We start from the raw sequence: 57671 nt of genomic DNA on the forward strand, positions 1-57671 counted from the left end.
GGCGCTCTTCGCCTGCTCATAGAGCGGCATGGCCTGATCCAGGCGGGCCTGGAGCTCCTCCATGCGCTGGCCGTGGCTGGGGTGGGTGGACATCCATACCGGCGGCTCGCCCTGACTGTTGGCCGACATGTTTTCCCATAGGGCCAGACTGGCCCGCGGGTCGAAGCCGGCCTCGGCCATCAGATCCAGGCCCACCAGGTCGGCCTCGCTCTCCTGCTTGCGCGAGAAGGGCAGGATCACGCCATACTGAGCGCCGGCACCGAGCAATCCCATGAGCTGTTCGCCCGCCGCGCCCTGCAGGCCGGCAGCGGATTGCAGGATCGAGAGTCCTGTCTGGGTGGCCGCCTGGGTCGAGACGCGCTCGTTGGCATGATTGGACAGAACGTGGGCGATTTCGTGACCGATGACCGCGGCCAGTTGATCCTGATTCTTGGCAACGTCGAGCAGTCCGCTGTTGACGCCGATGTAGCCGCCCGGCAGGGCGAAGGCGTTGGCGGAGTCCTCCTTGAAGACCTTGACCTCCCAGTTGTCGATGCCGTAGCTGGCCGGCACTTCGTTGGTGATGGCATGGGCCACGCACTGTACATAAGTGCTGGTGGGGCCGGTGACGACGGGAAGCTCTTGCTGATACTGGGCGAAGCTTTGCTGTCCCATCTGGCTGAGCTGCTCGTCGGAATAGAAGGCCAGCTGGTTGCGCCCCAGCGGCGAGCTCGAGCAGGCGACGAGTACCGCGCTAAGCGTGCCAACGCCGAGCAGCGATTTCCATTTTCCAAGGCGCGGTGTCCACTGCATTAGGTTCTCCTGGTGATCTGCTGGACCCAATATCCAAACCGCTCCAAGATACCCGGATACCCCACCGGGTCAACTACTGCCAAAAGGAGAATTCCATGGATGCCGAGCTGTCCCAGCGTCTTCGACGCCTGCTGGACCGTGTCGAGGGCTGGCTACCCCCCGAGCCGCCTGCCGTCGACTGGGAGCGGGATGTCGCGGCATTGTGGCAACGCCATGCGTTGGGAGGGCATCTGGTACCCGTGACGCCCCGAGACAGCGTGCGTCTGGAGGATCTGATCGGGGTCGAGCGCCAGAAGGCGGCGCTGCTGGGCAATACGCGCGCCTTCCTGAGCGGTCTGCCGGCCAATCACGCCCTGCTGTGGGGCGCGCGGGGCAGCGGCAAGTCTTCGATGGTCCGTGCGCTGCTCAACACGCTGGCCCCGGAGGGGCTGCGCCTGATCCAGGTCGATCGTCACGACCTGATCGGCCTGCCGGGGCTGGTGCAGCGCCTGCGTAATGATGCGCATCGCTTCGTGGTGTATTGCGACGACCTCTCCTTCGAGGGCAATGACGATGCCTACAAGGCGTTGAAAAGCGTGTTGGACGGTACGTTGACCGGTCCCCCCGAGAACGTGCTGCTGTATGCTACTTCCAACCGCCGTCATCTGTTGCCGGAGTCGATGGCCGACAATCAGGCGACCCAGCTCGTCGATGGCGAACTGCATCATGGCGATGCGGTGGAGGAGAAGGTGTCGCTGTCGGACCGCTTCGGCCTGTGGCTGGCGTTTCACCCTTTCGATCAGCAGGCTTTCCTGGCGGCTTGCCAGCACTGGGTCGCGTACCTGGATGGAGCGCAGAGCTGGGATGAACAAGCGCGAGCCGAGGCGCTACGCTACGCTGCCTTGCGCGGTGTGCGAAATGGCCGTGCCGCCTGGCAGTTCGCCTGCCAATGGACAGGCCTCAAGGGGCTCGACGCCCGGCGGACCGACCCACTGTAAGCCAACCATCACAAGACAGGTGACAACTGTCGTGACGTTAACAAAGCATGCATGTCAGCCATGCGAGAATGCAGGGACGTTCGATATGACGGGGCAGGTCGAAAGAGGGCGGGGACATGGATGATACGGAGTGGCAGCGGCGGCTGGCGAATATCCGGGCGAAGGCCTTCGAGAGTCTGCAGAGCGGCTTCCGGGGGGTCGCCCAGGTGACCGACATCCTCAGCCAGAGGACGACGCCTGCCGACAATGAATCCCTGGGCCGCCTGCGCCATGCTCTGTGCCGCATGACCGAGACGACCGAAGCGTTCGGATACTCGGAGCTGAGCGCGGATTGTCGGGAAATGGAAACCCAGGTGAAGCTGTGGCTCGACAGCGGCATCCCTCCGGCACCATACACGCTGGCGGCGCTTCACGAGCGGCTTAAAGGGCTTATCGCCCGGTTGGAAGTCAGCTCCGAGATGGCGGGCGGGACAAGAGACGCTAACGCCTCGAAGTATGAACCCTCCGCCCGCATCGCCGTGCTGGGCGCGAATGCCGATCAGGCGCAGATGCTGTGCGCTGCACTGAGTGGCTTCGGCTATGTCAGCCAGACCTTCCAGGACCCGGCGGCGCTGACGGCCTGGCGGCCCGATGTCATCATCGCCGACGACAATGGCACTGGCGTGACGCTTGCCGAGATTGGCCAGTTCTGCGACGCCCTCGAGCCGTTGCCGGCTCTGGTGATTCTGGGCCGTGCGGGCGATCACGACAGCCGGCTCGAGGCCGTGCGTGCCGGGGCCAAGGGGTTCTTTACCTATCCTGTCGACATCACGGCCCTGGAGAATCGTCTCAAGAATCTACTGGCCCAGCAGCAGCAAGCTCCCTATCGCGTTCTGATCATCGATGGCGATGCCGAGCATGCCGAACATCTGCGTCTGGTGCTGGCCGGCGCCAATGTCGAGTCCCGCATCGTCACGGATGTCCGGCAGACCCTCGGGGAATTGCGGGACTATCTGCCCGACCTCATCCTGATCGACATGCATCTCCCCGACTGTACGGGGCCCGAGCTGGCCCGGGTCATTCGCCTCGATGACGAGTGGCTGAAGGTGCCGCTGATCTATCTCTGCGAAGAGTCGGGGGCCCAACAGGCCTGGGCATTGTCGCAGGCGGGTGACGACGTGCTGGCCAAGCCGGTATCCGATACCACCTCGGTTGCAGTCGTCCTGGCCTGCGCGCAGCGCTCGCGCCAGCTCAGCGAAGCTCTGGTCCGCGATGGGCTGACAGGGCTGATGAAACGTTCGGTGATTCGCGAGCAGCTCGACATCGAGGTATCGCGCGCGCATCGCACCGGACGGCCGACCAGCGTGGTGATGCTCGATATCGACCGTTTCAAAGCCATCAACGACAACTATGGCCATGCGGCGGGCGACTACGTCATCCGCCTGCTCGCCAACTTGCTGCGTCAGCGGCTGCGTAAGGTCGATCACATCGGCCGCTACGGCGGGGAGGAGTTCGTGGCAATCCTGCCCGACTGTCTGCCCGAAGATGCCCGGCAGATATTCGACGAGATTCGAAGTAGATTCTGCGCTCTGGAATGCGTCGCCGGGGACCAGATCTTCCGTGCCAGCTTCAGTGCCGGTATCGCCTGTACCCGCGACTGGCCCGATGCGGATGCCGTGATCGAGGTGGCCGACATGGCGATGTACCAGGCCAAGATCGGAGGACGCAACCAGGTCCGCCTCTCCGAGGCCATTCACTGAAAGGCAGCACGCGACGATGCGGTGAGGCCCGGCGTTGCGCGGCATCAAAGCGCATCGCGCCTCTTGTTCTCGGGCGTGGATCTCGCTGCGACCGGCGCCGGCCGCAGCCGTTGGTGCATCGGAAACTGCCGGCGCAGGCGACCCTGCGCCGGCGCGACAGCGATTCAGGCAATATCTGGAGAGGCCGAGGCCTAGCGACGGTTCTTGCGCGCTTCGCGGGTACGGGAAAGCTGGCGGGCACGGGCCTTTTCCCGATCGCTGGCGTCGGCGTTGCTGTCGTAGGGGTTGTGTCCCGAGCGGAACTCGAAACGAATCGGAGTGCCCCGCACCTTGAGTACCTTGCGGAAGGTATTGATCAGGTAGCGCTTGTAAGCTTCCGGCAGGGCATCGGTCTGGTTGCCGTGAACGACGATGATCGGCGGATTGCTGCCCCCCTGGTGAGCCATGCGTAGCTTGATGCGCCGGCCATGCACCATCGGCGGCTGATGTTCGGTCACGGCATCCTGAAGCAGGGTCGTGAGACGGTTGGTCGACCAGTGACTGGTGGCGCTGGCGAAGGCCTTGTCGACCGAGGGGTACAGGTCGCCTACCGCCGTGCCGTGCAGTGCCGAGATGAAGTGCAGGTCGGCATAATCGGCAAATCCCAGGCGGCGCTTGATCTGGGCGCGCATCTTGTCGCGAGCCTCGCTCTCCAGCCCGTCCCACTTGTTGACGGCGAGCACCAGCGCGCGCCCCGTACTCAGTACATAGTCCAGCAGATGCAGGTCCTGCTCGACCAGACCGCTGCGCGCATCGAGCACCATGACGGCGACATGACACTCCTTGATCGCTTCCAGCGTCTTGATGATCGAGAACTTCTCGGCGACCTCGCGTACGTTCTTGCGCCGCCGCACGCCGGCGGTATCGATCAGCACGTAGGGCTTGCCGCGCCGCTCGAAGGGAATCTCGATGGCATCGCGGGTGGTACCGGCCTCGTCGAAGACCACCACGCGCTCCTCGCCGAGCAGCCGGTTGACCAGGGTCGACTTGCCGACGTTGGGACGTCCGATCACGCCGATACGGATGCCTCGGGCGCTGTCGGGGGGCGCATCGCCCTCCTCGCGCTCGGGAAAGGGGGCAAGCACTTCCTCGATCAGCGCCGTGACGTTGCGTCCGTGCTCGGCGGCGATCGGGCGCGGGTCGCCCAGCCCCAGTGTCCAGAAGTCCGCCACGGCGGCATTCTCTTCCAGACCGTCGGTCTTGTTGACTACCAGCCAGGTTTTCTTCTGGTTGACACGCAGGTGATTGGCGATGGCTTCGTCGGCCACGTTGAGCCCCGCACGGGCATCGACCAGAAACAGCACGATGTCGGCTTCATCGATGGCCAGCAGCGATTGTTCCGCCATGGCCGCGTCGATACCGGCTTCGTCACCACTGATGCCACCGGTGTCGATGACCGTGTAGAGCTTGTCGCCGAGTTTGCCGTTGCCGTACTTGCGATCGCGGGTCAGGCCGGGAAAGTCGGCCACCAGGGCATCGCGTGAGCGGGTCAGACGATTGAAAAGGGTCGATTTGCCGACGTTGGGTCGGCCGACCAGTGCAATGACGGGGTTCATGATATCTCGCAAGCCGGGATCGGAAGGGTTCAGCGTCTGGCTGACGTCGAGCGCCAAGCCGTACGATGCCGGTAAGGGTAACAACGATGTCTGGTGATTGATTCTAGCATTGGCCGCCGGTGCGGACCTAGCCGAATGGAGGGAAAGGGGCGGCGCCTGCCGGCGCCGCTGCGACTCAGTGGGCGGAAGAGAGCGTATAGGCCGCCAGCGAGCCGTCATTGGCAAGCGCATAGAGGCGTTGATCGTCGCTGAGTAGCGTCACGCTGATGCCGCTGCCGTCGAGGCGGTCACGACCCGTCAGCTCGCCGCTGCGGGCGTCGAGCAGATGGATGTAACCGGCATAGTCGCCCACGGCCAGGTTGCCGTCGATGAAGGCGGGCGCGGTCAGCTTGCGGCCTTCCAGCGCATCGGACTCCCACATGACACGACCGGAGTTGGCATCCAGCGCCAGTACGTGGCTGGCCTCGTTGACTGCAAACAGGTAGTCGCCGATGACCAGCGGCGTGAGATAGCTCGACTCCTCGCGATCCCACAGCACTTCGCCGGACGTGGCATCGATCGCCAGCAGACGTCCGTTGTAGCTGGTGACGAAGAGCCGGCCATCCTGGGCCAGGACAGGCTGGCCATCGAGATCGACGAGCTGATCGACTTCGGTACGTCCGCGCGGCACGGCAACACGCATGTCCCAGAGCGCCTGACCGCTGCGATTGTCCAGCGTGACCAGACGTCCATTGGCGAAGCCGGCAAAGGTGACCTGCTCGATGACACGGGGCGTCCCGGTACCGCGCAGCGTCAGGGCGGGCTGGGTGCTGGTGTAGACCCAGCGCTCCTCGCCGGAGAGACGATCGAGCGCGGTAACGGCGCCGTCGACGCTCTGGACGACCACCAACTGGCTGTTGATCTGCGGGGGCGCGAGCACCTCGCTGGAGACTCGGCGGCGCCAGACGATACTGCCGTCCTCACGGCTGATTGCCAGGACTTCGCCGTTACGCGTGCCCACGTAGAGGTTGTCGATGTCGCCGGAGAGGCCACTCGAAAACGGCGTATCGAAGCGGCTCTCCCACAGCGTGCTGCCCGTGCCGGCATCGATGGCGCGCAGCAGGCCGTCGGCATCCACGGCGTACAGAGTGTCATCGGCAATGAAGGGCACCAGAGGATAACGGGCCCGGCCCAGACCGCTGCCGATACCCTGCTCCCACTGGGTCTCGAGCTGTACGCTGGCCGAGAGATCCTGCAGCTCCTTGGGTGGGTACTGCGGTTCGACCTGACCGGCGCAGCCCGCCAGCAGGGTGGCAAGCGCGAAGGCTGCCGGCATGAGCAGATGAGTCAGTTTCATCAGGAGGCGTCCTCCGCACCCAGGTTGTCGAGCTTGAGCTGTACGCCGTAGATCGGCTGATCCTGCGCTTGTGCCTGCGCCAGGGCCTGCTGATAGGCCTGGCGGGCATCGTCCGGGCGATTCAGCGCACTGTAGGCGTCGCCACGCACGTCGGCCTGCTGGGCGGCGAGAGCCTCGGGGATGTCATTGTCGAGCGTGGCCAGTGCCGTCTCGGGGTTGCCGGCATCGATCTGCAGGCGAGCCAGGCTCAGGCGGGCGAGCCCTTGAAGATAGGGGCGGTCGCTCCGCTCGATCAGACTTTCGAGCGCTTCCCGGGCCGTATCGAAATCGCCACCGTCGATGGCGACGCGGGCTTCGATCAGCTCAGCCAGGTCGGCGTAGAGGGTCCCGCCATGTTCGTCATTGAGCGTCTTGGCCAGACGGCTCGCCTCGCGCAGGGCATCGTCGTCGCTATCCTGGGTGGAGAGCGTGAGCAGTTGCTGATAGCGCTGAGATGCCGCCTCGGCCTGGTTGGCTTGGTAGTTCTGCCACGCCTTCCAGGCAAAGACGCCGACGCATGCGATGACCACACCGGCAATCAGGGACTTGCCGTTGTCTTTCCACCAGCGCTTGATCGCGTCAAGCTGTTCTTCTTCGGTTCTAAGCTCCGCCACGGGCGGTCTCCTTTGACTTCATGATTTCAGCGGTGATGTACGACAGCGGACCGGCAACATTACCGGGCATGCAGCATGTCGCCAAGCCGCGCCGCGAGCGCATCGCGATCGAGCGTCTCCTGATCGCGCGACTCGCGCAGGAATTTCACGCCCACCTGGCGGTTGGCCACTTCCTCTTCGCCGAGAATCAATGCCAGCTGCGCACCACTCTTGTCGGCTTTCTTGATCTGGCTCTTGAAGCCGCCGCCGCCGCAATGCAGTTGCAGGCGCAGGGCGGGCATCTCGCCGCGTAGCTTCTCGGCGAGCAGCAGGGCCTCGCGTTCGGCGGTCTCGCCCAGCGCCAGCAGATAGATATCGGGGCCCTGGCGGGTTTCCTCCGGCACCAGTTCCAGCGTCTCGAGCAGCAGGATCAGACGTTCGATCCCCATGGCGAAGCCCACGGCAGGGGTGGTCTTGCCGCCGAGCTGCTCGACCAGGCCGTCGTAGCGACCACCGGCACACACCGTGCCCTGGCTGCCCAGTGCCGTGGTGGTCCATTCGAAGACGGTCCGCGAGTAGTAGTCCAGGCCGCGGACCAGGCGCGGATTGATGACGTAATCGATGCCTGCGGCATCGAGAATCGCCGTCAGCCGCTCGAAGTGCTCGCGCGACGCCGGGTCGATATGCTCCATCAGCTGTGGGGCGTCGTTGAGCATCGAAGCCATATCCGGATTCTTGGAGTCCAGAATACGCAGCGGGTTGCTGTGCAGGCGACGCTTCGAGTCTTCGTCGAGCACGTCGAGATGCTGCTCGAAATAGGCGACCAGCATGTCGCGGTAGGCGGCGCGCGCCTCGCTCGAGCCCAGCGAATTGAGCTCCAGGGTGACATGCTCGTAAAGTCCCAGTTCCTTCCACAGTCGCGCGGTGAGCAGGATCAGTTCGGCATCGATGTCGGGCCCTTCCATGCCGAAGGTTTCGACACCGACCTGATGGAACTGGCGGTAGCGCCCTTTCTGCGGCCGCTCGTGACGGAACATCGGGCCCTGATACCACAGCCGCTGGGTCTGGTTGTGCAGCAGGCCATTCTCGAGAGCGGCACGCACACAGCTGGCGGTGCCTTCAGGACGTAACGTCAGGCTGTCGCCGTTGCGGTCTTCGAAGGTGTACATCTCCTTCTCGACGATGTCGGTGACTTCGCCGATCGAGCGGGCGAACAGCGCGGTCTGCTCGACGATGGGCGTGCGGATCTCGCTGTAGCCGTAGCGCTGCATCAGCGCCTGAACCTGGCGTTCGAAGTATTGCCAGACGGGAGACTGGCCCGGCAGCAGGTCGTTCATGCCACGAATGGCCTGGATCTTCTTGCTCAACTGTCACTCCTGGCAGTCCGGGGCACGCAGCCCCGCCACAATGATGGAATCAACTCTCGCGGGTGATGACGTCCCGCTCGCGGGCCTGCTTTTCACGGACCTTCTCGCGGATCAGGGCCTCGAGATCATCGACGAGATGATCGTTGCGCAGCTTGCTGGCCGGTTTGCCGTCGATGTAGACGAGATTGTTGGGGCTGCCGCCGGTGAGGCCGATGTCGACCTCCTTGGCCTCGCCCGGGCCGTTGACGACGCAACCGATCACCGCGACATCCAGCGGCGTCATCACGTCCTCCAGACGCTCCTCGAGGGCGTTCATGGTGCTGATGACATCGAAATTCTGTCGTGAACAGCTGGGGCAGGCCACGAAATTGATGCCTTTGGCGCGCAGACGCAGGCTCTTGAGCATGTCGTAACCGACCTTGATCTCCTCGACCGGGTCGGCGGCCAGCGAGACGCGAATGGTATCGCCGATACCCTCCATCAGTAGCATGCCCAGACCGATCGAGGACTTGACGGTACCCGAGCGCAGCCCGCCGGCTTCGGTGATCCCCAGATGCAGCGGCTGCTCGATGCGGCTCGCCAGGTCGCGGTAGGCCGCGACGGCCATGAACACGTCGGAGGCCTTGACGCTGACCTTGAAGTCCTGGAAATCGAGACGCTCGAGATAGTCGATGTGGCGCATCGCGGACTCGACCAGTGCAGCAGGTGTCGGCTCGCCATACTTCTTCTGCAGATCCTTTTCCAGCGAGCCGGCGTTGACGCCGATGCGGATGGGAATGCCATGCTCGCGGGCTGCGCCCACCACCGCGCGTACACGGTCCTCGCGACCGATATTGCCGGGGTTGATGCGCAGACAGTCGACACCGAGCTCGGCGACGCGCAGCGCGATCTTGTAATCGAAGTGAATGTCGGCCACCAGCGGCACATCGACTTCGCGCTTGATGCGCCCGAATGCCTCGGCGGATTCCATGTCGGGTACCGAGACGCGCACGATATCGGCGCCGGCAGCTTCGAGGCGGCGGATCTGGGCCACAGTGGCCGCAACATCGGCCGTGGTGGTGTTGGTCATGCTCTGAACGGCGATCGGGGCGTCACCGCCCACGGCGACCTTGCCAACATGAATCTTCCGCGACTTGCGGCGGACGATCGGAGAGTGCATATGCATGGTGCGTGTCATTCTCCCAGTGTGAAGCGGGCGACGTTATTGCCGCCGGCACGGGACGTCAGATCGACGCGCTGGCCCTGATAGCGCAGCTCGACGCCGCTGGCGTTGCCGATGGTCAGGCGGAAGGGCGGTTCACCTTCTGCGCTGGCCTGGGTGCCGGCGCTCTGCAGACCGACAAAGATGCGCCGGTTGTTGGCATCGTAGATCTCGGTCCATGACTGTTCGTTGAAGGTCAGCGACAGCGTGCGCGTGTCCTCTGCCTCATCCTGCGCCGTGGCGGATGCCTCATCGGACGCCGCTGCCGAAGTGGCATCGCTCGGCGCCGAGGTGTTGTCCGACACTGGGGCACCACTCGGCGCGCTGACGCTACCAAGGTTGTCGGCGTTGGCCACGGTCGTGCCACTGTTCTCTGAAGTGCCCACCGCCGACGCAGTATCGCTGTCAGTGATCGATGCGGATGCGTTGCTGCCTTCGGCAATGGCGGAGTCGGCGGCGTGAACCGGCTCGCCGGCGCGTGCCTCGCTGGCGTCGGACTGGGCCTCGGAGGTCGGTTGCGAAGATCGCTCTGTCGGGATATCCGCGGCTTCTCCGCCTTCGGTAATGGTTTCGCCGTCGAGCGTATCGACCGAGACCGGCTCGGAGCGGCCGAGGCCGAACAGGTCGTTACCTTCACGGCTCTGCCACCACAAGAGAGTCAGGGCGATCAGGCCGAGGATCACCAGCAGCGTGACCAGCCTGAAGATCCAGGCGCCCACGCGTGACGGTCGACGGGAAGGTTGAACCGTGGATACCTTGCGTTCGCCGTCGCTGCGCCCATGCAGGGCATTATAGGCCTCGACCACCTCGCGTTCGTCGATGCCCAGCAGGCGCGCATAGGCGCGCAGATAACCACGACGATAGGCGACGATAGGGACCTGGTCGTAACGATCCTGCTCGAGGCCCGCCACCACGGCCGGGCGCAGATTGAGCTGCTCGGAGACGGTTTCGAGCGTCAGGCCCTGACGTTCGCGCTCACGCTTGAGCACGCTACCCGGCGGTTCCTGGGCAGAGGAGGCGGGAGGAACATTCTGTGGCAAGGATTCGTTGGTTTCGCTCATGAAGAGCATCCTTCTTTGTTCGGTGATCAGGGTCGCGCTTCAGGAGTCGCTTAGCTGCTTGAGGTAAAAGTGCGCCGTGGCATCATCGCCTTGCGCCTGAGCGATATCATGCGCCAGACGCAGGCTGTCTGGCGAGGTGCCGGCCAGGGTGAAATAGCGCTGAAGCTGCTCCCAGGCCTTGGCCTCGTTGCCCTGGGCATGTTCGAGCCGTGCCAGAATCAACAGGCTGCGGGTCTCGCGCGAGTCGAGAGCCTGGGCTCGCTCGAGGCTCCGGCGGGCGGCTTCGATGCGCCCCTGTTCGTATCGACACTGTCCCAGATTGGCGAACAGCCGGGCCCGGTTGGAGTACGACACGTCCTGCACTGCGTGCTCGAGCTGCTCACAGGCGGCATCCAGGCGCCCCTGATCGTAGAGAAACGCCGCATAGTTGTTGCGTGCCCGGGTATAGTCCGGCCTGTTTTCCAAGGCGCGCCGGAAGAAGGCATCGGCAAGCTCGCTCTCGTCCTGGCGCTGATAGAGCAGGGCCATTCCCTCGAGCGCTTCGGCGTCCCGGGGGCCGAGCGCCAGGGCATGCTCCAGTGCGTCCTGGGCCCGCGACAGATTGTTGCGCCTGAGATAGGCCAGACCCAGCTGCGTATAGGCGGCGACGGCATCGTCGTTGCTGGCCGTGCTGTAGGGGCCGCTGCCGTTGACCTGCGTGGCGCAGCCCGATAGCACCAGCACGGCGAACAGTACGGCGCTCAGCGAGCGTATCAGAGGTGAACGGCGACGCAACATGCGCTCCTCTCAACATTTCAGACCGTCAGCGGGTCTGGCCATGGGACCGGGCGGCACAAACGGATTGCATGAGCCAAACGGCATAAAATGCGCGTACCATCAAAGCGCCGCGTCCGGTCGAAGTCAAGGTGCTGCCTCGTCGACTCCGTCGATGCCTTAGTCGGCGTCGAGCTGGATCGACTGAATATAGCGCTCGTGACGACGCGTACGGTCCTTGACGCGCCCCACCAGCTGTCCGCAGGCGGCATCGATGTCGTCGCCGCGCGTGGTACGGATCGGCGCGGTATAGCCCAACTCGTAGAGCCACTGTTGAAAGCGCATGACCTGATTGCGAGAAGGTTTCTCGTATCCTGAATGCGGGAACGGGTTGAAGGGAATCAGGTTGATCTTGCAGGGCAGATCGCGCAGCAGTTCAGCCAACTGCTCGGCATGCTCCTGCTGATCGTTGACGTCCTTGATCAGGGTGTACTCGATGGTCACCATGCGCGTGTCGTCGCACTTGGACAGGTAGCGGCGGCAGGCGTCGAGCAGGGTCTGGATGTTGTACTTGCGATTGAGCGGCACCAGCTCGTTGCGCAACTCGTCATTGGCGGCATGCAGCGAGATGGCCAGGCTCACGTCGAGTTCGTCACCAAGGCGGTCGAGCATCGGCACCACGCCGGAGGTCGACAGCGTGACCCGGCGCTTCGACAGGCCATAGCCGTTGTCGTCGAGCATCAGCTTCATGGACGGCACGACATTGTCGTAGTTGAGCAGCGGTTCGCCCATGCCCATCATCACCACGTTGGTGACGGGGCGATTGGCGGTATCGCGGCGTGGTCCCACGCTGCGCTGCGCCACCCAGACCTGACCGATGATCTCGGCACTGGTCAGGTTGCGCTGAAAGCCCTGCTTGCCGGTGGAGCAGAAGCTGCAGTCCAGCGAACAGCCGACCTGGGAGGAGACGCACAAGGTGCGACGGTTGCCATTCTCCGACGGAATCAGCACCGTCTCCACATAACTGCCGTCCTCGACTTCCAGCACCCACTTGCGGGTGCCGTCGCTCGAGGTGCCTTCATAGACCACACCGGGCCCGCGGATTTCGGCGACTTCGGCCAGCCGGGTGCGCAGTGCCTTGGAGAGGTTGGTCATGGCGTCGAAATCATCACAGCCTTCGTGATGGATCCACTTCATCACCTGAGCGGCGCGAAATTTCTTCTCGCCGATGGCAACGAAGAAGGCTTCCATCTGCTCACGAGACATGCCGAGCAGATTGGTGCGAGGGGTGTGGGTGGTGGCGGTCATAGTGGTCTACTGATCGGTAGGGCAGGGAGGGAGACGCCCGAGCGGCAGGCCCCGATTCGTGGCATGAATCAGGGCCTGTCTCAAACGCGGTTCACGGAGGTGAACGGCGTCTTAGCGCGGGCAGATCTCGTCGCTGCTGAAGAAGTAGGCGATTTCGCGCTCGGCGGAAGCCGGGGAGTCGGAGCCATGCACGGCATTGGCATCGATGGACTCGGCGAAATCGGCGCGGATGGTACCGGGAGCGGCTTCCTTGGGATTGGTGGCGCCCATCAGGTCGCGGTTCTTGGCAATGGCGTCATCCCCTTCGAGAACCTGAACCATCACCGGGCCGGAGGTCATGAAACCGACCAGCTCGCCGAAGAAGCCGCGCTCCTTGTGCTCGGCGTAGAAACCTTCGGCCTGCTCCTTGGAGAGATGCAGCATCTTGGCGCCTACGATCGAGAGGCCAGCCTTCTCGAAGCGGGTATAGATCTCGCCGATGACGTTCTTGGCGACGGCATCGGGCTTGATGATGGACAGGGTACGCTCGTTGGCCATGATGAATCTCTCCGTGGCAATGAATCAGGATTGAGAGTGAGACAGCAACGCGCCGCTCGTGGCGACGCGTTGGGGGACGATGTGGCGTGAGCCGGAAGGCCGCCGCCGAAAAATCGCCGTAGTATAGCGTGTCAGGCCCTGATGCGCATCCGCTGCAGGTATTCCCTCGTGCGATGTCCTATGCGGTGACTCGGCATCAGACGCTGAAGCTTTCACCGCAGCCGCACTGGTCCTTGACGTTGGGGTTGTTGAAGCGGAAGAAGCGATTGAGCCCCTCGGAGACATAATCGACCTCGGAACCATCGAGAATGTTCAACGCTTCCTGATCGACGAAGACCTTGACGCCGTGATCCTCGAACATCTCCTCGTTGTCCTTGGGCTCGTCGGCGACATCCAGTACATAGCTGTAGCCGGAGCAGCCGCTGGGCTTGACGGCGACACGCAGCCCCAGACCATGTCCACGCTCGTCGAGCACGTGGCGAATCTGCTGGGCGGCGGCACTGGTAATCGAAATATGGGCCATGGGGCCTCCTCCCTGGGTCATGGATGCAGTGTGCATCGCTGACATGAGTGATTACTGGCGCAGAACGGTCAAGGCGTGCGTCAACTCAGCGAGCGCCGTGTCGATCTCGCTCTCGTCGGTGAACCGGCCGAAGCTGAAACGGATCGAAGCCAGGGCTCTCGCCCGGGGTACGCCGAGCGCCTGCAGTACATAGGATGGCTCGACACTGGCCGAGTTGCACGCCGAGCCGGTGGACACCGCCAGACCGCGCAGCGCCATGAGCAGCGACTCGCCATCCACGCCATCGAACGCCAGATTGAGAATATTGGGCACCGAGACGGCTATCTCCGTGTTGCGGTGAATACCGTCGAACCCGGCGAGTCCCGCCAGAAAGCGCTCACGCAATGCGGTGATACGGGCATTGTCGGCGTCACGCTCGGTCTCGGCCAGGGCAAAGGCTTCGCCCATACCGACAATCTGATGGGTGGGCAGTGTGCCCGAGCGCATGCCGCGCTCGTGTCCGCCGCCATGAATCAGGGCCTCGACGCGAATGTCGGGGCTGCGCCTGACGAACAGCGCGCCAATGCCCTTGGGACCGTAGGTCTTGTGGGCCGACAGTGACATCAGATCGATGCCCTGGCGGGCGACATCGAGGACGATCTTGCCGGTGGCCTGGGCGGCATCCACGTGGAAGACCGCTCCCTGGGCATGCGCGACCTCGGCCAGTCCAGCGAGATCATTGATCGCGCCGATCTCGTTGTTCACCGCCATCAGCGACACCAGCACGGTATCGCCTCGCATCGCCTCGCGAAGCTGCTCGGGCGTTATCCGGCCGTCGGCGCCGGGCGTCAGCCAGGTCACCTCGAATCCTTCGGCTTCCAGCGCCGTGGCCGTGTCGATGATCGCCTTGTGCTCGATGCGCGAGGTCACCAGATGACGGCCCCTGGCACGGTTGGCGCGCATGAAGCCGATCAGGGCGAGGTTATCCGCCTCGGTCGCGCCGGAGGTCCAGACGATTTCACGCGGGTCGGCGCCAATCAGGTCGGCGACCTGACGGCGGGCGCTCTCCACGGCCTGTTCGGCCAGCCAGCCCGGCATATGACTGCGCGAGGCCGGGTTGGCAAAGACGCCGTCCAGGGTCAGGTGGCGCATCATGCGCTCGGCGACACGAGGATCGACGGGCGTGGTGGCGGCGTAATCGAGGTAGGCGGGTGCGGTCATGAGCGTGGCGTCGTCGTGTTGAGAGCGGGAAAGCCGGGCGGCACTGCGTCGTATCGCGCTGGCATGGCTATTGCGAAGCAATGGTGATGTTGCTGTCGGCCCGCTGACGTTGCCGCTCGGCCACGGTGCGTACCTCATGGCGCGTGACGAGATCTTCCAGCGTGATGCCGTCGAGGAAGCCGTGGATTTCGTCGGACAGTTCGCGCCACAGATGGTGGGTCAGACAGGTATCGCCCTGCTGACAATCCGAGAGCCCCTGACAGCGCGTCGCATCCACCGATTCGTCGACGGCATCGATCACGCCGGCGACCGAAATACACTCGGGCGGCTGGCCGAGCAGATAGCCGCCGCCCGGACCGCGAACGCTTCTGACCAGCCGGGCACGCCGCAATCGGGCGAACAGCTGTTCCAGGTAAGACAGCGATATCGCCTGGCGTCTGGAAATATCAGCCAGACTGATCGGCCCCTGCTCGGTGTGCAGCGCCAGGTCCAGAATGGCGGTGACGGCGTAGCGTCCCTTGGTGGTCAAGCGCATAGAGTATCGGTCTGGACAATCGGATGGATCATGTAATGCACCACGCGCTGCCGGCGAACACATGAACGTATGGGAGCGCCTGCGGCATGTGCGATGCGAGCATTATGGAAAAACCTAGTATTACGGTCAACCATTCGTCCGGCCTGCCGGGGGGTCCTGTTTCATTTGGCGCGTCTTGTGGAAGTCTCGTCCGGCTGACGGTCGACGTCGGGCGCCGGTCCGTCCTCCGAGCCGTCGGCCTTCGCTGCGCCAATCGGCGGGCAGGGCTCTTCGAGAACGTCGGCGAAATCCTCTTCGCGCAATTCCGGTAACTGCCCGGCACGGTAGCCGGCGTCGAGCTTGCGCAGCGTCATGCACATCTGCTCGATGCGCTGGTCCACGGCATGCATGTGATCGAGCATGGCCTGCAGTGAGCGTGCCATGGGATCGGGCATGTCCTGGCTGATGCCATAGGCATCGAAGCCGAACTTCTGACGCATGGCCTCGCGGCGCTCCGGATCGACATCCAGTGCCTCCTCGCTGTCCGGCTCGGCACGCTTGACGATCTTGCCCGGAATGCCGACCACCGTGGCACCGGCGGGTACGGCCTTGGTGACCACGGCATTGGAACCGATCTTGGCACCCTGGCCCACAATGAAGGGGCCGAGGATCTTGGCGCCCGCGCCGACGATCACGCCATCCTCCAGCGTGGGATGGCGCTTGCCCTTGTGCCAACTGGTGCCGCCCAAGGTCACGCCGTGATAGAGCGTGACATCGTTGCCGATCTCGGCAGTTTCGCCTATCACGACCCCCATGCCATGGTCGATGAAGAAGCGTCGCCCGATCGTGGCGCCGGGATGGATCTCGATGCCGGTGAACCAGCGGGCCAGCGTCGACAGCGTGCGTGCCAGCCACTTGAGATTACGCTGCCACAGCCAGTGGCTGACGTGATGAATCAGCAGCGCATGCAGACCGGGATAGTTGGTCAGGACCTCGAAGAAGTTGCGTGCCGCCGGGTCTCGCGCAAACACGCTATCGATATCTTCGCGTAGTCGATCAAACATGGAAGTGTCCTTGTCTTGCGTCAGCCGCTGGACGCTCGCGAGCGGTGGTATGGCAGTGCGGCTGTTCGGGCCGGCTGGACATTATTGGGGCGCAGGTGGAACCCTGCAAGCCGCGACGCACGATCACTCATTCACGGGGCGCGGGGCGGTGAGTGCGCTTGTTCACCGCCGTCAGAATGCCGCGCAGGATGTTCATCTCCATGCTGTCGAGGCGCGAGCGCAGGAACAGGCGGCGCAGGCGTGACATCAACTGTCGGGGATTGGCGGGGTCGTGGAAGTCGATCTCGATCAGGGTGCGCTCGAGATGAGCGAAGAAGCGCTCGAGGTCTTCATGGCTGGCCGGAGGATTGTCCCACTCCACGCCGAAGGGGTATGACGACGCGTCGTCACGGCAGTCGGCCAGCCAGGCCTGACGGCATTCGTAGGCCAGCACCTGCACGGCTGCGGCAAGATTGAGCGAGCTGAAGTCGGGATTGGTGGGAATATGCACGTGCTGGTGGCAGCGCTGCAGCTCGGCATTGCTCAGCCCCGTATCCTCACGGCCGAAGACGAGGGCGATCCGGGCATTGTCCGGCACCAGTTCGGCGGGCAGGCGCTCGCCGAGCTCGCGCGGCGTCAGCATCGGCCAGGGCAGGTGGCGCGAGCGGGCACTGGCGCCGACCACCATCGTGCAGTCGGCGACGGCCTCCTCGAGGTGGGTGTATTCGCGGGCCTGGTCGACGAGCGCATCGGCGCCCGACGCGCGCGAGTAGGCCTCGGGACTTCGCGGAGTGCAGCGTGGCGCCACCAGGGCGAGATCCGTCAGGCCCATGTTCTGCATGGCACGGGCAGCGCCGCCGATGTTGCCGGGATGGCTGGTGCCGATAAGCACGATACGGATGCGGTCGAGCATAACAATCGCCGAGTGGAAAAGGGGCGTAAAGTTTACCACGATGCATACGGGTGTCGCGTTCAGGCGATGGCGGTGGTAGCCGGTTTCTGCTAGGATGCGCGCCGTTCTTTAACAGATCCCGACTTCTCAAGGCCCGATCATGCATCCGATGGTCCAATTCGCGTTGCGCGCCGCGCGCAGCGCTGCCGAACAGTTCATTCGCGTTCGCGACCGCATCGAGGTCGCTCACGAAGAGCGTAGCCTCGATAGCTTGCTCGAGGACACGGCCCGCAATGCCGAAACGCTGATCGTGCATCAGCTCAGTCGTGGTTATCCGCAGCATGGCGTCTCCGGCCGCTTCACCCCGCATCGCGATGGCGAGGGGGAAGGCCGCGACTTCCACTGGAAGATCGAACCCTTCCACGGCTATTCCAACCTTTCGGTGGCCGCGCCGGGCTTCGCCCTGTCGCTGGTCTGCCTGGTCAAGGGCCGTCCCGAACACGCCATCATCATCTGCCCGTTCACCGACGACGAGTTCCTCACCAGCCGCGGCCGGGGGGCGCAGCTCAACGGCAAACGCATTCGCGTGACCAAGACGACCACCATCGGCGGCTCTCGCGTTGCGCTGGGATTGCCGGAGAGCTGGCTGCGCCATCGCCATCTGCCGGCGTACCTGACGCTGATCCAGCAGCTCGGGCCGCAGGTCGAAGTGATGCGTACCAGCGGCTGTCCGCTGCTGGACGTGGCCGAACTGGCCGCCGGACGTGTCGATGCCGCCTTCGTGCTGGGGCTCGAGGAGCAGGATCAATTGGTGGGATCGTTGCTGCTCAAGGAGTCGGGCGCGCTGATGGGTGGACCTGACGGCAGCCCGAGCGTTGCGACCGAAGGTCAACTGATGGCGGCCGGCCCGCGCCTGTACAAGGCGCTGGTGCAGCAGCTGAAGCCGCACTTCTGAACGTTTACCTCTGATCGCATTGCTTCAAACGACACAAGCCCGCTCGATGAGCGGGCTTGTGTCGTTTCGGGCCGACAGTGGCTGAACGCTCCTTAAGGCAACTCTTCCTCCGGATTCTCTTTCTTGGCAGGAATCAGGTCCTGGCGATCGAGCTTGATCACCAGCAGCAGTGCTGCCGCCACGTAGATCGACGAGAAGGTGCCGGCGACCACGCCGAGAATCAGGGCGATGGAGAAGTTGTGAATCATGTCGCCACCGAGGAAGAACAGCGCCAGCAGCACCAGCAAGGTGGTGCCGGAGGTGGCCAGAGTTCTCGCCAGGGTCTGATTGATGGCGTCATTGAAGATCGTTGCCATGTCATCGATGCGCGACTTGCGGATGTTCTCGCGGATGCGATCGTAGACGATGATGGTGTCGTTGAGCGAGTAACCGATCACCGCCAGGATCGCCGCCAGCACGGTCAGGTCGAAATCGAGCTGGAACAGCGAGAAGATCCCCAGCACGATGACGACGTCGTGGCCCAGAGCGATCAGAGCACCGAGCGCGAACTTGTACTGGAAGCGGAAGGCCACGTAGATCATGACCACTGCCAGCGCCAGCAGCATGCCCAGCCCGCTCTGATCGCGCAATTGGTCGCCGACCTGGGCGCCGACGAACTCGGCACGGATCAGCTCGACCGGGTTGGCATCCGTGCGCAGGGTGTCGACGACCTGTTCGCCCACGGTGGTGTCGAACTCCTGCTGCAGCCGCACCAGCACCTCGTTGGCGGCACCGAAGGTCTGCACCGAGGTGTTTTCAAAGCCAGCGTCCTGTAGCTGGGCGCGTACCTCGTCGAGAGCCGGGGCTTGCTGGTAGCGCACTTCGACCAGCGTGCCGCCGGTGAAGTCGAGCCCCAGGTTGAGTTGCTGCAGCGCCAGCGAGCCCACCGCGATCACCGTGAGGATGATCGAGACGATGAAGGCGAGGCGGCGCTTGCCCATGAAATCGAATTGTCGCATCGCGCGAACTCCTCAGATCCAGAGTTTCTTCATCGGCTTGCCGCCGAAGGAGAGATTGACGATGGCGCGCGACACCATGATGGCGGTGAACATCGATGTCAGGATGCCCAGCGACAATGTCACGGCGAAGCCCTTGACCGGCCCGGTGCCGATCGAGAACAGAATCACGGCGACCAGTAGGGTGGTGATGTTGGCGTCGACGATCGAGGTGAAGGCGCGCTCGTAGCCGGCATGGATCGCCTGCTGCACCGGCATCTTGGCGCGCAGCTCCTCGCGGATGCGCTCGAAGATCAGCACGTTGGCGTCCACCGCCATGCCCAGGGTCAGCACGATCCCGGCGATGCCGGGCAGCGTCAGGGTGGCGCCGAGCATCGACATGGCAGCGATCAGCAGGATCAGGTTGACCCCCAGCGCGACGTTGGCGATCAGGCCGAACGCCTTGTAGCGCACCAGCATGAACAGCACTATCAGTAGCAGGCCGACCTCGACCGACATGATGCCCTGGGCGATGTTCTTGGCGCCCAGGCTGGGGCCGATGGTACGCTCCTGCACGAAGTAGATGGGCGCCGCCAACGAGCCGGAACGCAGCAACAGCGATAGGTCTGCGGCCTCGGTGGGGGAGTCGAGGCCGGTGATGCGGAAGCTGTTGCCCAGCGCGCTCTGGATGGTGGCCAGACTGATGATGCCGCGCTCGGTATAGGGGATGCGCTGCTCGACGCGTTCACCGTCTTCCATCACCGTGCGGGTGCGGGTCTTGTGCTCGATGAAGAGTACCGCCATGTTGCGGCCGATGTTCGAACGCGTGGCGCGATTCATCAAGGTGCCGCCGGTACCGTCGAGATTGATGTTGACCTGCGGGCGGCCATTCTCGTCGAAGCTGCGGCTGGCGCTGGAGACGCTGTCTCCGGTGATGATCACGTCGCGCATCAGCTCGGCGCTACGTGCCTCGTTGTTGCGGAAGGTGAAACTCTCGGTCTCGTTGTCCGGGGTGTCCGGGCGAGCCTCGAGACGGAATTCGAGGTTGGCGGTGGCCCCGACGATACGCTTGGCGGCGGCGGTGTCCTGGACGCCCGGCAACTCGACGACGATCCGGTTCGGCCCCTGGCGCTGGACCAGCGGTTCGGAGACCCCCAGTTCGTTGACGCGGTTGCGAATCGTGGTCAGGTTCTGGTTGATCGCGTAGTCCTGGATCTCGTTGATCGCCTGTTCCGACAGGGTCATGCTCAGCCCGGCGCCACGGCCGGTATCGAGATTCTCGAACTGGAAGTCGGGGAAGCTCCGGGCGATAAGCGTGCGGGCCTGATTGCGGTCTTCCTCGTTGGCGAAGGCCATGGTCAGGGTATTGCCGTCGATCTGCGTGTCGCGGTAACGGATTCGCTCGTCACGCAGGGTCTCGCGGATGGCGCTGGCGTTGACCTCGAGGCGCTGCTCGACGGCGGCCTGCATGTCGACCTCGAGCAGGAAGTGCACGCCGCCGCGCAGATCGAGGCCGAGCTTCATGGGCGTGGCCGAAAGGCTCTCGAGCCAGGCCGGGGTCGAGTCGGCGAGATTGAGTGCGACGGTAAAATCGTCGCCGAGCATGGCGTCGATGATATCGCGGGCGGGAAGCTGCTGATCGGCATCTGCCAGGCGGATCAACGCGCTGTGCGGGTCGAGTTCGGTGCGCTTGACGGCGATGCCGGCCTCGCTCAGTGCCTGGGTGACGCGTTGCAGCTGGCGCTCGTCGAGTTCCGCATTGCCACTACTGCTGATCTGTACGGCCGGGTCTTCGGGGTAGAGATTGGGCAGGGCATAGAGGACGCCCACCACGAGCACGACGAGTATCAGCAGATACTTCCACAGGGGATAACGGTTGAGCATGGAAGCCCTGTCCTTAATTGCTGACGCAGAAAAGCGCTGCCGGCAGACACTGAGCGGATAAGCTCCATGGCGCCTGGGCGGCAGCGGTAAGAAGTATCAGATGGACTTCAGGGTGCCCTTGGGAAGGACGGCCGCGACGGCGCTCTTCTGGACATTCACTTCGGTACCTTCGGCGACTTCCATGCTGATGAACTCTTCGCCCACCTTGGTGACACGGCCTACCAGACCGCCGCCGATGACGATCTCGTCGCCCTTGGCAAGGCCGCTGATCAGCTTCTTGTGTTCCTTGGCACGCTTGGACTGCGGACGCCACAGCAGGAAGTAGAAAATCAGCACGAAGCCGACCAGCATGACGATCTGGGCGATGCCGCCGCCGGCCGCGGGGGCTTCCTGCGCTTGCGCCGCGGAAATGAAGTATTCCAGCATGGGTGTATCTCCGGAGGGTTGGGAAGGTGCAGGGCCGGGCGTCAGTGCCGCCCGGCCGGAATCTCAGTCAGCCAGCGCCGGAACCGCAAGGCCGCGCTGGGCGTAGAACCGGTCTACGAAGTGGGCCAATGTACCCGCTTCGATGGCGCCGCGCAAACCGGCCATGACGCGCTGGTAGTAGCGCAGATTGTGGATGGTGTTGAGCATCGCGCCGAGCATTTCCCCGCAACGATCGAGGTGATGCAGATAGGCCCGCGAGAAGTGCTGGCAGGTATAGCAGTCGCAGCCCTCCTCCAGGGGGCGGGTGTCGTGCCGATGCTTGGCGTTGCGGATCTTGACCGTGCCCTCGGCGGTGAAAAGATGGCCGTTGCGGGCGTTGCGAGTGGGCATCACGCAGTCGAACATGTCGACCCCGCGCCGCACACCCTCGACCAGGTCCTCGGGCTTGCCCACGCCCATGAGATAACGCGGCTTTTCCTCGGGCATCCAGGTCGGCAGGTAGTCGAGCACCTTGATCATCTCCTCCTTGGGCTCGCCCACCGACAGGCCACCGATCGCCAGGCCGTCGAAGCCGATCTCCTCGAGGCCTCTGAGCGAGCGTTCGCGAAGTTCGGGATACATGCCGCCCTGGATGATGCCGAACAATGCCGAGGGGGAGTCGCCATGCGCCACGCGTGAGCGCTTGGCCCAGCGCAGCGACAGCTCCATCGACTTTCGCGCCTCCTCGAGGGTCGCCGGGTAGGGGGTGCACTCATCGAAGATCATGACGATGTCGGAGCCCAGCGCGCGCTGCACGGCCATCGACTCTTCCGGGCCCATGAATACCTTGGCGCCATCCACCGGCGAGCGGAAGTGCACGCCCTCCTCGGTGATCTTGCGCATCGCGCCCAGCGAGAAGACCTGGAAGCCGCCCGAGTCGGTGAGAATGGGCTTGTTCCACTGCGCGAAGTCGTGCAGGTCGCCGTGGGTGGCGATCACCTCGGTCCCTGGACGCAGCCACAGATGGAAGGTGTTGCCGAGAATGATCTCCGCTCCCGTCTCCTCGACACTGGCAGGGGTCATGCCCTTGACCGTGCCGTAGGTGCCCACCGGCATGAAAGCCGGCGTTTCCACCGTGCCGCGCGGAAAGGTCAGGCGGCCGCGGCGGGCCCGGCCGTCATTGGCCAGGCGTTCGAAACTCATGAAACATTCGTTGCGCATGGGATTCTCGAAAGTGGTTCGGCTCAGGGCTCGCGTGGCTCAGCCCGCCTTGCGGGTCAGGAACATCGCGTCGCCGTAGCTGAAGAAGCTGTAGCGGTTGTCGACGGCCTCGCGATAGGCATGCATCACGTGTTCGTATCCGGCAAAGGCGGAGACCAGCATCAGCAGCGTCGACTCGGGCAGGTGGAAATTGGTCACCAGGGCATCCACGCAGCGCCACTGGTATCCCGGATAGATGAAGATATCGGTGTCGCCGCTGTAGGGCATGATTTCGCCCGACTGGGCGGCAGTCTCCAGGCAGCGCACACTGGTCGTGCCGACCGCGACGACGCGGTTGCCGCGGGCCTTGGCGGCACGCACCTGGGCGCAGGCGGTGTCGCTGACCTCGAGCCACTCGCGGTGCATGTGGTGGCTGGCGATATCGTCGACACGTACCGGCTGGAAGGTGCCGGCACCGACGTGCAGGGTAACGAAGGCCGTTTCGATGCCACGGCTGCGCATGGCGTCGAGCAGCGGCCCGTCGAAGTGCAGGCCGGCGGTGGGGGCGGCGACGGCACCGTCGCGGCGCGCGTAGACGGTCTGGTAGCGCTCGCGATCGGCCAGTTCGTCCTCGCGCTCGATATACGGCGGCAGCGGCATGTGGCCGTGGCGCTCGAGCAGTTCGATCAGCGGCGTCTCACCGAGAAAGCATAGCGCGAACAGTGCCTCGACCCGGCCTTCGACCACGGCCTCGATGCCGCCTTCGAAGATCAGCCGCGTACCTGGCTTGGGCGATTTGCTCGAACGCAGGTGAGCCAGGCCACGATGGGCATCCAGCGGGCGTTCAAGCAGCATCTCGATCTTGCCTCCGCTCTCCTTATGGCCATGCAGGCGGGCGGGAATCACTCGGGTATCGTTGAACACCACGAGATCGCCCGGGTCGAGATGGTCGAGCAGGTCGGGAAAACGCCGGTGAGCGAGAGCCCCGCTGTTACCATCCAGGACCAGTAGGCGGCAATCGCTGCGCTGCTCGGCGGGATAACGGGCGATCAGCTCGTCGGGAAGATCGAAATGGAAATCGGCACGCTGCATGAAGACTCGATGTGGCGACGGCTTGAAGAACGGTCAGGTCGGGCACCCCGACCCATGAAAGCCGCCTATGATAGCCGAGGCGTGAAGTGAAGTCAGGACCTGGTGATTGACGCGGAGTGTTGGCTCCGTATAATGCATCCCGCTGCCCGGGTGGCGAAATTGGTAGACGCAGGGGATTCAAAATCCCCCGCTGGCGACAGCGTGTCGGTTCGAGTCCGACCCCGGGCACCATCCTTTCTAAGCGTTCCCCTCTCACGACGATACAGCTTACGGATGAAGTCTCGCTCGGCGGGTCTTTTCTCTCTCTTCGCGCTGGATTTCGTTTCACGCGAGATACTTTTGATATTCTGCCCTGCGATGTGCCGGTATCAGTGTGCTGCTGATCATCATTTTCTTTGATCTGCGTAACAACGAAATACTGCGATAACACCTATTTATCTGGCGTTTTTTTCTTCCAAGATGCTGTAGTCGGTGGTGGCTTATAATTTTTAAAATGCAAACCATAACCAAACGTTTGGTTGCATGGAGTATTCTGGAAATTAAACTTTGACTTGGTTATCTTGTTGCTGGGCTTATAATTAAATTCCGAAGCTTTATTCGGTTTGCGGGTCTTTTTTTCAATAATAAGTAGATACGGTATAGTCAAGGTGACGTTTTTATGACCGAAAAAAGTCAATTCTGACGTGCATCGAATATCGAATATTGGAAGTGCTTTACAGCTGCAAGAGAAGATTGTTAGGGTGTGTCCCTGCGATGAGTAGCGGCCAGGACGGTCGCCAGTGTACGGAAATGCGCGGTCAGGAAGACCGAGGATCAGGGAAGGAGGCAGCCCGCGGCAGGAAGCTGCAGAGAGGATGCCAAGGAGACCTGAAAACTTGTCGTACTGCAGAGCTATCGCTCTGAGGCCCAGCAAAAGCTGGGCTTTTTTTTACGTCCTGTCTGAAAAATGCCTGCGCTCACTCATGCAGCGTTAAGAATCGGCTCGGGCGCGAGTCCGATCAAAATACTCATTTACACCGCGTAAACTCCGTTCTTTCGCCAATTTTTGCCTTGCCTAAGCATCGCTCGCCGACTTTTCAGGCAGAACTTGGCCAGCAGGTTAAGTTTAATTAGACATCGACGTGCTTCGATAATATACGGGTCTGCTATTTATTGTTTATTCAGGCTTTATGCTGATTGCAGATTTTGTCTTATTTATTTCCTAATTTAACTTAAGCCCGTTTTTATTATATTGATGCTTTTTGCATGATAAGCCTTGCTAATGGTGTAGCCAAGTGACTAACCTGTATTGGCACGTGACCAAGAGGGTCGTCCTGGCTATGGATAGCCTCGTGCACCTGTCAATATACATCATGTTCTTGTGCTGTCTTTTCGCGTCTCATGGTGCTCTTCAATGTCTGTTCTCGGTCGATGATCATCATTCAAAGCGTTCAGGCCCACATCCAAATGTACTTCGCGCTTGATCGACAATAGCCTGTTCATGCAGCGCGCTGCATAGTGATTTTCTGATCCGGCTGGCTCTCGCAAACCTCTCAAAATCCTGCACTTCTCCCTGTACACTGCGTGATGCCATTTCTACGAAGAATCGTGTCATGCCGATAAGTTTATGGTTGTCTCTGGTGGCGGTGTGTGCCGTGGGGGCGATGTCGCCCGGCCCCAGCCTGGCCATGGTGTTACGTCACACCCTGGGAGGCGGACGGAGCCTGGGCGTCACTGCGGCGCTCTGTCATGCCCTGGGAGTCGGTGTGTATGCGTTGCTGACCGTGTGGGGACTGGGAAGCATCATTGCTCATCAGCCGATACTGTTTCAGTTCATCTTGTGGGGGGGAGCGCTGTATCTTGCCTGGCTGGGCGTCAAGGCGCTGCGTGCCGGGCGGGGCGGGGCGCTACAGGCGGCCGGTGTCGCAACCGATTATGGGCAGGCCGCGCGCGAAGGCGTGCTGGTGGCGCTGGCCAATCCCAAGCTGATCCTGTTTTTCGTCGCGCTGCTCAGTCAGTTCGTCAGTGCCGACATGGGCTGGCAGGCCAAGGGCATGATCGTGGCGACAGCCACGCTGATCGACGGTGGCTGGTATGTGCTGGTGGCCCTGGCGTTTTCCCATTCTCGTGTGCTGCCCTGGCTGCAGGCCAGAGCGCACTGGATCAATCGTCTGACGGGCGTGTTGTTGCTGACATTGGCGATTCGGGTCGCGCTGGAACCGGTGCTTGCCGGCTAATGTGGGTGGGAGTCGGCGGGCGTGGTACCGGCCTGGGCTTTCTGAACCTGGACCTCCACCTTGACGGAGCCACGCCGCTCGAACTCGAGCGTCAGCGGAAAACGCTCTCCCGGCTGCAGGGCATGGTCGAGTTCGCGCAGCATCAGATGGTAGCCACCGCCCGGATGCATCTTGAGCGTTTCGCCGGGCGCGATCTCGATCCCCTCGACACGGCGCATGCGCATCATGCCGTCCTGCATGCGCATGTCGTGCAGTTCGACCTTGCCAGCGATGGGGCTGGAGGCGCCTTTCAGCCTGGCGGCGATATTGCCATCGACCGTGATGTCGAGATAGGCCGCTCCGTTGGGTGCGCCTGGCGGAGTCGGAATGGCGAAGGGGTGGGTGATGTGCAGACCCTCCTGCCGGGCTTCGCCGGCTTGGGCGGTGGACACGGCGGAGAGCAGAATCGGGGCCGTTAACAGCACGATGAGATGAACCAGTGAGCGGGGCATGGCGAGTCCGGTAAGTGATAGGCGCCGCACATCTCTCGTGCGGCGCGGGGAGTTGACGGCGCTCAGTTGGCGCCCTGCCGTCTCAAGGCAGGATTCTGGCCAGGATCGAGGTCAGCGGTGCATCGGGAGGAAGTATGCCGTATATCGGGCTGGCAGAGCTGCCGAGGCGAGTGCGGCAAAAGGTCTCGCCAATCTCTATCGGGGCATGACGCAGCAGCAGCGAGGCCTGCAGGCATTGCGCCATGCGCTGCGCCAGCCAGCGTCCCTGCGCTTCGAGCTGTGAGGGGGCCTCGCCCAGCGCACGCTCCAGCTCGCTCAGGGCGTGATCGTAATCGGGGCTGGCGCCTCGTGCGGCTGCCAGCTCGGCCTGTAGTGCCTCGACACTTTCCGGGTGGCGTTCGAGGACCCGCAACACGTCGAGACACATGACATTGCCGGAGCCTTCCCAGATCGAGTTGACCGGTGCTTCACGGTAGAGCCGGGCGAGTGGCGCTTCCTCTACATAGCCGATACCCCCCAGGCACTCCATGGCCTCGACCATGAAGCCGGGACTGCGCTTGTTGTGCCAGTACTTGGCCAGGGCAGGCGCGAGGCGTGCCAAGGCTTTCTCCTCGTCATGTACCTCAATCGAATCGAAGGCGCGGGCAGCCCGCATCGACAGGGCAAGGCTGGCCTCGGTTTCCAGGGCCAGGTCGGCAATGACACGCCGCATCATCGGCTGGTCGGCGAGATAGCGACCAAATGCCTGGCGGGACTGAACGTGTCGCCAGGCTTCCACCAGTGCCTGACGCATCATGCCGGCCGGTGCCGTGGCGGCGTCGAGGCGCGTCTGCTGCACCATGCCCAGGATCGTGGCGATACCGCGTCCCGGCTCGCCGATCATGCGCGCCCAGGCATCGCGATACTCGATTTCGGCGGAAGCGTTGGCCCGATTGCCGCATTTGTCCTTGAGGCGCTGGATCTCGATGGCGTTGCGTTCACCTTCGGGGGTGAAGCGGGGCACCAGGAAACATGACAGGCCCTCCTCCGTCTGGGCCAGGGTCAGGAAGGCGTCCGACATCGGGGCGCTGCAGAACCACTTGTGCCCGATCAGGCGATACTCGCCGCCGGCGCCGACCTCGCCGAGGGGCAGGGCGCGGCTGGTATTGGTGCGTACGTCGCTGCCGCCCTGCTTCTCGGTCATTGCCATGCCGAAGGTGACGGCGGGTTTCTGATTGGGCGGCACGGCGCGACCGTCGTAGTCCCAGGCCAGCAGTCGCGGTCCCCATTCGTCGAACAGTTCGGGCTGCTGGCGCAGCACGGGGACGGCGGCATGGGTCATGGTGACGGGGCAGCAGACTCCCGGTTCCGCCTGGGTCAGCAGATACAGGGCGGCGATGTGCGCCTGGTGCCCTCCCTCGCCCTCCTTCTCCCAGGCCACGGCATGCCAGCCGTTGTCGCAGGCCAGATGCATCAATTCATGATAGGCAGGGTGGTAGTCGACTTCGTCAAGCCGCCGGCCGTGACGGTCGAAGGCTCTGAGCTCGGGAGGGTGACGGTTGGCCATTTCGCCGAGCTGCTGGACATGCCGGCTGCCGGTAGCCGCACCGAGCGGGGCGAGACGGTCCGCTACCCAGGCCGGTGCCTCTCGGGCCAGGGCCTCGCGCAATGGGACGTCCTGGGCAAGAAAGTCCTGATCGCCGGCGGGGTCGGGTTGGTTGTGAACTTCATGAGTGGCAAGGAGCGAACGGGACGTATGACGAGCCATGATGGATGTCCTGTGTGGCGAGTCGTTGTTGTTTTGCGATAAACCGAGCATGTATAGCCAGCGCGATGGGGTCAATAAGCGAAATGGAGTGAGGGGGCATGGGTCCGCTGGGAGCGGAGGGTGTAGGATGGCAGGCATCGACATTGTGGAGTCTTTTATGCCGGGTACTGTCATGCCTGCCGTGCGCCGAGAGGAGCAGGTCCAGCTGGTCGATGCCGCCAATCGCTCCTGTGGCAGTGCGCCGAGGAGCCTGATGCGTCGTTACCATTTCTGGCATCGTGCCACTTACGTCTTCGTGCGCAATCACCGGGGTGAGCTGTGTGTGCAGGAGCGTACGCTGACCAAGGAGGTCTTTCCGGGCTATTACGATCTCGCCGCCGGCGGCGTGGTGGCTGCGGGAGAGGCGGAGCATGTCGGCGCGCGCCGTGAACTGGAAGAGGAGCTGGGCGTCACCGGGGTGGCGTTGCAGCCGTGTTTCGGCTTTCGCTTCGCCGAGGGCGGCAACTACATCCATGGTAGTGTGTTTCGTGTCGACTATGATGGGCCGCTGATCCTGCAACCCGAGGAAGTCGCCTCGGTACGCTGGATGTCGACTGCGCAGGCACTGGCGCTGGAGTCGGCCACGCCGGACAGTCGTGTCGCGTTGCAGCGCATGCTGGCCGAGGGCTGGCTCGGTGCGACCTGACGTGTTGAACCCGAACCGGAATATGACGACACGCATGAGTTTCTATGTTCACGATTGCCGAACACCCTCGGGGACGCCGTTCAACCTGCGCGCCCTGCGGGGCCAGGTGCTGCTGGTCGTCAATGTCGCCAGTCGCTGTGGCTACACGCCTCAGCTCGAGGGGCTCGAGCGGCTGTATCGCGACTATCGCGATCGGGGGTTCACGGTGCTGGCGTTTCCGTGCAACCAGTTCGGCCGCCAGAGTCCCGAACCGGCTGGCGCATTCACGACTTTCTGCGAGACGCGCTACGGCGTCACCTTTCCGGTTTTGGAAAAGGTCAGGGTCAATGGCCCCGATGCGCACCCGCTGTTCGTACTGCTGCGCCATCAGGCGCCGGGCGTGCTCGGCAGCACGCCGATCAAGTGGAACTTCACCAAGTTCCTGGTGGGGCGTGACGGGCAAGTGATACGTCGCTTTTCGCCCCATGTTCCGCCACGCCGGCTGGCCGATGCCATCGAGCAGGCGCTGGATATTCCCTTCTCGGCCTGATGAGGCGCTTGCGTCCGCTCAGCCAGGGGGACGTTCGCCCCGGGCGACCATCAGGCGAGTCATGAGCTCGCTCCAGCGGTAACGGGTCATCATCGTGGTCGGCCCCGAGAACAATACCCAGAAGTGCCGGCGCCAGCCCTTGAGACGCCGGTTGTGGCGTACCAGTTCGGCCAGCAGGCGGTTTTCGTCGAAGCTGCGCCACTCGCCGGCCACGGACATCTGACGCCGCGCGAGCACCGGAGCCAGCTCCAGGCGATAGATCCATTCCAGTTGCCTGAGGGTGAAGTCGTGGCGCTGAATCTCTTCCACCATACGGGCGTAGTCGGCCTCGTGGGGCTCCCGGTCCAGCCACAGCGGGGCCAGCGCCAGCCATAGATCGCCGCGCTCGGCGAGCAGCGTCTGGATGTCGGTTTCGAGATCGGTCATGGCGGCATCGTCCGGACAAAGCGCTATCTTCGAACAGCCGGGGCGGACTGGCAAGGCAGGGAGAGAAGCGGACAGTCACGGACACAGCCGTTAGAATGCCGGCATAGGCAGGCGGTATTGCCTGCATGCATTCAATGACGGATCAACGAGGCCTGACGTGATCATCAAACCCAAGGTTCGCGGTTTCATCTGCACCACCACTCATCCTGTCGGCTGCGAGAAGAACGTGCTCGAACAGATCGAGGCGACCCGGGCGCAGGGCGTGCTCGCCGGCGGACCCAGGAAGGTGCTGGTTATCGGGGCTTCCAGCGGCTACGGTCTGGCGGCCCGTATCACGGCGGCCTTCGGCTATGGCGCCGACACCCTGGGAGTGTTCTTCGAGAAGCCGGGTACCGAGAAGAAGCCCGGCACTGCCGGCTGGTACAACGCCGCGGCCTTCGACAAGTTCGCCAAGGCCGAAGGACTCTACAGCAAATCGATCAACGGCGACGCCTTCTCTCACGAGGCGCGCGAGACGGCCATCGAACTGATCAAGCAGGATCTGGGGCAGGTCGATCTGGTGGTCTATTCACTGGCCTCGCCGGTGCGCAAGCTGCCCGACAGCGGTGAACTCAAGCGCTCTGCGCTCAAGCCGATCGGAGAAACGTACCGGGCCACGGCGATCGACACCAACAAGGATGCGATCATCGAGGCGGAAGTCGGGCCGGCCACGGAAGAGGAAATCGCCGACACCGTGACGGTCATGGGCGGCGAGGACTGGGAACTGTGGATCGAGGCGCTCGACCGGGCCGGCGTGCTGGCGCCGGGCGCCAAGTCCGTGGCCTTCAGCTATATCGGGACCGAGATCACCTGGCCCATCTACTGGCACGGCGCCCTGGGCAAGGCCAAGGAGGATCTCGACCGCGCCGCAGGCAACATTCACCGCAAGCTCGAGACCCGTGGCGGCAATGCTCACGTCGCGGTGCTCAAGTCGGTGGTGACCCAGGCCAGCGCGGCGATTCCGGTCATGCCGCTGTATATCGCCATGGTCTACCGGATCATGAAGGAGAAGGGACTGCACGAAGGCACCATCGAACAGCTCAATCGCCTGTTCCGGGACCAGCTCTACGGCGAGGCGACACCGACACTCGACGAGGCTTCGCGTCTGCGCCTCGACGACTGGGAGTTGCGCGACGACGTGCAACAGGCCTGCAAGGCGTTGTGGCCCCAGGTCACCACTGAGAACCTGTTCGAAATCACCGACTACGCCGGCTACAAGCACGAGTTTCTCAAGCTGTTCGGCTTCGAGCGTGACGATGTCGACTACGATGCCGATGTCGATCCGGTGGTGGATTTCGATGTCGTCCAGCTCAAGGGATGATGTCGCGTTAGCGCCTGGCGGCTCCACGGTACCGGAGTCACCGGGCGGGCAAGCCGTCCTGTCGACGGTGGGAAGACAATGAGAACCCAAGGTCATGAGAAACCCCATGCACGCGGCCCGGCTCTGGCGAGGCTGGCCGATCCTGCTGATGATGCTGTTGTCCGGGCTGCTGCTCGGCTGCCAGAGCACCTACTACAACGCTCTGGAGCAGTTGGGCATTCCCAAGCGGGAACTGCTGACCAGTCGGGTGGAGGCTGGGCGTGATGCCCAGCAGGAGGCCCAGGAGCAGTTCAGCTCGGCGCTGGAGCAGTTCCGGGCGGTGGTCAACGTGCCGGAGAGCGAGCTGTCGCGAACCTACGCGGCGCTGGAGGCCGAGTACGAAGAGAGCGAGGATGCGGCAGGGCGGGTCCATCAGCGCATCGACGCCATCGAGAGCGTGGCCGAAGCTCTGTTCGACGAGTGGGAGGACGAACTCGACCTCTACCAGAGCGAGCGATACCGGCGGCTCTCCGCCCAGCAGCTGCGCGATACCCGCGCACGCTATGAGACCATGATGACGGCCATGCACGAAGCTGCCGACAGCATGTCACCGATCCTGTTGAGCATGCGGGACAATGTCCTGTTTCTGAAGCACAACCTCAACGCCCGGGCGATCGGCGCTCTGCAGGGCGAGGTTGCGCAGATGGAGGACGACGTGGCGCGGATGCAGGCGCGAATGCGTGACGCCATCGCTCGTTCGGATGCCTTCATTGCGGAGCTGGCCTCCCAGGATGCCGACTGAGGTGAGTGCGGAAGCGCCCCGGCATGTCGGCTTCCTGCTGCTGCCGGGCTTCTCCCTGCTGGCCCAGGCCTGCGCCAGCGAGCCCCTGCATGTCGCCAACCTGCTCGCCGGGCGACGGCTGTACGTGCCTTTCACCTTCGGCCTCGATGAGCAGTCGGTCAGAAGTGCCGCCGAGCTGTCGTTGACGCCTGAGCACGTGGCCGGCAGTGACGCATGTCGCCTCGACATGCTGCTGGTCTGCGGGGCGAGCGCCATGGGCGACATCGAGAACCCGGCCTTGCTTGCCTGGCTGGCTCGCCTGGCGGGGCGCGGTACCCTGCTGGGCGGAATCGCCGGTGGTGTACGAATTCTGGCACGTGCCGGCGTGCTGGACGGCTACCGGGCCACCCTGCCCTGGCAGGGAGCAGAGGCCTTCGCGCGCGAGCATCCCGGCGTACGCGTGACGAACCAGTTGTTCGAGATCGATCGCGACCGGCTGACATGCGGCGGCGGCACGGCGGCGATGGACATGATGATGACCCTGATCGGGCGGCAGCACGGTAATCCGCTTGCCGAACGTATCTCGGAGTACTTCGTCTGCGAGCGTATCCGCATGGCCGACGAGCCGCAGCATGTGCCGCTGCGCTCACGTTTCAAGCATGCGCCACAAAGCCTGGTGGATGCAGTCCTGCTGATGGAGGCCAACATCGAGGAGCCGCTGACCACTCACGAGCTGGCCGAGCATCTGGGCATTTCCCGGCGCCAGCTCGAGCGGCTGTTCAAGAAACATCTGCAGGCGGTGCCCAGTCGTTACTATCTGGATCTGCGCCTGCAGGAGGCGCGCAAGCTACTGCGCGAGACGGAACGGGCGGTGGGCGACATCGCCCTGGCCACCGGTTTCTCCTCCGGGGCCCACTTCTCCACGGCCTACCGCAACCACTACGGTATCAGTCCACGTGACGAGCGGCTGCATTGCGCCTGAATGCAGAGCCTGGCGGTCAGACAGGGCCTGGTGCCAGATAGCGCTTAGCGGGTTTCGACCTGAGTAACGCGCATCGACAGGTCGATGGCCGTGACGTCCTTGGTCAATGCGCCGATGGAGATACAGTCCACACCGGTCTCGGCGATAGCGCGCAGGGTCGCCTCGCTGACGTTGCCGGAGGCCTCCAGCGTCGCCTGGCCGGCATTGCGCCTGACTGCCTCGCGCATGTCGTCCAGCGTAAAGTTGTCGAGCATGATCACGTCTGCCCGAGCCTCGAGGGCCTGGGCAAGTTCAGCGAGGCTCTCCACCTCGACCTCCACCGTCAGATCGCTGGCGAGCTTGCGTGCCGCCTGCACGGCCGCCTCGATGCCGCCGCAGGCGGCGATATGGTTTTCCTTGATCAGAAAGGCGTCGAACAGCCCGATGCGGTGATTGTGACCGCCACCGCAGGTGACTGCGTACTTCTGTGCCATGCGCAGCCCCGGCAGGGTCTTGCGTGTGTCGAGCAGGCGTACGCCGGTGCCTTCCACCAGACTGGCGTAGTGGCGTGCCCGGGTGGCCGTGCCCGAGAGGCACTGCAGCAGATTGAGTGCGGCGCGTTCGCCGGTGAGCAGGCTGCGGGCGGGACCTTCGAGCTCCAGGAACGTCTGATCGGCGCCGAGCGCGTCGCCATCGGCCGCCTTCCAGCGCAGCGTGACGCCGGCATCGAGGCGGCGATAGATCTCGTCGACCCAGGCGACGCCACACAGCACGGCGGGCTCACGGGTGATGACCCGGGCCTGCGCCCACTGCCGGGCAGGAATCAGCTGAGCGGTGATGTCGCCGGGGCCGACGTCTTCGGCCAGCAGGCGGGCGGCACTGGTGCGGATGTCTTCCGCAAGGGCGTCAAGCAGGTTCATGGCTGGCGCGGCTTCTCAGAAATCGATGATGGTGCGAGCATTATAGGGAAAGCCGGCCGGCGATGCAGTGGCAAAGGGGCGTGACATGAGGATTCACAACCATTGGTTCGAAACGGCGCGACAGGTGCCGTCTCCCAATCACAATGCGCGGCCCGAGGACGAAGTGTCGGCCTTGGTACTGCATTCCATCAGCCTGCCACCCGGTGTCTTCGGCGGTGACGACATCGAGCGGTTGTTCACCAATTGCCTGGATCCCGATGCCCACCCCTATTTCGCCGGCATTGCCGGAATGCGGGTCTCGGCCCACCTGCTGATCCGGCGTGACGGGGAGTGCGTCCAGTTCGTGCCCTTCGATCGGCGTGCCTGGCATGCGGGGCGCTCGCGCTGGTTCGACGGCTCGCGAGAGCGCTGCGAGCTCAACGATTTTTCCGTGGGCATCGAACTGGAGGGGGACGAGATCCATCCCTACACGCAAAGGCAGTACCGGGCGCTGACCCATGTCACGCGGGCCTTGTGCGCAGCCTACCCGGCACTTTCCCCGGCGCGTATCACCAGCCACGCGCGAATCGCGCCGTTGCGCAAGACCGATCCCGGTCCGGCCTTCGACTGGGCCTACTTTCGTCAGGCGCTGGCGAGTCTTGTGCCGCTTCGCTTGTAATTTTTCTACACGCTGTAAGACGTTCGCTACTCGCTGTCCTGGCTTGCATTGGATACGTCACGGCCTCTCGCGCTAGGCGGGACAAGACATGGACGTGCAGGGTCCGAATTGGCAGCAGACAGCGTTTGCGGTATCTTCGTGCGCTAGATTCGTGCGTCTCGCACATCCTTGTGTAAAGAATTTACAGCATTTTCCCGGAGACACGGCCCATAGAAGGTCGCGCCCGCACTGAAGAGCGCCACGCCCCGTCCCACCATGGGGCATGATGATCCAATATTTCCTTCATTCGGAGAGACATCTATGAGTCTGGAGGCAAGAGAAGATCTCGATCCGATCGAAACCACGGAATGGCTTGACTCCCTGGAATCGGTCCTGGATCGCGAGGGCGAGCAGCGTGCCCAGTACCTGCTGAGCCGTCTGGCCGACCGTCTGCGCCGTGATGGCATGCAGGTGCCTTTCTCGGTCACGACCCCGCACCGCAACAGCATTCCGGTCCATCGCGAAGCGCGCATGCCGGGCGATCTGTTCATGGAACGGCGCATTCGTTCACTGATCCGCTGGAACATGGCCGCACAGGTCATCCGGACCAACAAGAAGCACAAGGGGCTGGGCGGTCATCTGGCCAGCTTCATGTCGAGCGCGACGCTGTACGACGTGGGTTTCAACCACTTCTTCCGCGGTGCCGAGGGCGACTTCAAGGGCGATCTGATCTATATCCAGGGCCACGTGTCGCCGGGCATCTACGCACGTTCCTTCCTTGAGGGGCGGCTGTCCGAGGAACAGATGGACAAGTTCCGCCAGGAGGTCGATGGCGATGGTCTGCCATCCTATCCCCACCCCTGGCTGATGCCCGATTACTGGCAGTTCCCGACGGTGTCGATGGGGCTTGGCCCGATCACGGCGATCTACCAGGCGCACGTCATGAAGTATCTCGACGCGCGCGGCCTGCAGCCGATGCATGATCGCAAGGTCTGGGCCTTCCTGGGCGACGGCGAGTGTGACGAGCCGGAATCCCTGGGTGCCATCCACCTGGCCAGTCGCGAGAAGCTCGAGAATCTGATCTTCGTCGTCAACTGCAACCTGCAGCGTCTCGATGGGCCGGTGCGTGGCAACGGTCGCATCATGGACGAACTCGAAGGCGTCTTCCGCGGCGCCGGCTGGAACGTCATCAAGGTGGTCTGGGGACGCTTCTGGGATCCGCTGTTCGAGCAGGATACCAAGGGCATCCTGCAGAAGCGCATGGACGAAGCGGTCGACGGCGAGTATCAGAACTACAAGGCCCAGGGTGGCGCCTACACGCGCGAGCACTTCTTCGGCAAGTACCCCGAGACCGCGGAAATGGTCAAGGATCTCTCCGATGAAGACATCTGGCGGTTGAACCGCGGCGGCCACGATCCGTACAAGGTCTATGCCGCCTACCACGAGGCGTTCCACAACACCAACGGCAAGCCCACCGTGATCCTGGCGCACACCGTCAAGGGCTACGGCATGGGTGGCGGTTCCGGCGAAGCCGACATGGAAGCGCACCAGATCAAGTCGATGGAACCCGAGGCGATCAAGAAGTTCCGCGACCGCTTCGGCATTCCGGTCACCGACGAGCAGCTTGAACACGGCATGCCGTACTACAAGCCGGCCGATGACAGCCCGGAGATGAAGTACATGCATCTCATGCGCGAGCGTCTCGGCGGCTACCTGCCGGCGCGCAAGAGCGACTTCGAGCCGCTCGAGATCCCGGGTCTCGACGACAAGATGTTCGCCAGCCAGACCAAGGGGTCGGGCGAGCGCGAAGTTTCGACCACCATGGCCTTCGTGCGCATACTCAACGGCCTGGTCAAGAACAAGTCGTTCGGCAAGCATGTGGTGCCGATCGTGCCCGACGAGGCGCGGACCTTCGGCATGGAAGGCATGTTCCGCCAGCTCGGCATCTACACCTCCGAGGGACAGAAGTACGAGCCCATGGATGCCGGCCAGATCATGTACTACCGCGAGGATCAGGCCGGTCAGATTCTCGAGGAGGGCATCACCGAGGCGGGCGCCATGTCGGCGTGGATCGCCGCGGCGACATCCTACTCCAACCACCATATGCCGTTGGTGCCGTTCTTCATCTACTATTCGATGTTCGGCTTCCAGCGCGTCGGCGATCTGGCCTGGGCGGCCGGCGACATGCAGGCGCGCGGCTTCATGCTCGGCGGCACGGCGGGGCGCACCACGCTCAACGGCGAAGGCCTGCAGCACCAGGATGGCCACAGCCATATCCTGGCGTCGACCATCCCCAACTGCCGCAGCTACGACCCCACCTACGCCCATGAGGTGGCGGTGATCGTGCAGGACGGCCTCAAGCGGATGTATCAGGAAAAGGAGAACTGCTTCTATTACCTGACCCTGATGAACGAGAACTACCCGCATCCGGAAATGGCGCCGGACTGCGAGGAAGGCATCATCAAGGGCATGTATCTGCTGCGCGAGACCGAGGGCGGCAAGGCGCGCGTCCAGCTGCTGGGCTCGGGCACCATCCTGCGTGAGGTCGAAGCGGCTGCGGAGATGCTCAAGGCGGAATACGACATCGGTGCCGATATCTGGAGCGTGACCAGCTTCAACGAGCTGCGTCGTGAAGCGCTGGGTATCGATCATGCCAGCTTCCTCAATCCCGATGCCGAGCCTGCCAAGCCCTGGATCACCCAATGCCTGGAAGGCCGCGAGGGGCCGGCAATCGCCTCGACCGATTACATGAAGCTGTTTTCGGATCAGGTCCGCGCCTGGGTCCCTACCGACTACCATGTACTGGGAACCGACGGTTACGGTCGTTCGGACACGCGTGAGAAATTGCGCTACTTCTTTGAAGTCGATCGCTACTTTGTCGTCGTTGCCGCGCTCAAGGCGTTGGCCGATCGCGGCGAGATCGACCGCAAGCTGGTCAAGCAGGCGCTGGAGAAGTACGGCATCGATCCGAACAAGCCCAACCCGCTGACGTGTTGATCCACCGCGCTGGGCGGACGACGTCCGCCCCGTGGCATGAATGGCTAGGCCAGATTGCTAGGCCTCAGATTGCTAGCAAAGGAGCGCGACCTTGAGTAGCGAAATCATTAAGGTTCCCGATATCGGTGGCAGCACCGATGTCGAAATCATCGAGATTGCGGTGTCCGAGGGTGATGTCATCTCTGCGGAAGACACCATGATCACGCTCGAATCCGACAAGGCCAGTATGGATGTGCCGGCGCCCAAGGGTGGCAAGGTACTGAAAGTGCTGGTCAAGGAAGGCGATACCGTCTCCGAGGGCGACGACATCCTCGAGCTGGAAGCGGAGGGCGAGGGCGACGGCGAGTCCCAGGACGCCGAGCCGGCCCCGGAAAAGGCCGAGAAGCCGCAGGCACCCGCCGAGGAGAAGCCGGCGGCGGAGAAGTCCGCACCCAGGAAGTCATCGGATGGCGGCAAGCGTACCGTCGAGATCAAGGTTCCCGATCTCTCCGGCAGCGAGGATGTGCCGATCATCGAACTCGCCGTCAGTGAAGGCGACGAAGTGGATGTCGAGGATCCGCTGATCACGCTGGAGTCCGACAAGGCGTCGATGGATGTGCCGAGCCCTCACAAGGGCAGGATCGTCTCGCTGTCGGTCAAGGAGGGCGACACCGTCTCCACGGGCGACGTGATCGGCAGCATGGAGATCGCCGGGGAAGAAGGCGCCGGGGACGAGAACGCCGAAGCGGCGTCAGACGAGCAGGCCGACTACACCGAGACGGCGGCGCCCGACGAGGCCGACAGCGGTGACGTCGAGGAGAGCGAAGGCGAATCCCAGCGCAAGGAGGTCCGCGTCCCCGATCTCGGCGGCAGCGACAACGTGCCGATCATCGAGGTGGCGGTCGCCGAGGGCGACGAGATCAACGAGGAAGACCCGCTGATCACGCTGGAGTCCGACAAGGCGTCGATGGACGTGCCCAGTCCGTTCAAGGGCAAGCTCGTCGAGCTCGCGGTCAAGGAGGGTAACAGCGTCTCCGAGGGCGACCTGATCGGCTACATCGAGGTGGTCGGGGCCGCCAAGCCCCGGAAGGCCAAGTCGCCCAAGCCGGAGGAGAAAGCCGAGTCGGCGGACCAGGGCCAGACACGCAAGCCGGCAGACAAGGCCAGCCAGGTTCAGAACGTCGAGGCAACGGCGACACCGAGCCCCGAAGCGCAGATGGCCGCGCACAAGCCACGCGACGGCAAGCTGGTGCACGCCGGCCCGGCAGTGCGCATGCTGGCGCGCGAGCTGGGTGTCGATCTGGCCCAGGTCAAGCCCAGCGGCCCGAAGGCGCGTGTCCTCAAGGAGGATGTGCATGCCTACGTCAAGCAGGTAATGAAGCAGCAATCGGCAGCACCTGCCGCTACGGCGGCGACGGGTGGAGCGGGTATCCCGCCGATCCCGGCGGTCGACTTCAGTCAGTTCGGCGAGGTCGAGGAGCAGCCGATGGGGCGCCTGCTCAAGGCGGGTGCCGCCAACCTGCACCGCAGCTGGTTGAATGTACCTCACGTCACGCAGTTCGACGAGGCCGACATCACCGAGCTGGAAGCCTTCCGCAAGGCGATGAAGGCCGAAGCGGAAGCCGAGGGTGCCAAGCTGACGCCGCTGCCGTTTCTGATCAAGGCGTGTGCCTTCGCGCTGCGCAAGTACCCCCAGTTCAACGTCAGCCTGCATCCGGATGGCGACAAGCTGATCTGGAAGAAGTACGTGCACATCGGCATTGCCGTGGACACGCCAGACGGGCTGATGGTGCCGGTGATTCGCGACGCCGACAAGAAATCGCTGTTCGAGCTGGCGCGCGAGTCCGTGGACTTGGCCAAGCGGGCCCAGGCCAAGAAGCTCAAGCGCGAGGAGATGCAGGGTGGCTGTTTCTCCATTTCCAGTCTGGGGTCCATCGGCGGCACGGCATTCACGCCGATCGTCAATGCCCCCGAAGTGGCGATTCTCGGCGTCTCCAAGGCACAGATGAAGCCGGTGTGGGACGGTAAGGAATTCGCGCCGCGGCTGATGATGCCGCTGTCGCTGTCCTACGACCACCGTGCCGTCAACGGCGCCGACGCGGCACGTTTCACGGCCTTCCTGGCACAGGTGCTGACCGATATTCGCCGGTTGCTGTTGTAAGTCGTTCGCCGGTAGTGCGGTTTGCCGGTAATGAAGCGGCTCCCTTGGGGAGCCGCTTTTTTATGGCAACGTTTTTCATGGCAACGTTTCCGTAGCGCCAGTCCAGGCCGGAAGACTATTAGGATTCCAATTTAAATAATTTTCTTATATTAAAGCTTTTCCTGAAGGCCCCGATATACCGGATTAAGCAGCCGCTAATAGGTGCCGCTCCCGACAGAACTGCCGTTGTTCCAGGCGGCTTCTCCCCGATTTGCCAGCCATCACTCACGTCTCTGCCTTGAGAGCAACCCCGGGTACAGAGGGGGGACAGCGAGCGGAACGGTTCATGGTCCTTCTCCCACATGGAAAAATTCTAGGATTCACCACCATGCGAAAAGCGCTTATCCCCAAGTTCCTGCACCAGCTGTCCCTGCAGGGCCGAATCCTGATGGCGATACTGCTGCCGCTGGCCATCGTCACGGCTCTGCTCGTCTTCGAGAGCACCACACGCCTTCAGGCGCGCGGCGAGGCGAACGTGCAAGCGCAGCGCGAAACACTGCTTGCGGATCGTCAGGAGTCGCTTAAGCATCTCGTCCAGACGGCGATGACCGCCATCGCACCCATCTATGACAATGCCGGTGCCAACGACACGCAGGCCAAGCGTCAGGCGGCGGAGATCCTGCGCAGCATGCGCTACGGCGAGAATGGCTATTTCTTCGTCTATGACTATCAGGGTACCAACGTCGTCCTGCCGACCAGTCCGGAGACGGAGGGCAAGAGTCTATGGGAGAAGCAGGCACCCAACGGGGACTACATCATTCAGGGCTTCGTCAAGCAGGCCAAGGCGGGAGGGGGCTTCCACGATTACCCGTGGGCCAACCCTTCGAGCGGTCAGGACGAGCCCAAGCTCTCTTATCTGGCGGGCCTGGACAAGTGGAACTGGGCATTGGGTACCGGTGTGTACATCACCGATATCGAAGAACAGGTCGCGGTACTGCGCAAGGAGGTGGAGGCGGAGGTCGCCAAGAGCGTGCTGGTCAATGGGTTGATCAGCCTGGCAGCGTTCCTCATCGTCGGTGTCATTGCCGTCATCGTCACTCGTCGCATCATAGGCCCTATCCGCCGGACTAGCGCGGCCATGGAAGACATCGCCTCGGGTGAAGCGGACCTGACCAAACGCCTGCCGGTGGTGCGCAACGACGAGATCGGCGAACTGGCCGAGCAGTTCAACGCCTTCGTGGCGCGTATCCAGACCACGCTGCTGGAGGTGCGTGGCAGCACCGACTCGGTCGGGCATGCCGCCGGAGAGATCGCCCAGGCCAGCCAGGATCTGGCTGGACGCACCGAACAGGCGGCCTCCAACCTGCAGCAGACCTCGGCCTCCATGGAGCAACTGACCGGTACGGTGGGCAATTCGGCGGAGTCGGCGGTCCAGGCCAGTCAGCTGGCCCAGACGGCAGCCGATGTCGCCAAGCGGGGCGGCGAGGTGATGGGCCAGGTGGCGCACACCATGGCGGACATCAACGCTTCATCGAAACAGATCGGTGAAATCATCGAACTGATGGACGGCATCGCCTTCCAGACCAACATCCTGGCCTTGAATGCCTCGGTCGAGGCGGCGAGAGCCGGGGAGCACGGCCGCGGCTTTGCCGTGGTGGCCGGTGAGGTACGCAACCTGGCCAGCCGTTCGGCCCAGGCCTCCAAGGAGATCCGGACCCTGATCGACACCTCGGTAGAACGTACCCGCTCGGGAACGCAGTTGGTCGAGAGCGCCGGGCATACCATGCGGGAGATCGTCGACAGCGTCATGCGTGTCACTGACGTGATCAGCGAGATCAGCGCGGCGACCAAGGAACAGAGCGTCGGTATCGGACAGGTCAACAGTGCCGTGGCGGAGCTGGACCAGATGACGCAGCAGAACGCCGCCATGGTCGAGGAATCCAGCGCCGCCGCCGACGAGCTGCGCTCCCAGGCGCAACGTCTGGCCGGAACGATCGCTGCCTTCCGCCTGGGCGCCAGCCAAGCGTCGGCCGAGCATCTGAGGGAGGTGAACGGGCTCCCCGGTGCGTCCCGGACACCCTCTGCACGGGCTGCCCTGAGCGCTTCCGCGAGCAAGTCGCTGCCTGCTCGTGGCGGCAGTGGCAAGTCTCAGGCCGAGGAGGACTGGAGCACTTTCTGATAGCGGCACACCGGGCGCTAACCTGCCTTGAGAAAAACGCAGTATGATCTGTTCGCGCGGCCCTGTCGGGCCGCTTTTTTATGATGAGCCCGTCGAGACACGTCTGCGGCGGCCGATGGCGGCGTTCACGAGGCAAGGAGAAGCAAAGATGGAATGGCTGATGGATCCGCAGGCCTGGATTGCGCTGGCGACGCTGACGGCCCTGGAGATCGTGCTGGGCATCGACAACATCATCTTCATCTCGATACTGGTCGCTCGTCTACCGGTGGCGAGACGTCAGGCAGGGCGACTGCTGGGGCTGGGATTGGCGATGGGAACGCGTATCCTGCTGCTGCTGTCGCTGTCGTGGCTGATGTCGCTGACCGAGCCCTGGTTCGGCGTGCTGGGCCGGGAATTTTCCGGGCGCGATCTGATTCTGATCATCGGCGGGCTGTTCCTGCTGGGCAAGAGTACTCATGAGATTCACGCCAATCTCGAGGGCGATGATGTCGAGGAGACGGATGCGGCGCGAGGCGGTTCGGCCAACTTCTGGAGCGTGCTGGTACAGATCGCGCTGATCGACATCGTCTTCTCGCTGGATTCGGTGATTACCGCCGTGGGCATGGTCGATCAGGTGGAGGTCATGGTCGCCGCCATCGTCATTTCGGTCGGCATCATGATGATCGCCGCCAAGCCGATCGGTGACTTCGTCGACGCTCACCCCACGATCAAGATCCTCGCCTTGTCGTTTCTGATCCTGGTGGGCATGACGCTCATGGTGGAGGGATTCGGCATTCACGTGCCCAAGGGGTACATCTATTTTGCCATGGCATTCTCGCTGACGGTGGAAATGCTCAATATCCGTCTGCGGCGCAAGCGTCAGAGCGCCGTGACGCTGCGTCGGCATCAGACGGATGAGATGCCACCGCATGACGGTTAAGGACGACCAAAGTGGTATTCTGCGCTTAACGTCTTGTTCGAGAAGGTATTGTCAGTAGCCTTTCCAGCCTGGATGACACCTTTCTCGCTTGTGCGGTCAAGGCGCGCCGGGTATCGTCTGTACCATCCGCCTATTTTGTCATGCCCGGCCTCGCGTTCGGGCATGACACACGCGTTTCCTAATAAGTCTTGAGACGATTATCCAAGGAGCAGTGCAGATGCGTTTGATCCTGTTGGGCGCCCCGGGCGCAGGCAAGGGCACCCAGGCCCAGTTCATCAGCGAGCGGTTCGGCATTCCGCAGATTTCCACCGGCGACATGCTGCGTGCCGCGGTCAAGGAAGGCAGCGAACTGGGGCTCAAGGTCAAGGAGATCATGAACAGTGGCGGCCTGGTGTCCGACGACATCATCATCGCCCTGGTCAAGGAACGCATCAGTCAGCCCGACTGCGAGAACGGCTTTCTGTTCGACGGTTTCCCGCGCACCATTCGCCAGGCCGATGCCATGAAGGAAGCCAACGTCAAGATCGATCATGTGCTGGAAATTGCGGTCGACGACGAGGAAATCGTCAAGCGTCTTGCCGGACGCCGGGTGCATCCCGATTCAGGGCGTGTCTATCATGTCGACTACAATCCGCCTCGCCAGGACGGCAAGGACGACGTGACCGGCGAAGCCTTGATCCAGCGCGACGACGATCGCGAGGCAACCGTGCGCAACCGTCTGTCGATCTACCACGACCAGACGGCACCGTTGATCCAGTACTATCGCCAGTGGGCCGAGCAGGAGCCTCAATCGGCACCCGCCTACCACTGCATCAAGGGCGTGGGCAGCGTCGAGGATATCCGCGCGCAGGTCATCGCCGCTCTGGAGAGCTGATTCCATCTCCATCATGGCGAAGCCGGGATCGTCGGGCGGTCCCGGCTTTTGATTGCCATGTCACCTTCGTATAATGCCGCTTCACTCTTTCGGCCCGGAACTCCCATGTCCACTCTGCTGGCTCTGGATGCCTCCTCAAGCGCCTGCTCCTGCGCACTCTGGCAGGATGGCGAGGTGATCTCGCGTTTTGCCCTCACACCCCGCGAACATACCCGCCGGCTGATGCCGATGATCGATGATGTGCTGAGCGAGGCAGGCGTCACCTATGCCGCGCTGGATGCCCTGGCCTATGGTCAGGGACCCGGCTCCTTCACCGGGTTGCGCATCGCTGCCGGCGTTGCCCAGGGGCTGGCCTTCGGCCTGGATCGTCCACTGATCGGCGTTTCGACTCTCGAGGCCCTGGCCTTGGCGGTTCATCGCCAGCAGCACGCTCGGCATGTCGTGGCGGCGCTGGATGCGCGCATGGGGGAGATCTATGTCGCCGCCTATCGATGCCATGAGCAACAGCTCGAAACACTGCTCGAGGAAGCCGTCATGCCTCCTGAGCGTCTTGTCTTGCCGTTGTCGTCGGCCGATATCGACTGGGTGGGTGTCGGCTCGGGCTGGGCCTTGTGGGATGACATGCCCGTGACGATACATAACGCCCTCGGTCAGTGCCTGCCCGAGCAGCAGCCCGCCGCCGAGGAAATGGTTCGCCTGGCCGCCCAGCGTCTGGCGGCGGGCAGGACGTCCGCCGCCCACGAGGCGATCCCCGTCTACCTGCGCAATGAAGTCGCCTGGCGCAAAGGGTGACAAAGTCCATTCTTCATTAGGCGACGCTTGTTTGAAACAATAGGTTTCTATCACGTGACTAAGGATTCCCCATGGACGGGTTGCATGTCGTAGTCCTGGCTCTGATTCAGGGGCTGACAGAATTTCTGCCGATTTCCTCTTCCGCCCACCTCATTCTGCCCTCCCAGGTTCTCGGCTGGCCCGACCAGGGACTGGCCTTCGATGTGGCCGTGCATGTCGGCTCGCTGGCGGCGGTGCTGATCGCCTTTCGTCATCAGGTCATCGAGATCGTCCACGGCTGGTGCCGACAGTTCACCGGGGGCGGGCAGAGCCCGGAAAGCCGGCTGGGCTGGGCGGTCATCCTCGGGACGATTCCGGCCGCCCTGGCAGGGCTGATCTTCGAAGACTGGATTGAACTGACGACGCGCTCGGCGCTGGTGATCGCCATGAGCACACTCGTCTTCGGCGTGGTGCTGTGGTGGGCGGATGCGCGCGGTCGGCGTGAGCGCGAGTTGCCGGCGCTGGATCTGCGTGCCGCGCTGTTGATCGGCCTGGCTCAGGCGCTGGCGCTGATCCCCGGCACGTCGCGCTCGGGAATTACCATGACGGCGGCGCTGCTGCTCGGCTTTACCCGCCAGGCCGCGGCACGCTTTTCCTTTTTGCTGTCGATTCCCTTGATTCTGGCCGCCGGTTCGCTAAAGACTCTCGAGCTGGTCCAGGCCGGCACCAGTGCGCAGTGGGAAGACATCCTGCTGGGAACCGCGCTGTCCTTTGTTGCGGCCCTGGTCTGCATCAAGCTGTTTCTCGTCGCCCTGGATCGCATCGGCATGCTGCCCTTCGTGATCTATCGTCTGCTGCTGGGCATCGTGCTGCTGATATGGGTGGTATGACGCCGCCGGTCGACGGCATCGTTCCGGTCGCGGTGACGGGCGAGGCGCTACGTGATCTGGCCGAGCGAATGGGGCTGCCTTGGGTGGCTGCACCGCACGAAGCGGCGCTGGTGTTGGTGGCGACGCCTCGGGGCCTGGCGATCGCCGGTGACGAGGCGCATTACGGCAAGCCGATCCTGGCGGACTTCGTCGGTGGCAAGGCCGGGCATCGTCGACGCTTCGGCGGAGGGCGTGGGCAATTGGTTGCCAAGGCCTGTGGCCTGGGTAAGGGTGTCACCCCCGATGTCATCGATGCCACGGCTGGGCTGGGGCGCGACGCCTTCGTCCTGGCCAGTCTCGGGGCGAGAGTGCTGATGCTTGAACGGGTCGCGCCGATTCACGCTCTGCTCGAGGACGCCCTGGCGAGGGCCGAGGCCGAACCGGAAATCGCCGAGATCGCCGCACGTCTTTTCCTGAGGCATGCCGATGCGGCGACCGAGCTGGAGCGCGCCGTGCGCGACAGCGAGGTGACGCCGCAAGTGGTGCACCTCGATCCGATGTTTCCCCATCGCGACAAGTCATCGCTGGTCAAGAAGGAGATGCGGCTGTTTCGCGAGCTGGCGGGAGACGACATGGACGCCCCGAGCCTGCTCGAGGCGGCTCTCGACGTGGCGACGCACCGCGTGGTGGTCAAGCGGCCGCGCAAGGCGCCCCCCATCGAGGGCCCCGCGCCTGGCCATGTCATCGAAGGCAAGACCAGCCGCTATGACCTCTACGTTCACCGCGCCCTGAAATAGGCATCGGTTCACGTTGCGCCGGGCGCGGGGGTCTCATGGCCTGGCCAGCTTCCCCAGGCGCTGACGTAGCGCCGGATCGAACAGCGCACGCAGCCGATGCTGGGCATTCTCCAGCGCCTCGCCGTAGCATAGCCGGTCGTTTTCCTGCCATAACCAGCCGTCGGCCTCGAGCGTGTCGAGCAGCCCGCTGAACAGGCGCTTGTCGAAGAACTCGGGGGCGTTGAGGCCGGAGAGTAGCGTCAGGCGTTCGGCGAGCTGACGGCTGTGCTCTTCCAGCGCTTCGCGGGACAGCCCGCCACTGGCATGGCGCAGCAGCGTCGCCAGCAGCAGATAACCCCGTTCCAGGGTCGGCTGTACCGGTTGCCCCAGCAGGCGCAGCTGCTCGCGGGCTCCCAGGTGCCGGGCGGGGCGGCTCCAGCGTTCCCCCTCGCAAATGAGCAACCCTTCCTGCTGGAGTGCTTCCAGACAGGCCCTGGCCCGTGCCGTCAGGTCGTCCGGTTCGGGCAGATAGAACTCCCGGGCGAGCACTGGCCAGGTCAGCTCGAGCAGGGCCACGAGTTCTGCAAGCGTGAAACGTGCGTTGTTGCGAAAGGCGAAGGCGACCAGGCCGGTGAAAGCGAACAGATGCAGAACGTTATTGCGATACCAGGTGAGCAGAGTGGCCTGTTCCGGTGAGGCCAGTATCAGTTCGCCAAGGGCCTGCCCACGGCGTTCGATGAAACCCAGATGCGCCACATGGGCGATCCACTCCTGCGGCGTCCCGCTGGGGAGCGTCACGCGCTCGCCACCGGGCAGGCGTTGTTGAAGTCTGACCAGCAGTGCCATGTGCTGGTCGAGCAGGTTGGCCTCGATGGCCCGGTGGGGCGTGGCCAGCAGGGTCAGCGACACCAGTGACACCGGATTGAGCGTCGCGGCGGCATTGATGCGTCGGGCGAGCTCTGCACCAAGTGCGGGCACCGCCTGGGTGAGCCAGGCGGGGCGTGTGCTGCCGCGCGATTCCCGCCACTGTGCGGCCTGGGTATCGAGAAAAGCCGTCAATGACAGCGGCGTGCCGATATTGACGCTGACCCGGCCGAAAGGCTGACGCAGTTGACCCACGACGCGCAGCAGGTCCAGCGGCGACTCCTTGCGCTTGCTGGCGCCGCGCAGTTCCTTGAGATAGCTGGCGCTCTCCAGCACCTTTTCATAGCCGATGTAGACCGGCACGAATGCGACGTCACGCTGCGGGTCGCGCACGAAGGAGCGCAGCGTCATGGCGAGCATGCCGGGACGCGGCATCAGCATACGGCCGGTACGCGAGCGTCCGCCCTCGATGAAGTATTCGACAGGATGACCGCGCGAGATCAGCCGGTGAACATATTCGTTGAACACCGCGGAGTAGAGGCGGTTGTCGCGAAAGCTGCGGCGCATGAAAAAGGCACCGCCCCGGCGCAGCAGGGCACCGACGACCGGCATGTCGAGGTTGCGGCCGGCGGCGATGTGCGGCGGCATGAGGCCTTCGCGATAGAGCACGTAGGAGAGCAGCAGGTAGTCGATGTGGCTACGGTGGCAGGGAACATAGATGAGTTCCCTGTCGCCCGCGAGCGCCTTGACGTCGTCGAGCCCATGCACGTCGACGCCGTCATAGAGCCTGTTCCACATGCGGCGCAGCAACTGATACATGAAACGCAGCACCGGATAGGACATGTCGGAAGCGATCTCGCGCCCATAGCGCCAGGCGTGGCGTGTCTCGCGCAGGGGCTGGGTGCCGCGCGCGCTTGCCGTCTCGTTGATGATCCGGCGCACCTCGGGACTGCCCACCACGCCGCGAATCAAGGTACGCCGGTGAGAGATATCCGGGCCCAGCACACGGGTACGCACCCGGCGGAAGTGAACACGCAATACACGGGCCGCCTTGCGTTGGATCAGGGCGGCAGGGCGCTCGTCGAGCAGCATGCGCAGGCGTACCGGCTCGCCCAGGTGGGCTTCAACGCTCTTGCCGTTGATAACGATCGAGAGCAGACGTCTCAGGCGCCCCGACCATTGCCAGCTGTCGGCGGCGAGCAGCTTCCAGAAACCGAAATCCTTGCCTGGGGCACGGCCCCAGAACACGCTGACAGGGACGAGTTGCACCTCGCAGTCGGGATGCTGCTGCAGGATCTCCACCAGGGTCTCGAGGTGACGGGAGCGCGAGCCCTTCAACCCGCCCAGCCCACGCTTCAGGCGGGGCAGGGCGAAGCAGGCCGGCAGAGTAGTGCCCCCGGCCACCACGCGCCCGTCGGCGGCAGGCAGGCCCTGGCGTCGGCACAGCAGTTCCAGCGCCAGCGTATCGGAGAGCGAGGCATGGGGCAGAACGTAGAAGACCGGCTGGGCCGGATCGATTCCCAGTCGCGAAGGCTCGGGCTCGATGAGGCGAAAGTCGAGCCAGCTGCCCAGCAGGCGACGCGCCAGGATGCGCAGGGGATGAAAAAGTGCGCTCGTAAAAGCCATTCGGTTGCCTGTACTCAAGTCGGAAGTGGCATTATAGCGGGACCCTTCATAGCGAAGCGAAACGCTTGGATGTCATGAGGCCTTCATGACAATGTAATCAGGTCGCGGGATAAGGAGCCAGGATGCGCAGCATATGGAGAGCCGGTAATCGCTTCACGCTGCTGCCGGAAGGCAAGCGCTTTCTGCCCGAGATGTTCGCGGCGATCGACGCCGCGCAAGAATCGCTGCTGATCGAGCAGTATCTGATGGAGTCCGGCCAACTGGCCGATCGCTTTATCGAGGCACTGGCGCGGGCCGCACGTCGCGGCGTGTCCGTCATGCTGCTGCTCGACGGCTATGGCTGCATGGGACTGGTGCGGGACGACCGCGAGCGTCTGCGCCAGGCTGGCGTGGCGATACGGGATTTCAATCCTCTGGCGCTGCATCGGTTGAGTGGCAATCTGACCCGTGACCACCGCAAGCTACTGGTGGTGGATGGGCGCGTGGCATTCACCGGCGGATTCTGCATCGTCGATGAATTCATCGAGGCCTGGTATGAGGTGGCGGTACGTGCCGAAGGGCCCGTCGTCGGCGACTGGGTGAGGCTGTTCTCGCGGTTGTGGGATTCGTCGCTGACGCGCGGCACGGGCGAGGCGCTGCGTGTGCGGGGCCTGAAGTTGCACGTCGCGCCGGTGCCCGGCTATCACGGCATGCGGGGGCGGGTGATCTGGGGGCAGGGGCACCGCTATCAGGCGATTCGCCACTCCCTGCATCAGCGCATTGCCACCTCCCGTCAACGGTTGTGGATCTGTACGCCCTATTTCGTCCCGACGCGCACCCTGCTGCGCCGACTGGGACAGGCGGCCCGAAACGGTATCGATGTCCGCCTGCTGTTGCCCGGCGAGAAGCACGATCATCCCACCGTGCGCTACGCCGGGCAGCGCTTCTATGGGCGGCTGCTAAGAGCCGGCGTGCGCATCTTCGAGTTCCAGCCGAACTTCATCCATGCCAAGTTCAGCGTCATCGACGACTGGAGCACGGTGGGATCCTGCAACTTCGATCACTGGAGTCTGCAGTGGAACCTGGAGGCCAATCAGGAGGTGGACGACAAACGCTTCGCCGATGAGGTCGCCGCACTCTTCGAACGCAATTTCAAGACCAGCGACGAGATTCTCCATGCCTCCTGGGCCCGGCGGCCGCGCCTGCAGCGTTTCCGGGAGTGGCTGTTCGGAACGCTGGATACCTGGCTCACGCGGCTGCGCTAGACATGGTGTCTCTGATACCCACGCTCAGCGGCGGCCCTTGCCACGCGGAGCGCCGGGCTTGCGCTTGGGCATCGGCTTGGGCGCCTCCGGCGGGACCCGATAATGCAGATACAGATCCAGCACCAGTTCGGGCAACTGGCGTACCAGTGCTTCGGCCTGGCGAGGAGAGGCAACCAGCTCCTGCATGTCCGGCTCGTCCTCGAACAGCCCCGACAGGGCCATGAAGGGTAGCAGCAACGCCGCGGCATTCTCTTCGTCCTGAGCGAACCAGGCGGCCTCATCGAGAAACACGCCCTCCATGAAGCCGGCGCACCAGTCGCCGATCGGCGTGTCGGCAGGGTCGAGCTCACCGAGCTCGAGATCGAAGGGCAACTCCGGCAGCAGGCCCTGCTCCAGCGCCGCGACGGCGTTGGTGCGCAGGGTTTCCAGCAGGCCCAGAATCCGGTTGCGCTCCGCATCGCCAGTGAATTCGGGTTCGCCATGGAACAGCTCGGCCACCCAGATGGCAGCCTCCGGCTCGCGGGGGGCGACGGCCAGCGCCACGAGAAAGCCGTGAGCGCTGATCAGGTCGAGTGCATCCGGATCGACGCGCTCGGATTCGAGAAACTCGTCCAGAACGTCGAGCGCTTCATCATCGAGCAGGGGTTGGGGAGGGACGGGGGCGGTCTCGTTCATGACAGACTCTCTTGGTTCTCAGGGGTGGACGCTGTCTGCATCTGGCGGCATTCTAGCATCCCATGATGTCACCGACTCTGCCTTCCCCCGATCCCGATCTTCTGGCCGAACTCGATCAAGCGGCTTTATACGCCCATGTCCACGAGCGGGTCGAGGCGGCCTGGCAACTGGCGCGAGAGGTTCACCCCGGGCTTCCCCGTCCCGCCGTATGGTTCGATCTGCGTGGCAAGGGGGCCGGTCAGGCCCACTATGATCGCGGTGGCCTGCGCTTCAATCCGGTGCTGCTGGCGGACAATCGTCAGGCGTTCATGGTCGAGGTCATCCCCCACGAAATGGCTCACTGGCTGGTGTTTCATCTCGACGGCCCGCGCGCCAGGCCGCATGGTCACGAGTGGAAAACCGTCATGCGCAAGCTCTATGGCCTGCCGCCGGTCACCACCCATCGCTTCGACGTATCTCGCGCCAGCCCGGCGCCCTATCGCTATCGCTGTGCCTGCAAGACGCCCCATCACTTTTCGCCACGCCGCCACGCACTGGCGCGGCGCGGTACCGATTACCGCTGCCGGCGATGTCGTGAGTGGCTGGTCTTCGAGGCGCGGATCGACGCTTGATATACAGCTCAACCTGTTGAAAATAATGATAATTTTTTTGATACCAAGGTCTAATAGGGCACATGGTGCCTCCCGGGTATATGCTGAATGCAATTCTAGCGCTGGTACGCTCGGTTCTGCGACGCCAGCGAAATGCATACATCTCCGGTACAGAGGCAGACCATGACCGAACAGCAGAAAGTCTATCCGGTACGCGAAGAACTCGCCGCCAATGCCTGGGCCGATAACGAAAAGTATCAGGTCCTGTATCAGCAGTCGGTGGACGACCCCGAGACTTTCTGGGCCGAGCAGGCCAAGCGTCTGGAGTGGTTCGAGGCGCCGAGCAAGATCAAGAACACCTCGTTTGCATCGAGCAACGTCGATATCCGCTGGTACGAGGATGGCGTGCTCAACGTGTCCTACAACTGCCTTGATCGTCACCTCGAGACCCGTGGCGATCAGCCGGCGATCATCTGGGAAGGCGACGACCCCAGCCTGGACAAGACGCTCACCTATCGTGAACTGCACGCCCGTGTCTGCCAGCTGGCCAATGCCCTCAAGGAGATGGGCGTCAAGAAGGGCGATACCGTCACCCTGTACATGCCTATGGTGCCCGAGGCCGCCATGGCGATGTTGGCCTGCGCGCGTATCGGCGCCGTGCATTCGGTGGTCTTCGGCGGCTTCTCTCCGGATGCGCTCGCGGGGCGCGTGGTGGATTCCCAGTCCCGTGTGGTCATCACCTCCGACGAGTCCGTGCGCGGGGGCAAGAATGTCCCGCTCAAGGATAACGTGGATGCCGCCCTGACCCGTCAGGGCACCGACGTGGTGGAAACGGTGCTGGTGGTCAAGCGTACCGGGGGCGATATCGACTGGCAGGAAGGCCGGGACGTCTGGTTCCACGATGCCGTCGACAAGCAGTCCGACGAATGTCCTGCCGAACGGATGAATGCCGAGGATCCGCTCTTCATTCTTTACACTTCCGGTTCCACCGGTACCCCGAAGGGGCTCGAGCATACGTCAGGTGGCTATCTGGTCTATGCGGCCATGACCCATCAATACGTCTTCGACTACAAGGATGGCGAGGTGTACTGGTGTGCCGCCGATGTCGGCTGGATCACCGGCCACAGTTACATCGTCTATGGGCCGCTGGCCAACGGCGCCACGACCCTGATGTTCGAGGGGGTTCCCAGCTACCCGAACCATGGGCGCATCGGCGAGATCGTCGACAAGCACAACGTCTCGATTCTCTACACCTCTCCCACGGCCATTCGCGCCTTGATGGCGCATGGCGAGAATGTCATGGACTCCAGCAAGCGCGAAAGCCTGCGCGTGCTGGGGTCGGTAGGCGAGCCGATCAATCCCGAGGCCTGGGAGTGGTTCTATCGGGTCATCGGCAACTCCCGCTGCCCGATCGTCGACACCTGGTGGCAGACCGAGACCGGCGGGATCATGATCGCCCCGCTGCCGGGGGCCACGGCGCTCAAGCCGGGCTCGGCGACACGGCCTTTCTTCGGCGTGCAGCCGGCGCTGGTGGACAACGAGGGGCATCGGCTCGAGGGGGCCACCGACGGTAACCTGGTGATTCTCGACTCCTGGCCGGGGCAGGCGCGGTCGATCTGGAACAACCATGAGCGCTTCGTGCAGACCTACTTCTCCACCTATGAAGGGATGTACTTCACCGGTGACGGTTGCCGGCGCGACGAGGATGGCTACTACTGGATCACCGGGCGCATCGACGACGTGCTGAACGTTTCGGGGCACCGCATGGGGACGGCGGAGATCGAATCCTCTCTGGTGGCGCACCATGCCGTGGCGGAAGCGGCGGTGGTGGGATTCCCGCATGACATCAAGGGGCAGGGCATCTACATCTATGTGACCCTGGCCGACGGGTTCGAGCCCGACGAGGATCTCAAGAAGGAGCTGATTGCCTGGGTACGCAAGGATATCGGCCCGATTGCCTCGCCGGATGTCATCCAGTGGGCGCCGGGGCTGCCCAAGACCCGCTCGGGCAAGATCATGCGGCGTATCCTGCGCAAGATCGCTGCCAATGAGTGCGAGGGACTGGGCGATACCAGTACCCTGGCGGATCCCAGTGTGGTGGATGAGCTGATCGAGCATCGCGCCATCCGCCAGTGACGCCGTCAGCCAATCTCGACAGAAGCTTCGAGTAGGAGCTTCGCTGTTTCGCCCGGAACCCATCGCCGCCAGCTTCTTGGCATGCGGGAGATGCACGCCAGCTCTCCCTGGGCTCCGGGCCCTTGCGTACCGGCCATACGGCCGGTCTTTTCATTTTTGTAAGTTTTCCCTCCCAATCCCCTTCAAACAGCGGTATCAGGCTTGGGATCGCAGAGACCTTGGGGTAACATGCCGTAAGAAGAGGCGAACCGATCCCGGCCCGCTACCGCATGGCACGGCTGTTCGCTCAAGGGGATCCGGAGGAGACTCTCAATGGCTTTTGCCCAGAAATTTATCGTCGCCGATGACCATCCGTTATTTCGTGCCGCGTTGAACCAAGCGTTGCGCCAAGTCGCTCCGCAGGCCGAGATCGTCGAAGCCGACACCATGGAGGCGACGACCGAGGTGGTGATGCGTCATCCCGACGCCGATCTGATCCTGCTGGATCTGCACATGCCCGGAGCGCATGGCTTCTCCGGTCTGATTCAGCTGCGCGGTCAGACACCCGATATTCCCGTGGCAGTCGTTTCCGGTAGCGACGAGCCGCATGTGGTGCGTCGTGCCATCGACTATGGTGCCTCGGGGTTCATTCCCAAATCCTCGTCGCTGGACAAGATCGCCGAGGCGATCGGCGAGATTCTCGATGGCGAGATCTGGCTGCCTGCCGAGATGGCCAATACCTTGGGTGAGGCGGATGCGGAGGATACACGTTTCGCCGAGGCGATTGCTTCACTGACGCCGCAACAGTTCCGAGTGCTGAACATGCTCACCGAGGGGCTGCTCAACAAGCAGATCGCCTACGAGCTCAGTGTCTCCGAAGCGACCATCAAGGCGCACGTGACGGCTATTCTGCGCAAGCTTGGCGTGCACTCCCGGACTCAGGCGGTCATCGCGGCTCAGCGACTCGAAGTCGAGCCGCCCAAGGTGGAAAGCTGACGCCGATTTCCTTCCCGAAACACTCGACTCGTCTGTCAGGCCCGCACATCGTTGCGGGCTTTTACTTTTTCGGTCCGTCCACTCCTCTAGGCCAGAACTGGCCAGGCGTCATTTAGCCAGTCGGGATTCGGTTCTCCCATCAACGACTTCGGCTTTATCCAGAACACGACACTGGCTGCCCAAATATACCGGGACGCGCTGGTCCCTCATGCATCGATTTCGCGCAACGTACTGCGGTGCACTTTTATATTTGACAGCTATTGGTTCGATTGCTGAGCTTTATAAGCGAAACATCAATTACAACATGGGACATTACGAAGGAATTTCGTCATGCCACTCAATCGCCGTGATTTTCTGAAGGGCGGCCTTGCCGCCGGGACGTATTATCTCGTGAGCAGCCAGGCGCCGCAGGCCAGGGCGGCGCCTGCCGACTCGCAATGGAGTTCACCGTCGCAGCCGGGCGGGCCACCCGATTACTACGTTCCCCGCACGCCCTATCTGCGTCCGGAAGAGCGGCGCTTCGTCGAGGCCGCCGTGGATCGCTTGATTCCCGACGACGAGCTGGGGCCAGGCGCACTTCGTGCCGGGGTCGCCGATTTCATCGATTATCAATTGGAGGGGTCGTTCGGACGCGCCGAGCGCTGGTACATGGAGGGCCCCTGGCACGACGGTTCCGAGGCTCAGGGGTATCAGTTGCGCTTCACCCCGGCGCAGCTCTACCGCCACTGCATTCCGCTGATCGACGACTACTGCCGCGAGCGGTACCAGGGCCAGGCCTTCCACGAGCTGGATGGCGAGGCAAAGGACAACGTGCTCGAGCGGCTCTCGGAGGGCGACATACCGCTGGACGTCGATGATCCGGCGATGTTTTTCACCATTTTGTGGCAGAACACCCGCGAGGGCTTCTTCGCCGACCCCATGTACGGCGGCAACCGCGAATTCGCCGGCTGGCGTCTCGCCGGCTTCCCCGGGCCGCGCTATAACTACAGCCCGTTCATCACCGACTACGGCAAGCCGTACCCCTATCCCACGGTCGGGCTGCTGGGCAGAGACACCATTCCCCTGAAGGAGATCACCTGATGGCGACCAAGCTGGATTCCGTCGATGTGGTGCTGGTCGGATTCGGCTGGACGGCAGCGATCCTGGCCCAGGAATTGACCGAGGAAGGGCTCGAGGTGCTGGCCATCGAGCGCGGTGGTTTCCGGACCACCGAAGACGATTTCGCGACCAACTTCGTCCAGGACGAATTGCGCTACGCGGTACGCAACGAGATATTTCAGGAGCCGGCTCGCAACACCCAGACCTTTCGCCACAAGCCCGGCGAGCTGGCACTGCCCATGCGCCATCTCGGCTCTTTCAATCCCGGCGTCGGGGTGGGCGGGGCCGGGATCCACTGGAATGGCCAGCACTGGCGCTTTCTGCCCTACGATTTCGAGATCCGCAGCCGCACGGTCGAACAGTACGGTGAGGATTTCATTCCCGAGGGCATGACCATTCAGGACTGGGGGGTGACCTACGAAGAGCTCGAACCCTATTACAGCAAGTTCGAATATCTTTGCGGCACGTCGGGACAGGCAGGCAATCTGGAAGGCGAGATCATGGACGGCGGCAACCCCTTCGAGGGACGGCGTTCTGAGCCTTACCCATTGCCGCCACTCAAGCGCAGTCAGACGAGCGTGCTGTTCGACAAGGCGGCCAGGGAGGTCGGCTATCATCCCTTCCCCGCGCCGGCGTCCAACACCTCCAAGCCCTACGAGAACATCTACGGGGTGCAGATGGGCGAGTGCACCTATTGCGGCTTCTGCGAGTGGTTCGGCTGCGGCAACTACTCGAAGTCCTCGCCCCAGACCACCATCCTGCCGGTGCTGATGAAGAAGTCGAACTTCTCCTACCGTACCCACTGCAACGTCAATCGCGTCAATCTAGACGACACCGGCAAGCGCGCCGTCAGCGTCACCTACATGGATAGCCAGGGGCGGGAGTTCGAGCAGCCGGGCAAGCTGATCGTCCTTTGCGCCTACGCCACGCACAACGTGCATCTGCTGCTGCTTTCGGGCATCGGACAGCCCTACGATCCCGAGACCCAGACCGGCGTGGTGGGCAAGAACTACGCCTATCAGACCACCTCGGGCGTGGATGTCTTCACCGAGGAGAATCTCAACCCCTTCATGGGCGCCGGGGCGCTGGGGCAGGCGATCGACGACTTCAACGGCAACAACTTCGATCATGGCCCGCACGGGTTCATCGGGGGCGGCTACATCTGCGCCTGGACGACGGGTGGGCGGCCGATCAATCAGATGGTCATGCCCGAGGATGCGCCCAAGTGGGGCTCCGGCTGGAAGCAGGCGGTCGCCGACAACTATCTGCGCGCCACGTCCATCAGCTGCCACGGCAGCTCCATGGCCTACCGGGACGCCTATCTCGATCTCGACCCCACCTACCGCGACGTCTACGGCAACCCGCTGCTGCGTCAGACCTTCGATTTTCACGACAACGACCGGCGCATGTCGGATTTCCTGACCGATCGCGCCATGGACATCGCCAAGACGATGAAGCCGCGCCAGTATCAGGCCAACCGGTTGAGCGAGCACTACCAGATCGTGCCCTATCAGACGACCCACAACACGGGAGGCGCCATCATGGGCACGGACCCTGGCAACAGCGTGGTGAATCGCTACCTGCAGTCCTGGGACGTGCATAACCTGTTCGTGATGGGGGCGTGCGTCTTCCCGCAGAACGCCGGCTATAACCCCACCGGTACCGTAGGAGCATTGACCTATTGGGCCGCCGACGCGATACGCAACATGTACCTCAAGAATCCCGGCCCGCTGGTCGATGCGTGAGGACGTTATGCCATTTCTTATCCGTGCTACCGTATCAGGCCTTGCTCTGGCCTCGCTGACGTGCGTTGTGCTGGCGGAAACGGCCATGGCCGACGAGGGTTCCTTTTCGCAGATTCAGCGCGGTCGCTATCTTGTTCTGGCCGGGGACTGCGCGGCCTGCCACACCACCGAGGATGGCGGCTATCTGGCCGGAGGCTTGCCGATTCCGACCCCGTTCGGCGAGATCTACTCGGCGAATCTCACGCCCGACGACCAGACCGGACTCGGCAACTGGAATCAGCAGCAGTTCATCCGTGCGATGCGCGAGGGGGTCCGTGCCGATGGCGCCCATCTGTATCCGGCGTTTCCCTATCCCTCCTTCACTCACGTGACCGATGAGGATCTCGCGGCGATCTGGTCCTACCTGCGCACGATCGATCCCGTGCACAACGCGATCCAGCAGCCCGACCTGATCTGGCCGCTGGGCTGGCGGCAGCTCGTGGCCGGCTGGAAGGCCATGTTC

At 63.3% G+C, this 57671-nt stretch carries 51 protein-coding genes and 1 tRNA gene (2 of these 52 cut by a window edge); 26 read left to right on the forward strand and 26 right to left on the reverse strand.

Annotation, left to right across the window (positions count from 1 at the left end; all coding sequences use genetic code 11):
- Positions 1-792, reverse strand: partial view of a M48 family metallopeptidase gene (locus ACYQ12_RS04120; protein WP_459868127.1) — the 5' portion only. Its footprint begins 27 nt before the window's first position; the window shows 792 of its 819 coding nt (coding positions 1-792); it begins with the start codon at positions 790-792; the stop codon falls past the left edge of the window.
- 95 nt (positions 793-887) lie between these two features.
- Here ACYQ12_RS04120 and ACYQ12_RS04125 point away from each other — a divergent pair, with 95 nt between their 5' ends.
- Entirely contained in the window at positions 888-1769 is an 882-nt protein-coding gene (locus tag ACYQ12_RS04125; protein WP_459868130.1) for an ATP-binding protein, read from the forward strand.
- A 116-nt stretch (positions 1770-1885) separates the two neighbouring features.
- Entirely contained in the window at positions 1886-3508 is a 1623-nt protein-coding gene (locus ACYQ12_RS04130; RefSeq protein WP_459868133.1) for a GGDEF domain-containing response regulator, read from the forward strand.
- A 191-nt stretch (positions 3509-3699) separates the two neighbouring features.
- Here ACYQ12_RS04130 and der read toward each other — a convergent pair whose 3' ends face one another.
- The 14 genes from der to ACYQ12_RS04200 all read right to left on the reverse strand — a co-directional run bounded on the left by der (position 3700) and on the right by ACYQ12_RS04200 (position 17491).
- A complete protein-coding gene (gene der / locus ACYQ12_RS04135) occupies positions 3700-5103 on the reverse strand; it encodes a ribosome biogenesis GTPase Der (protein WP_459868136.1) in 1404 nt (467 codons plus the stop codon).
- Positions 5104-5278: 175 nt separating this feature from the next.
- Positions 5279-6439, reverse strand: coding sequence for an outer membrane protein assembly factor BamB (bamB, locus tag ACYQ12_RS04140; protein WP_459868138.1), 1161 nt, complete (start codon positions 6437-6439; stop codon positions 5279-5281).
- A complete protein-coding gene (locus tag ACYQ12_RS04145) occupies positions 6439-7092 on the reverse strand; it encodes a YfgM family protein (protein WP_459868141.1) in 654 nt (217 codons plus the stop codon). The genes bamB and ACYQ12_RS04145 overlap by 1 nt, the downstream gene beginning before the upstream one ends.
- A gap of 59 nt (positions 7093-7151) precedes the next feature.
- Positions 7152-8438 (reverse strand): histidine--tRNA ligase, encoded by a 1287-nt coding sequence (gene hisS, locus ACYQ12_RS04150; RefSeq protein ID WP_459868144.1) that lies wholly within the window; start codon positions 8436-8438, stop codon positions 7152-7154.
- Between the two features lie 49 nt (positions 8439-8487).
- On the reverse strand, positions 8488-9603 hold the full coding sequence (ispG, locus tag ACYQ12_RS04155) for a flavodoxin-dependent (E)-4-hydroxy-3-methylbut-2-enyl-diphosphate synthase (protein WP_459868147.1): 1116 nt from the start codon (positions 9601-9603) through the stop codon (positions 8488-8490).
- Positions 9604-9611: 8 nt separating this feature from the next.
- Positions 9612-10700 (reverse strand): RodZ domain-containing protein, encoded by a 1089-nt coding sequence (locus tag ACYQ12_RS04160; protein ID WP_459868150.1) that lies wholly within the window; start codon positions 10698-10700, stop codon positions 9612-9614.
- Between the two features lie 39 nt (positions 10701-10739).
- Positions 10740-11477 carry a type IV pilus biogenesis/stability protein PilW gene (gene pilW / locus ACYQ12_RS04165; RefSeq protein ID WP_459868153.1) on the reverse strand — a complete coding sequence of 246 codons (738 nt, stop codon included), beginning with the start codon at positions 11475-11477 and terminating at the stop codon, positions 10740-10742.
- Between the two features lie 156 nt (positions 11478-11633).
- On the reverse strand, positions 11634-12761 hold the full coding sequence (gene rlmN / locus ACYQ12_RS04170; RefSeq protein ID WP_459868156.1) for a dual-specificity RNA methyltransferase RlmN: 1128 nt from the start codon (positions 12759-12761) through the stop codon (positions 11634-11636).
- 111 nt (positions 12762-12872) lie between these two features.
- Positions 12873-13298 carry a nucleoside-diphosphate kinase gene (gene ndk, locus ACYQ12_RS04175; protein WP_459868159.1) on the reverse strand — a complete coding sequence of 142 codons (426 nt, stop codon included), beginning with the start codon at positions 13296-13298 and terminating at the stop codon, positions 12873-12875.
- 196 nt (positions 13299-13494) lie between these two features.
- Positions 13495-13821 (reverse strand): HesB/IscA family protein, encoded by a 327-nt coding sequence (locus ACYQ12_RS04180; protein WP_459868162.1) that lies wholly within the window; start codon positions 13819-13821, stop codon positions 13495-13497.
- Between the two features lie 51 nt (positions 13822-13872).
- Positions 13873-15021, reverse strand: a complete 1149-nt coding sequence (locus tag ACYQ12_RS04185) for an aminotransferase class V-fold PLP-dependent enzyme (RefSeq protein ID WP_459868165.1) — start codon at positions 15019-15021, stop codon at positions 13873-13875.
- Between the two features lie 67 nt (positions 15022-15088).
- On the reverse strand, positions 15089-15556 hold the full coding sequence (locus tag ACYQ12_RS04190) for an Rrf2 family transcriptional regulator (protein WP_459868168.1): 468 nt from the start codon (positions 15554-15556) through the stop codon (positions 15089-15091).
- A gap of 161 nt (positions 15557-15717) precedes the next feature.
- Entirely contained in the window at positions 15718-16599 is an 882-nt protein-coding gene (cysE, locus tag ACYQ12_RS04195; RefSeq protein ID WP_459868171.1) for a serine O-acetyltransferase, read from the reverse strand.
- Between the two features lie 127 nt (positions 16600-16726).
- Positions 16727-17491, reverse strand: a complete 765-nt coding sequence (locus ACYQ12_RS04200; RefSeq protein WP_459868174.1) for an RNA methyltransferase — start codon at positions 17489-17491, stop codon at positions 16727-16729.
- A 139-nt stretch (positions 17492-17630) separates the two neighbouring features.
- On the opposite strand from ACYQ12_RS04200, the gene ACYQ12_RS04205 reads away from it, so the two are divergent.
- Positions 17631-18425, forward strand: coding sequence for an inositol monophosphatase family protein (locus ACYQ12_RS04205; RefSeq protein WP_459868177.1), 795 nt, complete (start codon positions 17631-17633; stop codon positions 18423-18425).
- A gap of 92 nt (positions 18426-18517) precedes the next feature.
- Here the strand turns inward: ACYQ12_RS04205 and secF are convergent, their stop codons facing one another.
- The 5 genes from secF to queA form a co-directional block, all read right to left on the reverse strand.
- The gene (gene secF / locus ACYQ12_RS04210) at positions 18518-19423 is read right to left on the reverse strand and encodes a protein translocase subunit SecF (RefSeq protein WP_459868180.1); all 906 of its coding nucleotides are present in this window, start codon (positions 19421-19423) and stop codon (positions 18518-18520) included.
- Between the two features lie 12 nt (positions 19424-19435).
- The gene (gene secD, locus ACYQ12_RS04215) at positions 19436-21283 is read right to left on the reverse strand and encodes a protein translocase subunit SecD (protein WP_459868183.1); all 1848 of its coding nucleotides are present in this window, start codon (positions 21281-21283) and stop codon (positions 19436-19438) included.
- A gap of 96 nt (positions 21284-21379) precedes the next feature.
- Complete coding sequence (gene yajC, locus ACYQ12_RS04220) at positions 21380-21709, reverse strand: preprotein translocase subunit YajC (RefSeq protein WP_459868186.1); 330 nt, start codon at positions 21707-21709, stop codon at positions 21380-21382.
- 63 nt (positions 21710-21772) lie between these two features.
- Positions 21773-22891: a tRNA guanosine(34) transglycosylase Tgt gene (gene tgt, locus ACYQ12_RS04225; protein ID WP_459874460.1), complete on the reverse strand. Its 1119-nt coding sequence runs from the start codon at positions 22889-22891 to the stop codon at positions 21773-21775.
- 57 nt (positions 22892-22948) lie between these two features.
- Positions 22949-23980, reverse strand: coding sequence for a tRNA preQ1(34) S-adenosylmethionine ribosyltransferase-isomerase QueA (gene queA / locus ACYQ12_RS04230; RefSeq protein ID WP_459868189.1), 1032 nt, complete (start codon positions 23978-23980; stop codon positions 22949-22951).
- Between the two features lie 144 nt (positions 23981-24124).
- On the opposite strand from queA, the gene ACYQ12_RS04235 reads away from it, so the two are divergent.
- A tRNA-Leu gene (locus ACYQ12_RS04235) sits at positions 24125-24211 on the forward strand.
- A gap of 1361 nt (positions 24212-25572) precedes the next feature.
- Entirely contained in the window at positions 25573-26196 is a 624-nt protein-coding gene (locus ACYQ12_RS04240; RefSeq protein WP_459868192.1) for a LysE family translocator, read from the forward strand.
- Here ACYQ12_RS04240 and ACYQ12_RS04245 read toward each other — a convergent pair.
- On the reverse strand, positions 26193-26687 hold the full coding sequence (locus ACYQ12_RS04245) for a copper chaperone PCu(A)C (RefSeq protein WP_459868195.1): 495 nt from the start codon (positions 26685-26687) through the stop codon (positions 26193-26195). The genes ACYQ12_RS04240 and ACYQ12_RS04245 overlap by 4 nt on opposite strands.
- 82 nt (positions 26688-26769) lie before the next feature.
- A complete protein-coding gene (locus tag ACYQ12_RS04250; protein WP_459868198.1) occupies positions 26770-28434 on the reverse strand; it encodes an acyl-CoA dehydrogenase family protein in 1665 nt (554 codons plus the stop codon).
- 157 nt (positions 28435-28591) lie between these two features.
- Between ACYQ12_RS04250 and ACYQ12_RS04255 the strand changes: the two genes are divergently transcribed.
- Positions 28592-29119 (forward strand): NUDIX hydrolase, encoded by a 528-nt coding sequence (locus ACYQ12_RS04255; RefSeq protein WP_459868201.1) that lies wholly within the window; start codon positions 28592-28594, stop codon positions 29117-29119.
- A gap of 34 nt (positions 29120-29153) precedes the next feature.
- Positions 29154-29648: a glutathione peroxidase gene (locus tag ACYQ12_RS04260; RefSeq protein WP_459874461.1), complete on the forward strand. Its 495-nt coding sequence runs from the start codon at positions 29154-29156 to the stop codon at positions 29646-29648.
- Between the two features lie 18 nt (positions 29649-29666).
- Here ACYQ12_RS04260 and ACYQ12_RS04265 read toward each other — a convergent pair whose 3' ends face one another.
- The gene (locus ACYQ12_RS04265) at positions 29667-30074 is read right to left on the reverse strand and encodes a DUF7079 family protein (protein ID WP_459868204.1); all 408 of its coding nucleotides are present in this window, start codon (positions 30072-30074) and stop codon (positions 29667-29669) included.
- 157 nt (positions 30075-30231) lie between these two features.
- On the opposite strand from ACYQ12_RS04265, the gene fabV reads away from it, so the two are divergent.
- The 3 genes from fabV (at position 30232) to ACYQ12_RS04280 (ending at position 33176) form a co-directional block, all read left to right on the forward strand.
- Positions 30232-31434: an enoyl-ACP reductase FabV gene (gene fabV / locus ACYQ12_RS04270; RefSeq protein WP_459868207.1), complete on the forward strand. Its 1203-nt coding sequence runs from the start codon at positions 30232-30234 to the stop codon at positions 31432-31434.
- Positions 31435-31528: 94 nt separating this feature from the next.
- A complete protein-coding gene (locus tag ACYQ12_RS04275; protein ID WP_459868210.1) occupies positions 31529-32215 on the forward strand; it encodes a DUF2959 domain-containing protein in 687 nt (228 codons plus the stop codon).
- Positions 32205-33176 carry a GlxA family transcriptional regulator gene (locus tag ACYQ12_RS04280; protein ID WP_459868213.1) on the forward strand — a complete coding sequence of 324 codons (972 nt, stop codon included), beginning with the start codon at positions 32205-32207 and terminating at the stop codon, positions 33174-33176. Before ACYQ12_RS04275 ends, ACYQ12_RS04280 begins: the two co-directional genes overlap by 11 nt.
- Positions 33177-33220: 44 nt before the next feature.
- Here ACYQ12_RS04280 and nadC read toward each other — a convergent pair whose 3' ends face one another.
- Positions 33221-34075 (reverse strand): carboxylating nicotinate-nucleotide diphosphorylase, encoded by an 855-nt coding sequence (gene nadC, locus ACYQ12_RS04285; RefSeq protein ID WP_459868216.1) that lies wholly within the window; start codon positions 34073-34075, stop codon positions 33221-33223.
- Positions 34076-34160: 85 nt separating this feature from the next.
- Here nadC and ampD point away from each other — a divergent pair, with 85 nt between their 5' ends.
- From ampD to ACYQ12_RS04330, 9 genes are all read left to right on the forward strand, one after another.
- Positions 34161-34733, forward strand: a complete 573-nt coding sequence (gene ampD / locus ACYQ12_RS04290; protein WP_459868219.1) for a 1,6-anhydro-N-acetylmuramyl-L-alanine amidase AmpD — start codon at positions 34161-34163, stop codon at positions 34731-34733.
- A gap of 300 nt (positions 34734-35033) precedes the next feature.
- On the forward strand, positions 35034-37709 hold the full coding sequence (aceE, locus tag ACYQ12_RS04295; protein ID WP_459868222.1) for a pyruvate dehydrogenase (acetyl-transferring), homodimeric type: 2676 nt from the start codon (positions 35034-35036) through the stop codon (positions 37707-37709).
- A 91-nt stretch (positions 37710-37800) separates the two neighbouring features.
- Positions 37801-39849: a pyruvate dehydrogenase complex dihydrolipoyllysine-residue acetyltransferase gene (gene aceF, locus ACYQ12_RS04300; RefSeq protein ID WP_459868225.1), complete on the forward strand. Its 2049-nt coding sequence runs from the start codon at positions 37801-37803 to the stop codon at positions 39847-39849.
- A gap of 367 nt (positions 39850-40216) precedes the next feature.
- Positions 40217-42007, forward strand: coding sequence for a methyl-accepting chemotaxis protein (locus ACYQ12_RS04305; RefSeq protein ID WP_459868228.1), 1791 nt, complete (start codon positions 40217-40219; stop codon positions 42005-42007).
- 148 nt (positions 42008-42155) lie between these two features.
- The gene (locus ACYQ12_RS04310) at positions 42156-42926 is read left to right on the forward strand and encodes a TerC family protein (protein ID WP_459868230.1); all 771 of its coding nucleotides are present in this window, start codon (positions 42156-42158) and stop codon (positions 42924-42926) included.
- 217 nt (positions 42927-43143) lie between these two features.
- Positions 43144-43800: an adenylate kinase gene (gene adk, locus ACYQ12_RS04315; protein ID WP_459868233.1), complete on the forward strand. Its 657-nt coding sequence runs from the start codon at positions 43144-43146 to the stop codon at positions 43798-43800.
- Between the two features lie 105 nt (positions 43801-43905).
- Entirely contained in the window at positions 43906-44592 is a 687-nt protein-coding gene (gene tsaB, locus ACYQ12_RS04320; protein WP_459868236.1) for a tRNA (adenosine(37)-N6)-threonylcarbamoyltransferase complex dimerization subunit type 1 TsaB, read from the forward strand.
- A gap of 71 nt (positions 44593-44663) precedes the next feature.
- Positions 44664-45461: an undecaprenyl-diphosphate phosphatase gene (locus ACYQ12_RS04325; protein ID WP_459868239.1), complete on the forward strand. Its 798-nt coding sequence runs from the start codon at positions 44664-44666 to the stop codon at positions 45459-45461.
- A gap of 68 nt (positions 45462-45529) precedes the next feature.
- On the forward strand, positions 45530-46237 hold the full coding sequence (locus ACYQ12_RS04330) for a class I SAM-dependent methyltransferase (protein ID WP_459874462.1): 708 nt from the start codon (positions 45530-45532) through the stop codon (positions 46235-46237).
- A 33-nt stretch (positions 46238-46270) separates the two neighbouring features.
- Here the strand turns inward: ACYQ12_RS04330 and plsB are convergent, their stop codons facing one another.
- Positions 46271-48706, reverse strand: coding sequence for a glycerol-3-phosphate 1-O-acyltransferase PlsB (gene plsB / locus ACYQ12_RS04335; protein ID WP_459868242.1), 2436 nt, complete (start codon positions 48704-48706; stop codon positions 46271-46273).
- Between the two features lie 122 nt (positions 48707-48828).
- Between plsB and ACYQ12_RS04340 the strand changes: the two genes are divergently transcribed.
- Positions 48829-49950: a phospholipase D-like domain-containing protein gene (locus ACYQ12_RS04340; RefSeq protein WP_459868245.1), complete on the forward strand. Its 1122-nt coding sequence runs from the start codon at positions 48829-48831 to the stop codon at positions 49948-49950.
- A 24-nt stretch (positions 49951-49974) separates the two neighbouring features.
- Here ACYQ12_RS04340 and ACYQ12_RS04345 read toward each other — a convergent pair whose 3' ends face one another.
- Positions 49975-50625, reverse strand: a complete 651-nt coding sequence (locus ACYQ12_RS04345; RefSeq protein WP_459868248.1) for a YecA/YgfB family protein — start codon at positions 50623-50625, stop codon at positions 49975-49977.
- A gap of 62 nt (positions 50626-50687) precedes the next feature.
- Here ACYQ12_RS04345 and ACYQ12_RS04350 point away from each other — a divergent pair, with 62 nt between their 5' ends.
- The 6 genes from ACYQ12_RS04350 to ACYQ12_RS04375 form a co-directional block, all read left to right on the forward strand.
- On the forward strand, positions 50688-51236 hold the full coding sequence (locus ACYQ12_RS04350; protein ID WP_459868251.1) for a SprT family zinc-dependent metalloprotease: 549 nt from the start codon (positions 50688-50690) through the stop codon (positions 51234-51236).
- Between the two features lie 162 nt (positions 51237-51398).
- Entirely contained in the window at positions 51399-53351 is a 1953-nt protein-coding gene (gene acs / locus ACYQ12_RS04355; protein ID WP_459868254.1) for an acetate--CoA ligase, read from the forward strand.
- Positions 53352-53663: 312 nt separating this feature from the next.
- Positions 53664-54326 carry a response regulator gene (locus tag ACYQ12_RS04360; RefSeq protein WP_459868257.1) on the forward strand — a complete coding sequence of 221 codons (663 nt, stop codon included), beginning with the start codon at positions 53664-53666 and terminating at the stop codon, positions 54324-54326.
- A gap of 330 nt (positions 54327-54656) precedes the next feature.
- The gene (locus tag ACYQ12_RS04365) at positions 54657-55406 is read left to right on the forward strand and encodes a gluconate 2-dehydrogenase subunit 3 family protein (protein WP_459868261.1); all 750 of its coding nucleotides are present in this window, start codon (positions 54657-54659) and stop codon (positions 55404-55406) included.
- Positions 55406-57169: a GMC family oxidoreductase gene (locus ACYQ12_RS04370; RefSeq protein WP_459868264.1), complete on the forward strand. Its 1764-nt coding sequence runs from the start codon at positions 55406-55408 to the stop codon at positions 57167-57169. The genes ACYQ12_RS04365 and ACYQ12_RS04370 overlap by 1 nt, the downstream gene beginning before the upstream one ends.
- An 85-nt stretch (positions 57170-57254) precedes the next feature.
- Positions 57255-57671, forward strand: the beginning of a protein-coding gene (locus ACYQ12_RS04375; protein ID WP_459868267.1) for a c-type cytochrome. The gene runs 837 nt beyond the window's last position; 417 of the gene's 1254 nt are visible here — the first part of the coding sequence; the start codon lies at positions 57255-57257; the stop codon falls past the right edge of the window.

The organism is Halomonas shantousis (assembly GCF_054654615.1).

Excerpts from the sequence above, each read along its gene's own strand:
- ACYQ12_RS04125 (WP_459868130.1), top strand. The coding sequence starts at position 888 with ATGGATGCCGAGCTGTCCCAGCGTCTTCGACGCCTGCTGGACCGTGTC.
- ACYQ12_RS04130 (WP_459868133.1), top strand. The coding sequence starts at position 1,886 with ATGGATGATACGGAGTGGCAGCGGCGGCTGGCGAATATCCGGGCGAAG.
- der (WP_459868136.1), bottom strand. The coding sequence starts at position 5,103 with ATGAACCCCGTCATTGCACTGGTCGGCCGACCCAACGTCGGCAAATCG.
- bamB (WP_459868138.1), bottom strand. The coding sequence starts at position 6,439 with ATGAAACTGACTCATCTGCTCATGCCGGCAGCCTTCGCGCTTGCCACC.
- ispG (WP_459868147.1), bottom strand. The coding sequence starts at position 9,603 with ATGCATATGCACTCTCCGATCGTCCGCCGCAAGTCGCGGAAGATTCAT.
- ACYQ12_RS04160 (WP_459868150.1), bottom strand. The coding sequence starts at position 10,700 with ATGAGCGAAACCAACGAATCCTTGCCACAGAATGTTCCTCCCGCCTCC.
- pilW (WP_459868153.1), bottom strand. The coding sequence starts at position 11,477 with ATGTTGCGTCGCCGTTCACCTCTGATACGCTCGCTGAGCGCCGTACTG.
- rlmN (WP_459868156.1), bottom strand. The coding sequence starts at position 12,761 with ATGACCGCCACCACCCACACCCCTCGCACCAATCTGCTCGGCATGTCT.
- ndk (WP_459868159.1), bottom strand. The coding sequence starts at position 13,298 with ATGGCCAACGAGCGTACCCTGTCCATCATCAAGCCCGATGCCGTCGCC.
- ACYQ12_RS04180 (WP_459868162.1), bottom strand. The coding sequence starts at position 13,821 with ATGGCCCATATTTCGATTACCAGTGCCGCCGCCCAGCAGATTCGCCAC.
- ACYQ12_RS04185 (WP_459868165.1), bottom strand. The coding sequence starts at position 15,021 with ATGACCGCACCCGCCTACCTCGATTACGCCGCCACCACGCCCGTCGAT.
- ACYQ12_RS04190 (WP_459868168.1), bottom strand. The coding sequence starts at position 15,556 with ATGCGCTTGACCACCAAGGGACGCTACGCCGTCACCGCCATTCTGGAC.
- cysE (WP_459868171.1), bottom strand. The coding sequence starts at position 16,599 with ATGTTTGATCGACTACGCGAAGATATCGATAGCGTGTTTGCGCGAGAC.
- ACYQ12_RS04200 (WP_459868174.1), bottom strand. The coding sequence starts at position 17,491 with ATGCTCGACCGCATCCGTATCGTGCTTATCGGCACCAGCCATCCCGGC.
- ACYQ12_RS04205 (WP_459868177.1), top strand. The coding sequence starts at position 17,631 with ATGCATCCGATGGTCCAATTCGCGTTGCGCGCCGCGCGCAGCGCTGCC.
- secF (WP_459868180.1), bottom strand. The coding sequence starts at position 19,423 with ATGCGACAATTCGATTTCATGGGCAAGCGCCGCCTCGCCTTCATCGTC.
- secD (WP_459868183.1), bottom strand. The coding sequence starts at position 21,283 with ATGCTCAACCGTTATCCCCTGTGGAAGTATCTGCTGATACTCGTCGTG.
- yajC (WP_459868186.1), bottom strand. The coding sequence starts at position 21,709 with ATGCTGGAATACTTCATTTCCGCGGCGCAAGCGCAGGAAGCCCCCGCG.
- tgt (WP_459874460.1), bottom strand. The coding sequence starts at position 22,891 with ATGAGTTTCGAACGCCTGGCCAATGACGGCCGGGCCCGCCGCGGCCGC.
- queA (WP_459868189.1), bottom strand. The coding sequence starts at position 23,980 with ATGCAGCGTGCCGATTTCCATTTCGATCTTCCCGACGAGCTGATCGCC.
- ACYQ12_RS04240 (WP_459868192.1), top strand. The coding sequence starts at position 25,573 with ATGCCGATAAGTTTATGGTTGTCTCTGGTGGCGGTGTGTGCCGTGGGG.
- ACYQ12_RS04245 (WP_459868195.1), bottom strand. The coding sequence starts at position 26,687 with ATGCCCCGCTCACTGGTTCATCTCATCGTGCTGTTAACGGCCCCGATT.
- ACYQ12_RS04250 (WP_459868198.1), bottom strand. The coding sequence starts at position 28,434 with ATGGCTCGTCATACGTCCCGTTCGCTCCTTGCCACTCATGAAGTTCAC.
- ACYQ12_RS04255 (WP_459868201.1), top strand. The coding sequence starts at position 28,592 with ATGCCGGGTACTGTCATGCCTGCCGTGCGCCGAGAGGAGCAGGTCCAG.
- ACYQ12_RS04260 (WP_459874461.1), top strand. The coding sequence starts at position 29,154 with ATGAGTTTCTATGTTCACGATTGCCGAACACCCTCGGGGACGCCGTTC.
- ACYQ12_RS04265 (WP_459868204.1), bottom strand. The coding sequence starts at position 30,074 with ATGACCGATCTCGAAACCGACATCCAGACGCTGCTCGCCGAGCGCGGC.
- ACYQ12_RS04275 (WP_459868210.1), top strand. The coding sequence starts at position 31,529 with ATGAGAAACCCCATGCACGCGGCCCGGCTCTGGCGAGGCTGGCCGATC.
- ACYQ12_RS04280 (WP_459868213.1), top strand. The coding sequence starts at position 32,205 with ATGCCGACTGAGGTGAGTGCGGAAGCGCCCCGGCATGTCGGCTTCCTG.
- nadC (WP_459868216.1), bottom strand. The coding sequence starts at position 34,075 with ATGAACCTGCTTGACGCCCTTGCGGAAGACATCCGCACCAGTGCCGCC.
- ampD (WP_459868219.1), top strand. The coding sequence starts at position 34,161 with ATGAGGATTCACAACCATTGGTTCGAAACGGCGCGACAGGTGCCGTCT.
- aceE (WP_459868222.1), top strand. The coding sequence starts at position 35,034 with ATGAGTCTGGAGGCAAGAGAAGATCTCGATCCGATCGAAACCACGGAA.
- ACYQ12_RS04305 (WP_459868228.1), top strand. The coding sequence starts at position 40,217 with ATGCGAAAAGCGCTTATCCCCAAGTTCCTGCACCAGCTGTCCCTGCAG.
- ACYQ12_RS04310 (WP_459868230.1), top strand. The coding sequence starts at position 42,156 with ATGGAATGGCTGATGGATCCGCAGGCCTGGATTGCGCTGGCGACGCTG.
- adk (WP_459868233.1), top strand. The coding sequence starts at position 43,144 with ATGCGTTTGATCCTGTTGGGCGCCCCGGGCGCAGGCAAGGGCACCCAG.
- tsaB (WP_459868236.1), top strand. The coding sequence starts at position 43,906 with ATGTCCACTCTGCTGGCTCTGGATGCCTCCTCAAGCGCCTGCTCCTGC.
- ACYQ12_RS04325 (WP_459868239.1), top strand. The coding sequence starts at position 44,664 with ATGGACGGGTTGCATGTCGTAGTCCTGGCTCTGATTCAGGGGCTGACA.
- ACYQ12_RS04330 (WP_459874462.1), top strand. The coding sequence starts at position 45,530 with ATGGGGCTGCCTTGGGTGGCTGCACCGCACGAAGCGGCGCTGGTGTTG.
- plsB (WP_459868242.1), bottom strand. The coding sequence starts at position 48,706 with ATGGCTTTTACGAGCGCACTTTTTCATCCCCTGCGCATCCTGGCGCGT.
- ACYQ12_RS04340 (WP_459868245.1), top strand. The coding sequence starts at position 48,829 with ATGCGCAGCATATGGAGAGCCGGTAATCGCTTCACGCTGCTGCCGGAA.
- ACYQ12_RS04345 (WP_459868248.1), bottom strand. The coding sequence starts at position 50,625 with ATGAACGAGACCGCCCCCGTCCCTCCCCAACCCCTGCTCGATGATGAA.
- ACYQ12_RS04350 (WP_459868251.1), top strand. The coding sequence starts at position 50,688 with ATGATGTCACCGACTCTGCCTTCCCCCGATCCCGATCTTCTGGCCGAA.
- acs (WP_459868254.1), top strand. The coding sequence starts at position 51,399 with ATGACCGAACAGCAGAAAGTCTATCCGGTACGCGAAGAACTCGCCGCC.
- ACYQ12_RS04360 (WP_459868257.1), top strand. The coding sequence starts at position 53,664 with ATGGCTTTTGCCCAGAAATTTATCGTCGCCGATGACCATCCGTTATTT.
- ACYQ12_RS04365 (WP_459868261.1), top strand. The coding sequence starts at position 54,657 with ATGCCACTCAATCGCCGTGATTTTCTGAAGGGCGGCCTTGCCGCCGGG.
- ACYQ12_RS04370 (WP_459868264.1), top strand. The coding sequence starts at position 55,406 with ATGGCGACCAAGCTGGATTCCGTCGATGTGGTGCTGGTCGGATTCGGC.